The sequence below is a fragment of the Streptomyces macrosporus genome, assembly GCF_039533145.1.
Classification (GTDB): domain Bacteria; phylum Actinomycetota; class Actinomycetes; order Streptomycetales; family Streptomycetaceae; genus Streptomyces; species Streptomyces macrosporus.
Genome location: NZ_BAAASZ010000008.1, coordinates 1 through 50,942, shown reverse-complemented (window position 1 = coordinate 50,942; position 50,942 = coordinate 1). Strand labels below are relative to the sequence as shown.

Annotated in this window: 38 protein-coding genes, 4 tRNA genes, 1 other RNA gene and 3 pseudogenes; 23 read left to right on the top strand and 23 right to left on the bottom strand. The window is 72.6% G+C overall.

Annotated elements, in window-relative coordinates; translation table 11 throughout:
• Positions 1-43 precede the first annotated feature (43 nt).
• From ABD335_RS05355 to ffs, 6 genes are all read right to left on the bottom strand, one after another.
• The gene (locus tag ABD335_RS05355; protein ID WP_344320909.1) at positions 44-1,417 is read right to left on the bottom strand and encodes an FG-GAP-like repeat-containing protein; all 1,374 of its coding nucleotides are present in this window, start codon (positions 1,415-1,417) and stop codon (positions 44-46) included.
• 281 nt (positions 1,418-1,698) lie between these two features.
• Positions 1,699-2,370 (bottom strand): DUF5063 domain-containing protein, encoded by a 672-nt coding sequence (locus tag ABD335_RS05350; RefSeq protein WP_344320908.1) that lies wholly within the window; start codon positions 2,368-2,370, stop codon positions 1,699-1,701.
• A complete protein-coding gene (gene recR / locus ABD335_RS05345; protein ID WP_344320907.1) occupies positions 2,363-2,962 on the bottom strand; it encodes a recombination mediator RecR in 600 nt (199 codons plus the stop codon). Before recR ends, ABD335_RS05350 begins: the two co-directional genes overlap by 8 nt.
• 123 nt (positions 2,963-3,085) lie before the next feature.
• Positions 3,086-3,421 (bottom strand): YbaB/EbfC family nucleoid-associated protein, encoded by a 336-nt coding sequence (locus ABD335_RS05340; protein WP_344320906.1) that lies wholly within the window; start codon positions 3,419-3,421, stop codon positions 3,086-3,088.
• 168 nt (positions 3,422-3,589) lie between these two features.
• A complete protein-coding gene (locus tag ABD335_RS05335; RefSeq protein ID WP_344320905.1) occupies positions 3,590-5,767 on the bottom strand; it encodes a DNA polymerase III subunit gamma and tau in 2,178 nt (725 codons plus the stop codon).
• Between the two features lie 43 nt (positions 5,768-5,810).
• Positions 5,811-5,907: signal recognition particle sRNA small type (gene ffs / locus ABD335_RS05330), an RNA gene on the bottom strand.
• 94 nt (positions 5,908-6,001) lie between these two features.
• Here ffs and ABD335_RS05325 point away from each other — a divergent pair.
• Positions 6,002-6,086, top strand: a tRNA-Ser gene (locus tag ABD335_RS05325).
• Positions 6,087-6,249: 163 nt separating this feature from the next.
• On the opposite strand, the gene ABD335_RS05320 is transcribed toward ABD335_RS05325, so the two are convergent.
• The 3 genes from ABD335_RS05320 to ABD335_RS05310 form a co-directional block, all read right to left on the bottom strand.
• Positions 6,250-7,200: an SMP-30/gluconolactonase/LRE family protein gene (locus tag ABD335_RS05320; RefSeq protein ID WP_344320904.1), complete on the bottom strand. Its 951-nt coding sequence runs from the start codon at positions 7,198-7,200 to the stop codon at positions 6,250-6,252.
• A 366-nt stretch (positions 7,201-7,566) separates the two neighbouring features.
• The gene (locus ABD335_RS05315) at positions 7,567-8,154 is read right to left on the bottom strand and encodes an NAD(P)H oxidoreductase (protein ID WP_344320903.1); all 588 of its coding nucleotides are present in this window, start codon (positions 8,152-8,154) and stop codon (positions 7,567-7,569) included.
• Positions 8,151-8,282, bottom strand: coding sequence for a hypothetical protein (locus tag ABD335_RS05310; RefSeq protein WP_344320902.1), 132 nt, complete (start codon positions 8,280-8,282; stop codon positions 8,151-8,153). Before ABD335_RS05310 ends, ABD335_RS05315 begins: the two co-directional genes overlap by 4 nt.
• 109 nt (positions 8,283-8,391) lie before the next feature.
• Between ABD335_RS05310 and ABD335_RS31015 the strand changes: the two genes are divergently transcribed.
• Together ABD335_RS31015 and ABD335_RS31010 are read left to right on the top strand one after the other, a co-directional pair.
• Positions 8,392-8,718 carry an AfsR/SARP family transcriptional regulator gene (locus tag ABD335_RS31015; RefSeq protein ID WP_344320901.1) on the top strand — a complete coding sequence of 109 codons (327 nt, stop codon included), beginning with the start codon at positions 8,392-8,394 and terminating at the stop codon, positions 8,716-8,718.
• A 36-nt stretch (positions 8,719-8,754) separates the two neighbouring features.
• Positions 8,755-10,191, top strand: a pseudogene (locus tag ABD335_RS31010) (ATP-binding protein); the annotation flags it as partial.
• A 1,464-nt stretch (positions 10,192-11,655) separates the two neighbouring features.
• Here the strand turns inward: ABD335_RS31010 and ABD335_RS05295 are convergent.
• Complete coding sequence (locus ABD335_RS05295) at positions 11,656-12,249, bottom strand: TetR family transcriptional regulator C-terminal domain-containing protein (protein WP_425583554.1); 594 nt, start codon at positions 12,247-12,249, stop codon at positions 11,656-11,658.
• 248 nt (positions 12,250-12,497) lie between these two features.
• On the opposite strand from ABD335_RS05295, the gene ABD335_RS05290 reads away from it, so the two are divergent.
• From ABD335_RS05290 to ABD335_RS05280, 3 genes are all read left to right on the top strand, one after another.
• Positions 12,498-15,110 (top strand): beta-glucosidase family protein, encoded by a 2,613-nt coding sequence (locus tag ABD335_RS05290; protein ID WP_344320900.1) that lies wholly within the window; start codon positions 12,498-12,500, stop codon positions 15,108-15,110.
• Positions 15,111-15,216: 106 nt separating this feature from the next.
• Positions 15,217-17,175, top strand: coding sequence for an RICIN domain-containing protein (locus ABD335_RS05285; RefSeq protein WP_344320899.1), 1,959 nt, complete (start codon positions 15,217-15,219; stop codon positions 17,173-17,175).
• Between the two features lie 139 nt (positions 17,176-17,314).
• Positions 17,315-17,752 (top strand): DUF7144 family membrane protein, encoded by a 438-nt coding sequence (locus tag ABD335_RS05280; protein ID WP_344320898.1) that lies wholly within the window; start codon positions 17,315-17,317, stop codon positions 17,750-17,752.
• Between the two features lie 9 nt (positions 17,753-17,761).
• Here ABD335_RS05280 and ABD335_RS05275 read toward each other — a convergent pair whose 3' ends face one another.
• Both ABD335_RS05275 and ABD335_RS05270 read right to left on the bottom strand, forming a co-directional pair.
• Positions 17,762-19,390, bottom strand: a complete 1,629-nt coding sequence (locus ABD335_RS05275) for a cation:proton antiporter (RefSeq protein ID WP_344320897.1) — start codon at positions 19,388-19,390, stop codon at positions 17,762-17,764.
• Between the two features lie 72 nt (positions 19,391-19,462).
• Positions 19,463-20,347, bottom strand: coding sequence for a universal stress protein (locus tag ABD335_RS05270; protein ID WP_344320896.1), 885 nt, complete (start codon positions 20,345-20,347; stop codon positions 19,463-19,465).
• Between the two features lie 213 nt (positions 20,348-20,560).
• On the opposite strand from ABD335_RS05270, the gene ABD335_RS05265 reads away from it, so the two are divergent.
• The gene (locus tag ABD335_RS05265) at positions 20,561-21,700 is read left to right on the top strand and encodes a glutathione-independent formaldehyde dehydrogenase (RefSeq protein ID WP_344320895.1); all 1,140 of its coding nucleotides are present in this window, start codon (positions 20,561-20,563) and stop codon (positions 21,698-21,700) included.
• Positions 21,701-21,939: 239 nt separating this feature from the next.
• Entirely contained in the window at positions 21,940-24,282 is a 2,343-nt protein-coding gene (locus ABD335_RS05260) for a rhamnogalacturonan lyase (protein ID WP_344320894.1), read from the top strand.
• Positions 24,283-24,304: 22 nt separating this feature from the next.
• Here ABD335_RS05260 and ABD335_RS05255 read toward each other — a convergent pair whose 3' ends face one another.
• Positions 24,305-24,439, bottom strand: a complete 135-nt coding sequence (locus ABD335_RS05255) for a hypothetical protein (RefSeq protein WP_344320893.1) — start codon at positions 24,437-24,439, stop codon at positions 24,305-24,307.
• A 425-nt stretch (positions 24,440-24,864) separates the two neighbouring features.
• Here ABD335_RS05255 and ABD335_RS05250 point away from each other — a divergent pair, with 425 nt between their 5' ends.
• From ABD335_RS05250 to ABD335_RS05235, 4 genes are all read left to right on the top strand, one after another.
• Positions 24,865-26,112, top strand: a complete 1,248-nt coding sequence (locus ABD335_RS05250; RefSeq protein WP_344320892.1) for an FAD-binding protein — start codon at positions 24,865-24,867, stop codon at positions 26,110-26,112.
• Between the two features lie 257 nt (positions 26,113-26,369).
• Positions 26,370-27,941, top strand: coding sequence for a M28 family metallopeptidase (locus ABD335_RS05245; protein ID WP_344320891.1), 1,572 nt, complete (start codon positions 26,370-26,372; stop codon positions 27,939-27,941).
• A 259-nt stretch (positions 27,942-28,200) separates the two neighbouring features.
• Positions 28,201-28,497 (top strand): type II toxin-antitoxin system VapB family antitoxin, encoded by a 297-nt coding sequence (locus tag ABD335_RS05240; protein WP_031508611.1) that lies wholly within the window; start codon positions 28,201-28,203, stop codon positions 28,495-28,497.
• Between the two features lie 103 nt (positions 28,498-28,600).
• Positions 28,601-29,269: a LytR C-terminal domain-containing protein gene (locus tag ABD335_RS05235; RefSeq protein WP_344320890.1), complete on the top strand. Its 669-nt coding sequence runs from the start codon at positions 28,601-28,603 to the stop codon at positions 29,267-29,269.
• A 49-nt stretch (positions 29,270-29,318) separates the two neighbouring features.
• Here the strand turns inward: ABD335_RS05235 and upp are convergent, their stop codons facing one another.
• Positions 29,319-29,954 (bottom strand): uracil phosphoribosyltransferase, encoded by a 636-nt coding sequence (gene upp, locus ABD335_RS05230; protein WP_344320889.1) that lies wholly within the window; start codon positions 29,952-29,954, stop codon positions 29,319-29,321.
• A 95-nt stretch (positions 29,955-30,049) separates the two neighbouring features.
• Between upp and ABD335_RS05225 the strand changes: the two genes are divergently transcribed.
• From ABD335_RS05225 to ABD335_RS05195, 7 genes are all read left to right on the top strand, one after another.
• The gene (locus ABD335_RS05225) at positions 30,050-30,358 is read left to right on the top strand and encodes a hypothetical protein (RefSeq protein ID WP_425583548.1); all 309 of its coding nucleotides are present in this window, start codon (positions 30,050-30,052) and stop codon (positions 30,356-30,358) included.
• 129 nt (positions 30,359-30,487) lie between these two features.
• Positions 30,488-31,027: a tRNA adenosine deaminase-associated protein gene (locus tag ABD335_RS05220; RefSeq protein WP_344320888.1), complete on the top strand. Its 540-nt coding sequence runs from the start codon at positions 30,488-30,490 to the stop codon at positions 31,025-31,027.
• A gap of 186 nt (positions 31,028-31,213) precedes the next feature.
• Positions 31,214-31,711: a tRNA adenosine(34) deaminase TadA gene (gene tadA, locus ABD335_RS05215; RefSeq protein WP_344321079.1), complete on the top strand. Its 498-nt coding sequence runs from the start codon at positions 31,214-31,216 to the stop codon at positions 31,709-31,711.
• Between the two features lie 10 nt (positions 31,712-31,721).
• Positions 31,722-31,808, top strand: a tRNA-Ser gene (locus ABD335_RS05210).
• Positions 31,809-32,030: 222 nt separating this feature from the next.
• On the top strand, positions 32,031-32,216 hold the full coding sequence (locus tag ABD335_RS05205; RefSeq protein ID WP_344320887.1) for a hypothetical protein: 186 nt from the start codon (positions 32,031-32,033) through the stop codon (positions 32,214-32,216).
• 206 nt (positions 32,217-32,422) lie between these two features.
• Positions 32,423-33,241: an RNA polymerase sigma factor SigF gene (locus tag ABD335_RS05200; RefSeq protein WP_344320886.1), complete on the top strand. Its 819-nt coding sequence runs from the start codon at positions 32,423-32,425 to the stop codon at positions 33,239-33,241.
• A gap of 202 nt (positions 33,242-33,443) precedes the next feature.
• Positions 33,444-34,295 carry an RNA polymerase sigma factor SigF gene (locus ABD335_RS05195; RefSeq protein ID WP_344320885.1) on the top strand — a complete coding sequence of 284 codons (852 nt, stop codon included), beginning with the start codon at positions 33,444-33,446 and terminating at the stop codon, positions 34,293-34,295.
• A 158-nt stretch (positions 34,296-34,453) separates the two neighbouring features.
• On the opposite strand, the gene ABD335_RS05190 is transcribed toward ABD335_RS05195, so the two are convergent.
• Positions 34,454-34,663, bottom strand: a complete 210-nt coding sequence (locus ABD335_RS05190; protein ID WP_344321078.1) for a hypothetical protein — start codon at positions 34,661-34,663, stop codon at positions 34,454-34,456.
• A gap of 213 nt (positions 34,664-34,876) precedes the next feature.
• Between ABD335_RS05190 and ABD335_RS05185 the strand changes: the two genes are divergently transcribed.
• Entirely contained in the window at positions 34,877-35,362 is a 486-nt protein-coding gene (locus ABD335_RS05185; RefSeq protein WP_344320884.1) for a MarR family winged helix-turn-helix transcriptional regulator, read from the top strand.
• 298 nt (positions 35,363-35,660) lie between these two features.
• Positions 35,661-37,187: pseudogene (locus ABD335_RS05180) on the top strand (MDR family MFS transporter); the annotation flags it as partial.
• Between the two features lie 538 nt (positions 37,188-37,725).
• Here ABD335_RS05180 and ABD335_RS05175 read toward each other — a convergent pair.
• The 3 genes from ABD335_RS05175 to ABD335_RS05165 form a co-directional block, all read right to left on the bottom strand.
• Entirely contained in the window at positions 37,726-38,253 is a 528-nt protein-coding gene (locus ABD335_RS05175; RefSeq protein ID WP_344320882.1) for a DinB family protein, read from the bottom strand.
• A gap of 135 nt (positions 38,254-38,388) precedes the next feature.
• A tRNA-Arg gene (locus tag ABD335_RS05170) sits at positions 38,389-38,461 on the bottom strand.
• Positions 38,462-38,697: 236 nt separating this feature from the next.
• Positions 38,698-38,787 (bottom strand) — tRNA-Ser (locus ABD335_RS05165).
• Positions 38,788-39,036: 249 nt separating this feature from the next.
• Here ABD335_RS05165 and ABD335_RS05160 point away from each other — a divergent pair.
• Positions 39,037-39,498: an SSI family serine proteinase inhibitor gene (locus ABD335_RS05160; protein WP_344320881.1), complete on the top strand. Its 462-nt coding sequence runs from the start codon at positions 39,037-39,039 to the stop codon at positions 39,496-39,498.
• A 188-nt stretch (positions 39,499-39,686) separates the two neighbouring features.
• Positions 39,687-43,373 (top strand): hybrid sensor histidine kinase/response regulator, encoded by a 3,687-nt coding sequence (locus ABD335_RS05155; protein ID WP_344320880.1) that lies wholly within the window; start codon positions 39,687-39,689, stop codon positions 43,371-43,373.
• Positions 43,374-43,505: 132 nt separating this feature from the next.
• Here the strand turns inward: ABD335_RS05155 and ABD335_RS05150 are convergent, their stop codons facing one another.
• The 5 genes and pseudogenes from ABD335_RS05150 to ABD335_RS05130 all read right to left on the bottom strand — a co-directional run.
• Positions 43,506-45,158 (bottom strand): long-chain fatty acid--CoA ligase, encoded by a 1,653-nt coding sequence (locus tag ABD335_RS05150; protein ID WP_344320879.1) that lies wholly within the window; start codon positions 45,156-45,158, stop codon positions 43,506-43,508.
• 301 nt (positions 45,159-45,459) lie between these two features.
• A pseudogene (locus tag ABD335_RS05145) lies at positions 45,460-45,972 on the bottom strand (SigE family RNA polymerase sigma factor); the annotation flags it as partial.
• Positions 45,973-46,696: 724 nt separating this feature from the next.
• On the bottom strand, positions 46,697-47,161 hold the full coding sequence (locus ABD335_RS05140) for a hypothetical protein (RefSeq protein WP_344320878.1): 465 nt from the start codon (positions 47,159-47,161) through the stop codon (positions 46,697-46,699).
• Between the two features lie 1,788 nt (positions 47,162-48,949).
• Positions 48,950-49,318, bottom strand: coding sequence for a hypothetical protein (locus ABD335_RS05135; RefSeq protein ID WP_344320877.1), 369 nt, complete (start codon positions 49,316-49,318; stop codon positions 48,950-48,952).
• A 489-nt stretch (positions 49,319-49,807) separates the two neighbouring features.
• Positions 49,808-50,942, bottom strand: a 1,135-nt coding sequence (locus ABD335_RS05130) for a hypothetical protein (RefSeq protein WP_344320876.1), incomplete at its 5' end; no start/stop codon positions are given.

The following is a 50,942-nucleotide window of genomic DNA, read 5'->3' as shown; positions in this document are numbered from 1 at the left end:
CCGGTGGGGTCCTCTGTGGGGCGGGGCGGGGAATCCGCCGCGCTCACTGGGCGAAGTCGGCGCGCAGGGACTCCTGCACGCCGGTGGTGGTGATGCCGCTCGCCGTTCCCTTGAACAGCAGGTTGTTCAGGCTGCTGTAGGTGAAGAGGTCGGCCTTCCCGTCCCGGTCGGCGTCGCGCAGGCGCACCCACCAGCCGAAGTAGGTGTCGGCGCCCATCGTGCCCGGCACTCCGCTGGTGGCGAGGGTGAACGCCTGGGACCCGGCGCCGGTCAGGCCGGACGAGCCGCCGCGCAGGATGTGCACCATGCCGGCGTCGACGCGGCCGTCGACGTCCTCCTCGTTGGCACCGATCGCCAGGTCCGGATAGCCGTCGCCGTCGACGTCGCCGGCGGAGACGTCGACCCCGAAGGCGTCGCCGTTCTCGGACGCGCCGCTGACGCCGGCGGTGTCCTGGGTGAGCCGGTAGGTGGTGCCGGGGCCGGTGGAGCCGCCGCGCCAGACGGTCACGGCACCTTTGACGCCGCTGTGGTACGGGTCCTCGATCGCGATGTCGCCGTAGCCGTTCCCGTCGAAGTCGGCGATGACGCCCTCGGCGCTCCAGTTGGCGCGCGAGGTGTTGTGGTGCAGGAGCTTGCCGCGGGTGATGGTGGAGCCGCCGCGCAGGAAGAGGGCCGAGGACGTCTGCTTGTCGTTCGCGTACCCCTGGCCGAGGACGACGAGGTCGGTGGCCTTGTCGTTGGTCACCCTGCCCGCGACGAGGGAGACCGGCTCCAGGACGGTTCCGACCGCGGGCACGTGGCGGGTGACGGAGCCGGTGGTGCCGGACCTGGAGAAGCCGCCCCGGTGGACGGACGTGGCCAGGACGTCGACGGCGGCGAGGTCGGCCTTGCCGTCGCCGGTGAAGTCGCCGGTGGCCACGTCGCGGCCGAAGTTGCGGTACTCGCCCGGGGCCTTGTTGGGCACGGCGGTGCCGCCGCTCAGCCCGGAGGCCGAGCCCCACAGGATGGTGACGCCGCCCTGGTTCTCGCGGCCGTTCACGTCCTCCCACGGACTGCCGACGACCAGGTCCGCGTACCCGTCGGAGTCGAGGTCGGCGTGGGCGAGCGACGCGCCGAAGTTGTCGCCGTCCTCGTCCGCGCCCGGCACCCCGGCGGAGCCCTGGTGGATGTACTGGACCTTGGTGCCCGGTCCGGTGGCGGTGCCGTAGGTCACCTGGACGGCGCCGCCGGGCCTTCCGTTCATGCTGTCGTCCTGCCGCGCGTAGTCGCGGTGGCCGTCGCCGTTGAAGTCGTCGGCGTGGCGGGCGGCGGCGGCGCTCGCCGGAGCGGCGACCGCCGTCGGCAGGCCGCCGGCGAGGGCGGCGGCGACGGTGCCGGCCACGGCGGTGGCCAGGGCGGTGCGGAGGTGTGGGCGCAAGCGGGACTCTCCTGCGGCACGGGGACGCGCGGCGGCGCCCGGGGATCACGGGGTGCGGACCACCCGTGTCGGCCGGGAGGCGTCCCGCGGGGCACGGAGCGGTGGCGCACGGAAGACCCTCGTCGACCACGAATGGTTGTAGGGGGAACGACACCGCTTCCGGTGCCCGCCGCCGGACGCGGACGCGGACCGGCCCCGCGGCCGGGCGGTGTGCGCCCGGCCGCGGGGCCGGGCGGTGTGCGCCCGGCCGCGGGGCCGGTCTCCGTCCGACGGGACGGGGCTCAGTCCAGGGTCGGCTTGAGGCCCAGCGGGGCGGCGATCTCCGCCGCCATCACCGCGCCCGCCTCCCGCTCCAGCTCGGAGTCGTCGGCCGCGGCTTCGCTGTCGGTGTCCAGGCCGTCCAGCTCGTCCAGCGGGGTGTCCAGCCGGACGTGCGCCACCAGCGACTGGAGGGCGCGCAGGGCCGCCGAGGCCGTGGGACCCCAGTTGGACAGGTAGGAGAACTGCCACCACCACAGCGCCTCGCTGACCCGGCCCTCCCGGTAGTGGGCCATGCCGTGCCGCAGGTCCGTGATCACGTCGGCCAGGTCGTCGGAGATGCGGCAGGCCACGGGGGCGCTGCGCGCGTACGGGTCGAAGACCTCCGAGTAGACGTCCACCGGGTCCAGCAGCCGCGCGAGCCGCAGGCGCAGGTCGTCGACGTCCGGCTCGGGCCCGGTGTCCGGCTCGTACCGCTCCTCCGGGACGATGTCCTCGTGCGCGCCGAGGCGTCCGCCCGCGAGGAGGAGCTGGGAGACCTCGAGCAGGAGGTAGGGGACGGCGCTGTCGGGTTCGTCCCCCTTCGCCACCTCGTTCACCGCGACGATGAAGCTCTCGATCTGGTCCGCGATCTGTACCGCGAAGTCGTCCGGATCCTGATTCGGGTTTCTCGTTTCCAGCGTGGCGTCAGACATCGAGCAGTCTTCTCCCCTCGAAGGCACGTCCCAGCGTGACCTCGTCGGCGTACTCCAGATCTCCTCCGACGGGAAGGCCGCTGGCCAGGCGCGTCACGCGCAGGTCCATGGAGGACACCATGCGCGCGAGGTACGTGGCCGTCGCCTCCCCTTCGAGGTTGGGGTCCGTGGCCAGGATCAGCTCGGTGACGGTGCCGTCGGCGAGCCGGGCCAGCAGTTCCCTTATCCGCAGATCGTCCGGACCCACTCCCTCGATCGGGCTGATCGCCCCGCCGAGCACGTGGTAGCGCCCGCGGAACTCACGCGTCCGCTCGATCGCGACGACGTCCTTGGGCTCCTCCACGACGCAGATGACCGACGGATCGCGGCGCGGGTCGAGACAGACCCTGCACCGCTCGGCCTCCGCGACGTTCCCGCAGACCTCGCAGAACCGGACTTTCTCCTTCACCTCGGTCAGCGCGTGGGCGAGCCGACGGACGTCGGCCGGTTCCGCCTGGAGGATGTGGAAGGCGATCCGCTGCGCGCTCTTGGGACCGACGCCGGGCAGCCTGCCCAGCTCGTCGATCAGGTCCTGAACCACGCCTTCGTACACGGTCGCCTACTCCACTCTCACCGTTCTCGCTGTTGTCGCCCTCCGCGGTCCCCCGCGCCGACCGTACGCTCGTTTCCGGTTTCGCCGGCGACATGCTCGCCGGTTCCGGAGCAGCCGAGCAGGTCAGAAGGGCATTCCGGGCATACCGCCCAGCCCCTGAGCGAGGGGGCCGAGCTTCTGCTGCTGGAGCCGCTGCGCGGCCCCGTTCGCGTCGCGCACGGCGGCGAGCACCAGGTCCGCGAGGGTCTCGGTGTCCTCCGGGTCCACCGCCTTGGGGTCGATGACGAGCCCCTGGAGCTCTCCGGCCCCGGACACCGTGGCCTTCACCAGACCACCGCCCGCGGAGCCCTCGACGACCGCTTCGGCCAGCTCCTGCTGGGCCGCGGCGAGGTCCTGCTGCATCTTCTGGGCCTGCTGAAGCAGCTGCTGCATGTTGGGCTGGCCACCACCGGGAATCACGGCTTCGCTCCTGGCTCGTCGACGACGTGTGCGTACGTGTACGTGCCTTCCGTACTCCGTACCCCCTGAGCCTACGCGCTCCCCGGGCGTCTTGACCGTGCTGTGCCGCCGGTCGACCCGTTCCGTCGGCCGGCTCCCGACCGGCCGTGACGGCGGCTTCGGCGGCGATCACTCGTGGTAGAGCTCCTCCAGCACCGTCGCGCCCAGCTCCCGCACGATCAGGTCGTGACCGGACAGGGCCGCGTCGTCCAGATCCGGGTCGTCCTCGGCGGGCATGTCGTCCTCCGGCGCCACGGGCGGCGGAGGCGGCGGCGCCTGCTCGGGCCGCGCCGCCTGCCGGGGGGCCTGCGCCGGCTGGGACGGCCGCGGGGCCGCGGGCGGCTGCGCCTGGAGGGCGGCGGGCGGCGGGGGAGCCGCCTGCTGCGCGGGCGCGGACGGCGGACGGGCGGCGGCCATGGCCTGCGGGGCCGGGGGCGCCGCGCCGCCGGAGGGGTCGACGACGGCCTCGATCCGCCACTGGACGCCGAAGGCGTCGGCCAGCGCGGCCCGCAGCACGTCCTCGCTGCCGCCGTTGACGAAGCTGTCGCGCGCGCCCGGATTGGAGAAGCCGAGCTGGAGCGTGGTGCCGTCGAACCCGGCGACGTGGGCGTTCTGGCTCAGCAGGATCCAGGTGAACCGGCGACGGCTCTTGACGGCCTCCAGGACGTCCGGCCACATCTGCCGCACCTGCGCGGCCCCCTGCCCGCCGCCCCCCTGGGGCGCTGGCTGCGCGGGCGCCGGGGCGGAACCCACCGGGGCGGACGCCGGGGCCTCGGGCTGCCGGCCGCCCCCGGCGGGCGCGGCCGTGGGCCAGGCACCGGGACGCCGGCCGCCGCCGGCCTCCCCGCCGCCGGGCTGCCCGGACTGGCCGGGCCACGCGCCGGGACGGGACGCGGGGGCACCCGACGCGCCCGCACCCGCACCACCGGAGGCGGGCGCGGGCCAGGCGCCGGGGCGCCGACCGGGGTCGGACTGCTGTGCCGGCTGCTCCGGAGCCGCGGGAGGAGCCGCGGGCGCGGGAGCGGGAGCCGCGGGCGCGGGAGCGGGGACGGGCCCCGCCGGGGCCGGGGCCGCGGGAGGAGCGGCCGCGGGCGCGGGAGCCGCCGGAGCGGCGCCCACCGGAGCGGCGCCGAGCCCGCCCGCCAGGCTGACGCCCCGCTCCAGCCGGTCCAGCCGGGCCTGGAGCGAGCGCTCGTCGCCGTACGCCGCGGGCAGCAGCACCCGGGCGCAGATCAGTTCCAGTTGCAGCCGCGGCGAGGTCGCGCCGCGCATGGCCGTCAGGCCCTCGTTGACGATGTCCGCCGCCCGGCTCAGCTCGGCCGGACCGAAGACCGACGCCTGGGCCGCCATCTTCTCCACCACGTCGGCGGGGGCGTCGATCAGGCCCTTCTCCGCCGCGTCCGGCACGGCCGCCAGGATCACCAGATCCCGCAGCCTCTCCAGCAGGTCGGCGACGAACCGCCGCGGGTCGTGCCCGCCCTCGATCACCCGGTCGACCACCTCGAAGGCCGCCGCCCCGTCGCCCGCCGCGAAGGCGTCCACCACGTCGTCGAGCAGCGCGGCGTCGGTGTAGCCCAGCAGCGCCGTGGCCATGGCGTACGTCACACCGTCCGCGCCCGCGCCCGCCAGGAGCTGGTCCATCACGGACATCGAGTCACGCACGGACCCGGCGCCGGCGCGGACGACCAGCGGCAGCACCCCGTCCTCCACGGGGATCGCCTCGCGCTCGCACACCTCGGCCAGGTAGTCGCGCAGGGTGCCCGGCGGCACCAGGCGGAACGGGTAGTGGTGGGTGCGCGACCGGATCGTGCCGATGACCTTCTCCGGCTCGGTGGTCGCGAAGATGAACTTCAGGTGCTCCGGCGGCTCCTCGACCACCTTCAGCAGGGCGTTGAAGCCCGCCGAGGTGACCATGTGCGCCTCGTCGATGATGTAGATCTTGTAGCGACTGGAGGCGGGGCCGAAGAACGCCTTCTCGCGCAGGTCGCGGGCGTCGTCCACACCACCGTGCGACGCGGCGTCGATCTCGATGACGTCGATCGAGCCCGGCCCGTTGCGGGCCAGGTCCCGGCAGGATCGGCACTCGCCGCACGGCTCCGGCGTCGGGCCCTTCTCGCAGTTCAGGCAGCGGGCGAGGATGCGCGCGCTGGTCGTCTTGCCGCAGCCGCGCGGCCCGCTGAACAGGTACGCGTGGTTGACCCGGTTGTTGCGGAGCGCCTGCTGGAGTGGGTCGGTGACGTGCTCCTGCCCGATGACCTCCGCGAAGGTCTCGGGTCGGTAGCGGCGGTACAGCGCGAGGGACGACACGTCTACGACGATATCGGCCCCCACCGACAACCGTGCCCGGGAAACCAGGCGCCCCTCACGCACCCGCCAGAGCCCACCTACCCTTGCTGCCTTCCGGCCCTGGGGGGGTTCAGTGAGATGGCGCCACGTGAGGGGCTGCGCCCAGCCTACCGGATGTCGGAGGCGACCGACGCCGTGGGAGGCCACGGGGAACGGGTTCGCTTCCACTCCCCCGCGTCTTGTATTGTTTGCGGCGGAGGATTCGCCTAGAGGCCTAGGGCGCACGCTTGGAAAGCGTGTTGGGGGCAACCCCTCACGAGTTCGAATCTCGTATCCTCCGCACCCGCCCACCAGGGCAAACGGAAGGCCCCGACCGATCAGGTCGGGGCCTTCGTCGTGCGGTCGCCGCCCGGGGGCCCGTGCGGGCCGTGGAGGCGCCGCGACACGGCGGGCGCGGTGAGGCGGATCACAGCGGGTCGCCGGGCGGCGGCGGGCCGTCCGTCTCAGGGTCGGAGGGGGACGGCGACGCCGGTGAACGTCGTGTCGGGCGTCTGGGGAGTGGTGAAGCGGGCGTTGACGAGGTAGAGGCGGTCGCCCCAGCGGGCGGCGGTGGTGGGGACGTCGAAGCGGGGGTCGGTGATCGTGCGGCGCAGGGTGGCGGAGCGGACCTCGGCGTCCAGCTCGAACACGCCGACGAGGTTCTGCCGGTTCAGCACGACGTACAGCGTGCGGCCGACGCGGAGGAGCCCGTCGCCGTTGGCCACGTTCTCCGTGCCGCGCAGCGCGATCTCGGTGGCGTGGCCCGTCCGCGGGTCCACGCGGTAGAGCCTGCCGGGCAGGCTGCTGACGACGATCAGCCCCCGGCCGTCGGGGGTGTCGACGATGCCGTTGGCGTTGTTCACGTCGGGTGTCTGCACCCAGTCGCCGCCGAGCCGCAGGCTGCGGACCTCTCCTCTGCGGCCGCGCGGTACGGCGTGCAGGACGTTGTCGCGCGAGTCGGTGAACCAGGCGTGGTCGCCGAGCAGGACGACGTCGTTGACGAAGTGGCCGGTGGGGTCGGTCAGTCGGTACGTGGTGACGAGCCTGCCGGTACGGGAGTCGACGACCTTCGCGGTGCCTCCGCCGCCTCCGGCGACGTAGAGGAGGCCGTCCCGGTCCAGCTTGAGCCCGATGGCCGCGGTGCCGGCCGCGCCCTCGTGGACGATCCTGCCCTCGCCGGTGCGCAGGTCGGTGCGGTGGACGGCGCCGTTGGCGCGCGAGCCCATGTAGGCGTACGGCCTGCCGCCGATGGTGATGCCCTCGGGGAGGAAGCCGTCGGGGAGCGGGAACTCGGTCGGCCACGCGGCGGCGGAGGCGGCGTGCGCCGCGCCGGTGCCGGTCGTCGCCGCGAGCGCGGCGAGGGCGGCGCCGCCGAGGACGGCGCGTCGGGACGGTCGGGAGTGGTTCCGGTTCATGGTTCCGGCCTCCGGAGGAGTGGGGGTGGGACGTCTGTGAACGCGGTGACTCGACGGACTCGGCGCGCGGTGAGCGGGTGGCGCCGTCTGCGGCTCGGTGCGGGCTCCGTGTGCCCGTAACGGGCCGTCCGCCCACCCGAGTTCCCCGTGCCCCACCCGTCCCTCCTCCCGCCGGAGGGCACACGGCAGGGTGAATCGTCCGGTCGCGGCGGGACGCCCCGCCCCGTGCCGTCCGGGAGGCGCGGCGGCCGGGGACGTGTTCGGGCCGGGGCCCGTGAACGGTGGGAGGGGCCGGGAGACGTCCACCGCCTCCCGGCCCCTTCCACCGGCATTCCATCGGCATTCCACCGGCACTCCGCCGGCGCCCTACCGGGCGAAGGCGTCCAGGGCCTCGCCGGTGGCGTCGAGCACCGCCTCGCCCGCGTTCAGGGAGTCGTACACGAAGTGGACCGACGCGTCGTCGATACCGCAGAACCCGGAGATCCCCTCGCGCAGGACGCGGGCGACCGTCTCGTCCCAGCCGAGTTCGGTGAATTGGTCGTGGGTGTAGCTGACCAGGCCGAGCCAGAGCATCCGCTTCTTCCGCGGCCAGGGACGGCCGCGGCCGTAGGCGAAGCCGTGGTTCCACACCCGGTCGATCCACCCCTTGAGGACGGCCGGCGGCCCGAACCACCACAGGGGGAAGACCACCACGATCGCGTCGGCGGCGTCGACGCGCCGCATGTGGGATCGGACCTCCTCGGAGTACGTCTTGTCGGGGTCCGCCCAGTCCGGTTCGTCCTCCGGCGTCATCCGGGGGTCGAAACCCTCGGTGTGCAGGTCGAGCACGTCGACCGTGAAGCCGCCGGCCACGAGCCGCGCCCGGGCGCGGTCGGCGGCCTGCGCGGTGAGGGAGTCCGGGCGGGGGTGGGCGAGGACGAGCAGGGCGTGCCCGGCGTTCTCGGTCGCGGTCACCGCTCCACCTCCGGCCGGGCCGGCGTCTTTCCGGTGTCGGCGCCGCCCGGCACGCCGAGTCCGAGGTTCTCCGACAGCGGCTCGCCGACGGGGCGGGAGGCGAGCCGGATCTCGTGTGACGCGGTCATGGACCGCTCCTTCCACTGGTGTTGCGCGGGTGCCTGCGGACCTCACGGTGCGCCGGGCCGCGCACGGGCGGCCGACGGTCCGCGCACGGAGCGCGCACTAGCGTGGGGCATGCGTTTCGACGTGTTGGGCCCGGTGACGGTGCGGACGGAGGACGGACGTCCCGTCACCGTCTCCGAGGCGAAGGTCCGCGCCCTGCTCGCCGACCTGCTGGTGCACCACGGGCGCCCGGTGCCGGTGGACCGGCTGGTCGACGACCTGTGGAGGGAGGCCCTGCCGGGCAACCCCGGCAACACCCTGCAGACCAAGGTCTCCCAGTTGCGCCGCGTCCTGGACGCGGCCGAGCGGGGGCTCGGTCCCTCGTGCGGTACGGCCCGGCCGGCTACACGCTCCACGTGCCCGACGACGCGGTGGACTCCGGCCGGTTCGCGGCCCTGACGGCACGCGCGCGGAACGAGCCGGACCCGCGCGCGGGTGTCCCTGCTGTCGGACGCGCTGGGGCTGTGGCGGGGAGAGGCGTTCGCCGACTTCGGGGACGCCCCCTTCGCGCGGGCCGCGATCGCCCGCCTCGACGAGCAGCGGCTCACCGCCCTGGAGGAGTCGGCCGAGCTCCGCCTGGAACTGGGCGAGCACGACCTGCCGGCGGACGAGTTACGGGACGTGGTCGCGGAACACCCGCTGCGCGAGCGGCTGCGGGCCGCCCATCTGCCGGCCCTGTACCGCGCCGGGCGGCAGGGCGAGGCGCTCGCCTCGTACACCGACCTCAGAAGACGGTTGGCCGAGGAATTGGGCGTCGATCCGAGCGCCCGGCTCACCGAACTCCACCAGGCGATCCTGCGCCAGGACCCGGCCTTGGCCCCGGCCCCGGCCCCGGCGGTCGCCACCGGCGCGCGACCGCGGACGAACCTGCCCGCGCCGGTGAGTTCGCTGATCGGCAGGCGGAACGCGATCGCCCGGGTGTGCGCCCTGGTCGCGGCGGGCCGACTGGTCACACTCACCGGGCCGGGCGGTGTCGGCAAGACACGACTCGCGCTGGAGGCGGCGGCGCGGCTCGCGAACGGGGAGGGCGGCGCGGCAGGGGATCTCTGCGCCGACGGCGTCTGGTTCGTCGAACTCGCGGGGGTCACCGGCACGACGGCGGACGCCGTGGCGGACACCGTGGCGGACACCGTGGCGGCGACCGTCGGCGTGCGCGACGACGCCACCGTGCAGGGGGGCCGTTCCGGCGGCACGGCCGGGGTCCGGCTCGCCGAGGCCCTCGGAACGCGCCGTCTCCTCCTCGTCCTGGACAACTGCGAGCACCTCGTCGAACCGGTCGCCGCACTCGTCGGCCACCTGCTGCGCCGGGCCCCCGGAGTGCGCGTCCTGGCCACCAGCCGGGAAACCCTGGCGATCTCCGGCGAGGTCGTCGACGCCGTCCCGCCGCTGACCGGTGCCGAGGCCAGGGACCTCTTCGCGGCCCGCGCCGCGGCCGCCGCGCCCGGCTTCGCCCTCGTCCCCGAGGACACCGACGCCGTCGACCTCGTCTGCCGCCGCCTCGACGGCATCCCCCTCGCCCTCGAACTGGCCGCCACCCGGGTGCGGGCCCTGGGCGTCCGCGCCCTCGCCGACCGTCTGCACGACCGCTTCCGGCTGCTCGGCGGGGCGCGCCGGGACGCCCCCGCACGGCAGCGCACCCTGCGCGCGATGATCGACTGGAGTTGGGAGCCGCTGTCCCCGCCGGAGCGGGCCGTCCTGCGCCGGCTGGCCGTGTTCGCCGGAGGATTCACCCTGGAGGCCGCGGAGTCCGTGTGCGCCGCGGTCGGCGCTCCGGGCGGAGACGCGGCGGTACCGGCCGACGACGTGCTCGACCTCGTCACCCGGCTCGTCGACCGCTCCCTGATCATCCCGGCGTACGAGACGGGCACCGGCTCGGAGGGCACCCGCTACCGAATGCTCGAATCGGTCGCCGCCTACGGGCTGGAGCGACTCGACGAGGCGGGCGAGACCGAGGCCGCCCGGCGCGGACACGCCCTCCACTACGTCGAGCTCGCCGAGCGCGCGGCGCCCCGGCTGCACGGCCGCGACCAACGGCACTGGTTGCGCGTCCTCGACACCGACGTGCCCAACCTGCGCGCGGCGCTGGACCACGCGGTGGCGGACGGCGCCGTCGATCTCGCCCTGCGCCTGGTCAACGCCCTGAGCTGGTACTGGTATCTGCGCGGACGCGTGGGCGAGGCGGTCAGAGCGCTCGACGGCGCGCTCGCGCACACGGACGACCGGACCACCGGTCGCGCCCCGGCCCTCGCCAGAAGGGCCGCGTTCGCCCTGCTCGCCGGGGACGACGCACGGCTCGAGGAGGGGCTCGACGGCGTCGACGCGTGGGGCAGGTGGTTCCTCGCCCACGCGCGCTGCGGCTTCGGCGACGAGTCGGGGGACGACGGTCTCGACGGGCTGTCCGCCGAGTTCCGGGCCCTCGGCGACCGCTGGGGCGAGGCGGCCGCGCTCGGCGTCCGGGCCACCCGGGCCGTCTACCAGGGCGACCTCGTGGCGCTGCGGCGGAACGCCGAGCGGAGCGCCGTCCTCTTCGACGAACTCGGCGACCGCTGGGGCCGGTTGCAGGCCTCGGAGCAGTTGGGCGTGCTCGCCGAGATCACCGGGGACTACGAGACCGCGGCACGCCTGCACCGGGACGGCCTGCGCGACGCGGAGGAGCTGCGGCTGTGGACGCACGTCTCCTTCGGGCTGTCCAGGCTGGGCCGCATCGCGCTGTTGACCGGAGACGACGCGAAGGCCACGGAGCTCCACGAGCGTGCCGGGCGCCTGGCCGCCGAGCAGTCGCACCGTCCCGCGGAGCAGTTCGCCCAGACCGGCCTCGCCCTCGGCGCCCGCCGCCGCGGCGACCTGGACACCGCCGAGGAGTCGCTGCGTCCCTGGCTGGAGTGGAACCGCCGTTTCTGCGTGGACTCCGGCACCGCGCTGATCCTCGCGCAACTCGGCTACGTCGCCGAGCAGCGCGGTGACGCGGAACTCGCCGAGGCCCTCCACCTGGACGGGTACGCGGCGGCCCGCCGGACCGGTGACCCCCGCGCTCTGGCGCTCGCCGTCGAGGGCCTGGCCGGGGCGCGGTCGGCCGCCACCGGGAGGCCGCGTCCCTGCTGGGCACGGCCGCCGCCCTCCGGGAGTCCGTCCACGCACCCCTCCCCCCGGCCGAGCGCTTCGACGTCGACCGCGCGACCGCCCGGGCACGCGACGCCCTGGGCGAGGACGGCTTCGCGGCCGCCTTCGCCCGGGGCCGCACGCTCCCGGCCGGCGACCGGCCGGGCCTCTTCGACGCCGGCGGGCCGTGCCCGGACTCGTGACCGGCGGCGCGGGCGCCACGCGGCCGGACGGCGGTCACTCCGTGTCGGACGCGGGCGCCTCGTCCGGCGGTCCGGGAAGCGGCCCGGGAAGCGGTCCGGCCCCGAAGTCGGCGAGCAGGGCCGAGATGACGCGCTCGGTGGAGGCGGCCATGTCCACGGAGTCCGGGGAGAGCAGCCACTGGACCTGGAGGCCGTCCATGACGGCGATGACGGCGTTGGCCGCGTCGCGCACGTCCAGGTCCTCGCGGACCTCGCCCCGCTCGCACGCCTCGGTGAGCGCCTCGACCACGAGGGAGCGCAGGCCGGCGTAGCGGTCGCGGAAGTACTCCTGGGCGGGGTGGTCCTCGGTGACGCTCTCCGCCGACAGCACGGCGTACATGCGCACGATGCCCTCGCGCTCGGCGTTGCGGCGCGCGGTGTCGACCAGATGGCGCAGGAAGGCCAGGCCGCGGGGGCGTTCGGGGCCCTGTAGCTCGATGTCGGTCCGGTCGCGCAGTTCCAGGACGCCGGCGAGCAGGAGCGCCTTGGAGCGGAAGTAGTGGAGCACGCCGGCCTGGGTGAGTCCGGCGCGGTCGGCGATCTCGGCCAGCGACGCGTTGTTGTACCCGCGGGCGGCGAACGTCTCCATGGCGATGCGCAGGATCTCCCGGCTCCGCTGCCGGGCCTCCGGGCTCTTCGGGACGCGGGGCCGTCGTGCCCCGCCCGCCTTCTCCGTGCTCACCGGCGGCAGTCTACGGGCCTCGGCCCGGCGGTTCACGGTCCGTTCCGGGCCGGGGAAGGATCTCCCGACGACAACTTACTAAGTACTCGGTAAGTGTGCTTTCATGCTCGTGATCCGCCCCCTCCACGTCGTGTTCGAGGCCCGGAAGGACACGCATGACCCCCCTCTCCCCTCCCGCCGCCGGCCCGCGGCGAGGCCGTCCCGCCGCCTCGGACGCCGCCCCCGGCGGGCCCGCGGACGACGCCGGACTCCGGCGGCGGATACGGGGCCTGGACCTGGAGTCCAAGGTCCGGCTGCTGACCGGGGCGACCCTGTGGGCCCTGCCCGACGAACCCCGGCTCGGACTGCGCCCGGTGGTGATGTCCGACGGCCCGCAGGGCGTGCGCGGCACCGGCGAGGACCCCGACGCCCGCGGACTGCTCGCCCCCGCCCCCAGCGCCGTGGCCGCGACCTGGGACCCGGAGACGGCCGAGCGGCTGGGCCGCCTCTTCGCCGTCGAGGCCCGCCGCAAGGGCGTCGACGTGGTGCTGGCCCCGCCGGTGAACCTCCAGCGCACCCCCGTGGCCGGGCGGCACTTCGAGTACTTCTCCGAGGACCCCCTGCTCACCGGGGTCCTGGCCGCCGCCGTCGTCCGCGGTCTCCAGGGCCGCGGGGTGGCGGCGTGCCCCAAGCACTTCGTGGCCAACGACTCGGAGACCGACCGCACCCGCTACCGGTCCCGGATGGACGAGCGCACCCTGCGCGAGGTCTGTCTGGCCCCGTTCGAGCAGGTCCTCGCCGAGGCCGGTCCGTGGAGCGTCATGGCGGCCTACTCGGGCGTGGACGACGGCGTCGAGTCGGCCCCGATGACCGAGCACCGGCGGCTGGTGCGCGGGGTGCTCAAGGAGGAGTGGGGCTTCACCGGACCGGTGGTCAGCGACTGGGCCGCCACCCGCTCCACCGCCGCGTCCGCCCTCGGCGGCCTCGATCTGGTGATGCCGGGCCCCGACGGCCCCTGGGGCGCGGCGCTCACGGCGGCGGTGCGCGCGGGCGAGGTGCCCGAGGAGCTCGTGGACGACAAGGTGCTGCGGCTGCTGCGGCTGGCCCGGAACACCGGCCGGCTCGGCGATCCGTGGGAGCCCGGCACGCCCCCGCCGCCGCTCCCGACCCGCGGACCCGCGCCCTCCGAGGCCCCGTCCGAGGAGGAGTTCGCCGTGCTGCGGGAGATCGCCGCGCGCGGCACCGTCCTGCTCCGCGACGAGGCCGGGCTGCTGCCGATCGCCCCGGACGGCCTCGACGGCGACGCCGGCGTCGCCCTGATCGGTCCGAACGCGGTGGACCCCTACCTCCAGGGCGGCGGCAGCGCCTACGTCCCGGCCGTCCGCACCGTCTCCTTCGTCGAGGGGCTGCGCGCGGCGCTGCCCGAGCGCGTACGGCTCACCGTGCACCGCGGCGGCGACTCCCGCCGCCGTCCGCCCTTCGTCCCCGCCGCCCTGCTCACCGACCCCGACGGCGGCGGGCCGGGCGTCCGCGCCGACCACCTGGACGCCGCCGGACGGACGCTCGACACCGACGTCCGCGCCACGGGCGACTGGGGCGGCTACGGCGACTTCCCCGCGGACACCCACCGGGTGGTGCTGCGCACCGTCCTCACCCTGGACGAACCCGGCACCCACCACCTGGAGTTCGGCTGCGTGGGCCGGTTCCGGGTGACGGTGGACGGCGAGACGGTCTTCCACGGGGACGACGACCGCGGCGTCGACCTGATCCTGGACTCCAGCCACCACCACCCCCGCACCCACGGCGTCGACCTCCCGGTCGACGGCTCCGGGCCGCGCCGCGTCGAGGTGACCGTCGACCTGACCGTCGTGGACGCCGACGGATACGGCCGCTTCGTCACCGCCCATCTGCGCCTGCGACCGCCGGGGCCCTCGCCGGAGGAGGAGATCGCCGAGGCGGTCGACGCGGCCCGGCGGGCCGACGTCGCCGTCGTGGTGGTGGGCACCAACGAGGAGGTCGAGTCGGAGGGCTGGGACCGCACCGGCCTGGAACTGCCCGCCCCGCAGGACGAGTTGGTGCGCCGGGTGGTCGCCGCCAACCCCCGGACCGTCGTGGTGGTCAACGCCGGCGCGCCCGTCCTGCTGCCCTGGGCGCAGGAGGTGCCCGCGCTGCTGTGGGCCTGGCTGCCGGGCCAGGAGGCCGGGCACGCGCTGGCCGACTTGCTGCTGGGGCGCGCGGAGCCGGCCGGGCGCCTTCCGTGGACCCTGCCCGCCCGCGCCGAGGACGTGCCGGTGCCGAACGCCGTGCTCGTCGACGGGACCGTGGCCTACTCCGAGGGCGTCCACATCGGGCACCGCGCCTGGGACCGGGACGGACTGACGCCCGCCTTCCCCTTCGGCCACGGCCTGGGCTGGACGACCTGGGCCTACGAGTCCGCCGACGCCGCCCCCGCGGGCCCGGACGGGTCCGACGGGTTCCGGGTGACGGTGGAGTTGGCCAACACCGGTCCCCGCGAGGGGCGGGAGACCGTCCAGGTCTATCTGGAGGCGCCCCCGGACGGTCCCGAGCGCCCCCCGCGCACGCTCGCCGGGTTCACCACCGTCCGCGTCGCGGCCGGCGCCCGCGCCCGCGCCCACGTGGACGTGCCCGCGCGCGTCTTCGGCGTCCGGGACCCGGACCGGGGCCGCCGGTGGACCCCGCCCGGCCGGTACCGGCTGCGCGTCGGACGGTCCAGCCGCGACCTGCGGCTCTCCGTCGACGTCGAGATCGCCGGGACCGAGGACGGCTGACCGCACGGCCGCCCGACGCCCCTCCCCGCGTCCCCCGCGGAGCACCCCCGCCGAAGCCTCCGCACACCCCCACACCCCCCACACCCCCACCGAAGGAGCCGCGACGATGCCCCCCACCATCCGAAGCACCCTCCGCACCGCCGTCCGAAGAGGCACCCCCGAACGCACCCCCCGACGCCGTGCCCGCCGGGCCGCCCTGGCGGCGTTCGGCGCCCTGCTCCTCGCCGGCGGCGGATGGGGACTCGCCGGCACCGACACCGCCCGGGCGGCCGACCCCACCGCGCACGTGTGGGTCACCACCCCCGACGGCGGCAGGAGACTCGCGGACGGCGGGACGGTCCCCTTCACCTCCCGGCCGCAGTCGATCGACATCCGCGTCGACGCGAACGGCACCGCCCAGCGGTTCACCGGCGCCGGCGCCTCCGTCACCGAGGCGTCCGCCCACCTGATCCGGCGGCTCCCCCAGGACCGGCGGGACTCCCTGATGCGGTCGCTGTTCTCCGAAGAGGACGGCATCGGCCTCAACTACCTGCGCCAGCCGCTCGGCAGCACCGACTTCGACGCCGACGCCGACCACTCCACCTACGAGGACACGCGCGGGCGGTTCACCATCGCCCGCGACCTGCCGGAGATCATCCCCGTCCTGAAGCAGGCCGTCTCGATCAACCCGGACATCCGCTTCATGGGCAGCCCCTGGTCGCCGCCCGCGTGGATGAAGACCGGCGGCTCCCTCAACGGCGGCGGCCTGAAGCCCGAGCACCACCAGGACTACGCCGACTACCTGGTCAAGGCCGTCCGCGCGTACGGGCAGCAGGGCATCACCCTCACCGACCTGACGGTGCAGAACGAGCCCCTGTTCGCCACCACCTACCCGTCCACGAGCATGACCGCGGCCGAGCAGGCGGAGTTCCTGAAGGTCCTGGACCGTGCCCTGACCGCCGCGGGCCTGCCCACCAACGTGCTCGCCTACGACCACAACTGGGACCGTCCCGACTACCCGCTGGAGGTCCTCGACGCCACCCGCGGCATCGACCGGGTCATCGGCGCGGCCTTCCACTGCTACGGCGGCGCGCCCGAGTCCCAGGCGCGGATCCGCCAGGCCGGCGAGCGGGTCTTCTTCACCGAGTGCTCCGGCACGGACAGCGCCGACCCCGCCGCCACCTTCGCCGACACCCTCCGCTGGCACGCGGAGAACCTCGTCGTCCGCAACCTGCGCAACGGCGGCGAGACCGTGATCACCTGGAACCTCGCCCTCGACGAGAACGGCGGCCCGCACCAGGGCCACTGCGGCACCCGGTGCAACGGCGTGGTGGAGATCGCGGGCGACCGCGTGACCCGGGGCGCCGAGTACTACGTCCTCGGCCACGTCACGAAGTTCGTCGAGCCCGGGGCCGTCCGCATCGACTCGACCACCCAGGGAGCGGGCGGCGTGCAGAACGTCGTCTTCCGCAACCCCGACGGCTCGCGGGCCGCGTACGTGGTGAACACCGCCTCCTCCGCCCAGCGGTTCTCGATCACCGAGAGCGGTCGCTCGCTCTCCCACGAGCTGCCCGCCGGCGCCGTGGCCACCTTCGTCTGGGACGACGGCACCGCCACCCCGCCGCCCTCCGGCGACATCGACCCCGCCCGCTGGTACCAGGTGGTCAACACGGGCAGCGGCCGCTGCCTGGACGCGGCGGACTGGGGCACCGCGGACGGCACGCGGCTCCAGCAGTGGGCGTGCGGCGCCCCCGACCAGGCCAACCAGAACTGGCGTCTCCGGCCCGTCGGCGACGGCCGGCACCAGGTGGTCAACCGGCACAACGGAAAGGCGTGGGACGTCGACGGAGGCGCCGGCGCGACCGCCGACGGCGTCCGGGTCCACCTGTGGGGCGACACGGGCGGCGCCAACCAGCACTGGCGGGCGGAGCCGGTCGGCACCGGCACCTACCGCTTCGTCGCCCGGCACAGCGGCCGGTGCCTGACCGTCGAGGGCGCCTCCACCGCGGACGGCGCCGGCCTCTCCCAGCGGACGTGCGACGGCTCGGCGGCCCAGTCCTTCCGCCTGGTCGCGAACTCCCTCTGATCGCGCCCGCCCAACAACCGACCGGGCCCGTCCGCTTCCGCGGCCGGGCCCGGTCCGGTGGTACGGGAACGCGGCAGGGGGTACTGGGACGGAACTCGGAACTCGGGGAAATCGCACCCGCGAAACGAGGGACATTCCGATGACACAAACGGTTCAGCGGCAGCGTTCGGGGAAACGGCAGGAGGTGGCCGCCGGGCTGGTGACCTTCGCCGGCGTCATGCTGATCGTCGTGGGCGTCCTCGACGTCCTCCGCGGCATCATGGGCATCGCCCAGGACGAGGTCTTCCTCACCACGCCGGACTACACCTTCGAGTGGAACACCACCGGCTGGGGCTGGACGCACCTCGTCCTGGGGATCGTCGCCATCGCGGTGGGCGCCGGCCTGCTCGCGAACGTGCTGTGGGCGCGGATCGCCGGTGTGGCGATCGCGGCGGTCCTGCTGGTGGCGAACTTCCTCGCACTGCCGTACTACCCCGTCTGGTCGACCGTGCTGATCGCCTTCGACGCCCTCGTCATCTGGGCGCTCGCCACCCACCAGCGCGGGATGCCCGCCGACGCCGGCGCGGCCGGCCGGTGACCGCGGCCGTCATCCGCGCAGCAGGTCCTCCAGCGACTCGGTCACGACCGACGCGGCGGAGCCGAAGGGCTCGATGACGAGGTCCGCCCCCTCGGCCCGCAGTTGGGTGGCGGTGCGCCGGGTGTGGGCGGTGAGCGCGACCACGCCCCGGTACTGGTGGTGCCGCAGGCCGTGGAGCAGCGCCCGGTTCGTCTCCGGCAGGGAGATGGTGCTGATCACGCAGCGGGCCCGGGCCAGCGGCAGCGCCTCCAGGAAGTGGACGTCCTCGGCGCTGCCGTAGACGGCGGTCACCCCGTACCGGTCGTTGCGCCGCACGCGGTGCGGGTCGAAGTCCACCGCCAGCACCCGGTGCCCGGCCTCGCCGAGCCGGTCGGCCAGGGGGCCGCCGAAGCGGCCCAGCCCGTAGAGGATGACGTCGACGTCCCCGGCGGCGGCGGTGGGGTCCGTCCGGCGCAGGCGGGACCGGTCGAACCGGGCCAGGACGCGTTCCAGGAGCCGGTAGAGCCGGTGGGAGTTGAGGACGAGATAGGTGGAGCCGCCGATGGTGAACAGCCCGACCACGGTGATCAGGCTGACGGTGGCGGCGGTGATGTGGCCGAGGCTGTACCCGAGGGCGGCGAGGATGAGGGAGAACTCCGAGATCTGGGCCGCCGTGAGCCCGGTGAGGAACCCCACCCGCACCGGGTAGCGCATCACGGCCATGACGACGATGACGATCAGCGGCTTGCCGACCAGCACGAACGCGGAGAGGACCAGCGCCTCGGCGAGCTGCGAGCCGGCGTCGGAGAACTCCAGCCGGGCGCCCAGGGCGAGGAAGAAGAACAGCAGGAGGAAGTCGCGCAGGCTGACCAGGCGGGCGCCCAGGGCGTCACGGTAGGGGAGGGACGCCAGGGAGACCCCGGCCAGGAACGCCCCGACCTCGGAGCTGAAGCCCAGCCACTCGCTCAGCGCGGCGACCGACACGGCGTAGGCCACGCCGAAGAGCACCAGCAGTTCCTGGGACCGGGCGACGTGGTGCAGCAGCGACGGCAGGACGTAGCGCGTCAACAGGCCGATCCCCGCCAGCAGTCCCAGCCCCTTGACGAGGACCAGCACGATGTCCAGGGCCATGTTGGCGCCGGCCCGCTGCCCGAACGCGGTCAGCGCGATCATCACCAGCACCACGACGATGTCCTGGACGATGAGGTAGCCCACCGCGATGCGGCCGTGGAGCTGATCCAGTTCGCGCTGGTCGGACAGCAGCTTCACGATGATGATCGTGGAGGAGAAGGTGAGCGCGACCGCGACGTAGAGCGCCGGCACGGTGTCCATGCCGAGCCCGAGGGCGATCAGACAGCCGATCACCGAGGTGAACAGGACCTGTCCGAGGCCGGTGGCCAGCGCGACGGTCCCGGTGGTGCGGACGAGGTGGAGGTCCAGGCGCAGCCCCACCAGGAACAGCAGCACCGAGATGCCCAACCGGGCGAGCAGGTCGACGGTCCCCTGGGACTCCACCCAGCCGGTGCCCGTCGGACCGACCAGGATGCCGACGCCGATGAACGCGACGATCAGCGGTTGGCGCAGCCGGACGGCCAACAGCCCCATCGCGGCGGTGAGGGCGAGGACCGCGGCGACGATGGAGAAGTCGTGCGCTTCCATGGCATCCGCTCGATCGCGTCGATCACGGTGGGGGCGGGTGCGGAGCGGTTCCGACCCCGCGGCGGACGGTGGTCACCGTTCGGTGCCCGGAACGACCAGCACGTCGCACGGCGCCTCGGCCATCACGTGCCGGGCGACGCTGCCGAGCAGGGCGTAGCCGAAGCCGGAGCGCGTCCCCGTGCCGACCACCACCAGATCGGCTCCCGGACTCGCGGCCCGGGCCGGGACGACCTCCTGCGCGCGTCCCGGCAGCACCAGGACGTCGTCCGGCCGCGGCGTCAGGGCGTCGACCAGCCGCTCGATATCCGGGCGGGCCCGTTCGACGACCGCGTGCCGCAACTGCTCCAGGCCGGCGTCGTCCACGCCGCGTTGGAGCAGCAGGCGCTCGCCGGGCACGATGCTCACGTGCAGCGCGAGGTGCTCCGCCCCGGGGGTCAGCGCGATGCCGGCGCGGGCCGCCTCCCGGGAGACCTCCGAGTCGTCGACGGCGAGCAGGACCCTGCGGTACGCGGTGTCCGCCGGTCTTCTGACGACCAGAACCGGTCCCCGGGCGGCCCGCACCAGGTTTCCGGGGGTGCCGCCGATGAGGGCGCCGGGCCGTCGGTCCGCGCCGTGGGCGCCCACCACCAGCAGGTCCGCGTCCGCCTTCCGCGCCTCGTCCAGGAGGGCGGGGCCGACCCGGCCGAACCGCAGCCCGGTCTCGACGCCCTCCCCCGCGTCCGTCCCCCCGCCCCCTTCCGCGTCCCTCACGGGCCCGGTGTACCGGTGGACCTGGGAGCGCAGCAACGTCCCGGCGAACTCCACCAGATCGGGGTCGACGTCCGGCGGAACGACGTGCACCACGCGGAGGCGCGCTCCGTGCCGGGCGGCGAGCGCGGCGGCACGGCCGACGGCTCCTCCCGACTCCTCGGAGAGGTCGGTGGCCGCCAGTATGCGGCGGGGTGGCACTGAGTACACCGGCATCACCCCCGGTTCATGGCCTTGAATGTCAGACTAGTGTCTTTTGCGAAAGTCGACAGCATCACGGCCCTCGGGGATGTTTCACCCTCCACCGCACGGACACCCGCGCAGCGGAACGGCGAAATGCCCCACATAACCGAATCGTGCGGCGTGTGACCCAGGCCGCACGTTCGCGGAACCTGGGCGCACCACCCCACCAGGGAGGCACCAGTGAAAGCCGTCGTTTACAAGGAGCCGTTCAAGGTGGCCGTGGAGGATGTCCCCGACCCCCGGATCGAGCACCCCAACGACGTGATCGTCAAGATCACCACGACCGCGATCTGCGGCTCCGACCTGCACATGTACGAGGGACGCACCGGCGCGGAGCCGGGGATCGTCTTCGGCCACGAGAACATGGGGATCGTGGAGGAGACCGGTCCGGGCGTCACCTCGATCCACCGGGGGGACCGGGTCGTCCTCCCGTTCAACGTGGCCTGCGGTTTCTGCAAGAACTGCCTGGCCGGGAAGACCGGCTTCTGCCTGACCGTCAACGAGGGCTTCGCGGGCGGCGCCTACGGCTACGTGTCGATGGGTCCCTTCATCGGCGGGCAGGCGCAGTACCTGCGGGTGCCGTACGCCGACTTCAACTGCCTGAAGCTGCCCCCGGGCGACGAGCACGAGGACGACTTCGCGCTGCTGGCCGACATCTTCCCCACCGGCTACCACGCGACCGAACTGGCGCAGGTCTCCCCCGGAGAGACCGTCTGCGTGTACGGCGCCGGCCCGGTCGGGCTGATGGCGGCCTACTCCGCGCTCCTGCGCGGCGCGTCCCGCGTCTTCTCCGTCGACCGGCAGCCGGACCGGCTGCGCGTCGCGCACGAGATCGGCGCGATCCCGATCGACTACAGCAAGGGAGACGCCGTCGAGCAGATCAAGGAGCAGACGGACGGCGAGGGCACGGACAAGGGCATCGACGCCGTGGGCTACCAGGCCACGGTCCCCGAGGGAGAGGAGCAGCCGGCGATGGTGCTCAACTCCCTGGTCGAGTCCGTGCGTCCCACCGGGATGCTCGGCATCGTCGGCCTGTACGTGCCCGCGGACCCCGGCGGCCCCAGTGACAGCGCCAAGAAGGGAGAACTGCTCTTCAAGATCGGCCGCTTCTTCGAGAAGGGCCTGCGTGCCGGCACCGGCCAGGCGAACGTCAAGGCGTACAACCGCCAGCTGCGCGACATGATCATCGCGGGGCGGGCCAACCCCAGCTTCGTGGTCTCCCACCGGCTCCCGCTGGCCGAGGCGCCCGAGGCCTACGAGCACTTCGACAAGCGGGACAACGGCTGGACGAAGGTCCTGCTCAAGCCGCAGATGGCCTGACGTCCCGCACCCCCGTGCCCCCGCGTCCGGACGCGGGGGCACGGCCTCGCGCGCCCTCGGCCGGACGCGGGAGGGGCGAGCGCTCCGCCCCTGGTCACAGGGGAGTCGCGACGAGGAGTCTTGACGGGGCATCCCCGGACCCCTACTGTCGCGCCCGCTCTTTGAAACGACTCAATTGAAACGTATCAACCCCCTTCCGGACGTCGGGAACGAGCCGGGAGCGGGAGAAGGGCCGCGTGATGAGACCACCGACGACACAGGGGCGGACCCCCGGAGTCCGGCGCCGACGGAGACCGACCGCCCTGACGGCCGCGGCCCTCGCCGGCCTGCTGGCGCTCGGCGCCTCGGCCGCGCAGGCCGACGACGGACTCCCCCACGGCGACCGCGGCGACCGCGGGAAGGGCTCGACCGGCATCCGGCTCGAACGCCTCGACCGCGGCCTCGTGGCCGTCTCCACCGACGAGGGCGTGTTCCTGAGCTGGCGGCTGCTCGGCCACGAGGTCACCGGCCACACCGCCGGCGGCATGGCCGGCGCGGACTTCCGCGTCTACCGCGACGGGAAGCGGATCGCCACCGTCACCGACAGCACCAACTTCCTCGACCGGAACGCGCCCGCCGGCGCCGAGTACCGCGTCGCCGCCGTCGCCGACGGCAAGGAGACCGGCCGCAGCGCCGCCGTCACGCCCCGGTCCGAGGCGTACGTCGAACTGCCGTTGCGGAAACCCGCGGACGGCGTCACGCCGGCGGGCGAGACGTACACCTACAGCGCCAACGACATGAGCGTCGGCGACGTCGACGGCGACGGCCGGTACGAGTACGTCGTCAAGTGGGACCCGTCCAACTCCAAGGACGTCTCGCAGGTGGGCTACACCGGCAACGTCTACATCGACACCTACCGCCTCGACGGCACCCTCCTGCACCGCCTCGACCTGGGCGTCAACATCCGCGCGGGCGCCCACTACACGCAGTTCCTCGTCTACGACTTCGACGGCGACGGCCGCTCGGAGACGATGGTCAAGACCGCGCCCGGCACGAAGACCATCCGCTATGGCAAGGACGGCCGCACCGTCTCCGAGCGGTACGTCACCATGCCGCGCGCGGACGTGCGGGCCGGGCACTCCCACCGCGACGACCACCGGATGAGCGCCGAGGACTACCGCGAGCACCTCGTGGAGACGTTCCTCGGCTGGCACGAGCACCCCGAGGTGGCGGCCGGGAACTGGCCCGCCACGCTGGAGGAGGCGTTCGGCATCGAGCCGCGCCACGCGTACCCGCTCTCCCGCGCCGCCGCCGAGGACCTCGTCGACCACTTCCTCGACGTCTACGCCCCGAGCCGCAGCGCCCGCAACAACCTGCGCGCCTTCGAGGGCTTCGTCCTCACCGGCCCCGAGTACCTGACGGTGTTCGACGGCGCCACCGGCCGGGAGTTGCAGACCGTCCGCTACCAACCGGGCCGGCACGACGACGGCCTGATGTGGGGCGACTACGCCATGAGCCGCATCGAGCCGGGCAACCGCGTCGACCGCTTCCTGTCCGGCGTGGCCTACCTGGACGGCAGGCACCCGTCGGCGGTCTTCGCCCGCGGCTACTACACGCGCGCCACCCTCGTCGCCTACCGCTGGGACGGCGAGCGGCTGAAGCGCGACTGGTACGTCGACAGCGGCTGGACGCCCATGGACAACCCGTTCGACGCCGGCCCCCACGGGGTCGACGGCACCGACCCGGAGTACGGCACCCTCACCACCCAGGGCTTCCACTCGCTCAGCGCGGCGGACGTGGACGGCGACGGGCGCCAGGAGATCGTCTACGGCGCGGCCACCATCGACGACGACGGCGACCTGCTGTACAGCTCGTTCGCCGAGGCGCCGCCCGAGAGCGCGGTGCCCGGCCGGACCGTGCGGCTCGGCCACGGCGACGCCATGCACGTCGCCGACATCGACCCGGAGCGGCCCGGGTCGGAGATCTTCACCGTCCACGAGGGCGGGCGCTCGGCGCCCTACGGCCACGCCCTGCGCGACGCCGCGACGGGCGAGGTGCTGTACGGCGGCTACACCGGCGTCGACACCGGCCGCGGCATGGTCGGCGACGTCGACCCGACCGTGCCCGGCCTGGAGACCTGGGCTTCCAACGGCGTCGGCCTGTGGAGCGCGGACGGACGGCGGCTCGGGAGCGCCACGCCCGGCACGAACATGAGCATCCGCTGGTCCGGCGACCTCACCACGCAACTCGTGAACGGCACGGGCGAGGCCACCCCGACCGTCGACGACCGGCGGCGCGGCACGCTGCTGACCGCCGAGGGCACCCGCACCAACAACGGCACCAAGGGCAACCCGTCCCTGGTGGCCGACGTCCTGGGCGACTGGCGCGAGGAGCTGCTGGTGCGCACGGCGGACGGCTCGGCGGTGCGGATCCACCTCAGCACCGAGGTCACCGACCACAAGCTGTACACGCTGATGCACGACCCGCAGTACCGGGTCGAGGTGGCGCGGCAGCAGACCACCTACAACCAGCCCGCGTACCCGAGCTTCCACCTGGGCGCGGACACCGACTGGTCGAAGGTGCCCGTCCCGGGCCGCCGGTAGCCGTCCGGCCGGGGTGCGGCGCTCAGCCGTGCCACACCTCGGCCACGGCCCGCGCGTACGCGGCGGCCAGCGCACGTCCCGCGCGTGCGCAGGCCGCCCTGCGCGCGGGGTCGAGGGCGTCGCGGCCGAACGCGCGGCGCGCGGACGGTCGGGCCACGCCCGCACCGGCATCAGCGTGCCGACGGCCTCCAGCGCCGCCTCCTCCGGGACGGTGCGGGCGGCGAGCGCCATCCGGCCCAGGCGCCGCGCCGTCGCCTCCGGGGTGCGGGAGAGGAGCATCGCCCACAGGAACCTCAGGGTCACGGTGGGCGGGACTCTCGGGACGGGTTCGCCCCCGCGGAGGGTCGTCCGGTCCTCGTAGAGCTCCGCCAGGGGCGTCCCCGCCGCGATCCGCGCGCCCATGATCGCGCCCGCACGGCACCGGACGGACCAGCGCAACGGGGAACTCTCCCCGCTTGCGGGAGCGACTGTGGCACCGAAAACGGGGAGCATTCCGCGTTTCTTCCGGGGGCGGCCGGCGGGCGCCGACGCACCGCCGGCGTACGCTCACACGGCCGAGGAACCGGGAGCGAGGGAGGCACCATGGACGCGAAGCCGACCAACTGGGCGGGGAACGTCGAGTTCGCCGCACGGGCCCTGCACCGCCCGGCGTCGGTGGAACGCCTCCGGGAGCTCGTCACGGGCGGCGACCGCGTCCGGGTGCTGGGCTCGGGGCACTCCTTCAACCGGATCGCCGACACCACGGGCGACCTGATATCCCTCGACGACCTGCCCCGCGCGGTCGAGGTCGACTCCGCGAGCGGGACGGTCCGGGCCGGCGCCGCCACGCGCTTCGCCGAACTGTGCCGGGTGCTGCGGAGACACGGGCGGGCCCTGCCGAACCTGCCCTCCACCCCGCACTTCACCCTCGCCGGCGCGTACGCCACCGGCACCCACGGCTCCGGACACACCGGCGGCACGCTCGCCGCCGCCGTCCGGTCCGTGGAGCTGATCACCGCGGACGGGGAGACGGTCACCGTCGCGCGCGGCGCCGACGACCACTTCGAGGGGACCGTGGTCTCGCTCGGCGCCCTGGGCGTGGTCACCGCCCTGACCCTGGAGACGTGCCCGGCGTTCGAGGTCGAGCAGTACGTCCACGAGGGGCTCCCGTGGCCGGTCCTCCTCGACCACCTCGGGGAGGTCCTCGGCGCCGCCTACAGCGTCAGCGTCTTCACCGACTGGTCCGGCCCGGCGCGGGTGTGGGTCAAGCGCCGGGTCGGCGACCCGCTGCCCGACCTGTCCTGGACCGGCGCCCGCCCCGCCGACGGACCGCGCCACCCGATCGAGGGGATGCCCACGGCCAACGCCACCGAGCAGCGGGGGGTGCCCGGACCGTGGGACGAGCGGCTTCCGCACTTCCGCTCCGGGTTCGTGCCCAGCGTCGGGGAGGAGTTGCAGTCGGAGTACTTCGTGCCCGCCGAACGGGCTCACGAGGCCGCCGGCGCGCTGCGGGAGATCGGACCGCTCCTGGCCCCCGTCCTCCAGGTCTCCGAGATACGCACCGTCGCCGCCGACCCGCACTGGCTCAGCCCCGCCCACGGCCGCGACAGCGTCGCCTTCCACTTCACCTGGACCTCCGACGCCGGTGCCGTGGCCCCCGTGCTGCTCCGCGTCGAGGAGGCGCTGGCCCCCTTCGACGCCCGCCCCCACTGGGGGAAGCTCTCCTCCACCGCCCCGGAGGCGCTGAGCGCCTCCTACGGACGCTGGGAGGAATTCCGCGCCCTGCTGCACCGGTTCGACCCCGAGGGCGTCTTCCGCAACGAGACGGTCGACCGGTACTTTCCGCGCTAGCCGGACGCGCCGGCCGCTCCGGAGCGCCCCGAACGGACCCGAACGGCCCTGAACGGCCGCCGAGTTCGCGGAAAAGGACGGGTTTGGCCTTTCCGTGCGGGCGGATCGGGTGGGCCAAATCGGGCCAGTTGCTCTCGCCTTATTCCCTTGGTGACATCGGGTCGCTACCTTCCCTTCCACCGCGTCCGTAACCCGGACACGCAATCCCCCACGTCGAACAGCTCTGTCCCCGCTGTCCGCACCGGAAGGAACCTCCCGTGCACGCACCTCTCCACAGAGGCAGGAAGCGCAGAGTCGTCGCGGCCGCCGCGGCCGCGTCGCTCGCCACCCCGCTGCTGCTCGTCGCGTCCGTGTCACCCGCCTCGGCGTCCCCCGACCCGGGCAGGCAGGGGGAGCACCTGGCGAGGAAGCTGGTCAGGCAGACCAGCGCCGAGGGCGCCATGAAGCACCTGCGGGCGTTCCAGCAGATCGCCGAGTTGAAGGACGGCAACCGCGCCGCCGGCGCCGAGGGCCACACCTGGTCCGCGAAGTACGCGGGCACGCTGCTCAAGCTCGCCGGCTACAAGGTCACCTACCAGAACTTCGACTTCGTCTACACCGAGACCCTCGCGGAGAAGCTGACCGTCCTCACGCCCGAGCGCGCCGAGGTGCCGATCAGACTGATGACGTACACCAAGAGCACCCCCGAGGGCGGCATCGAGGCCGCCCTCGCGAGCGTTCCGGTGGACGCGGACGGCACCACCGGCTGCACCGCCGAGGACTTCGCGTCCGGAGACTTCACCGGCAAGATCGCGCTGATCCAGCGGGGCGGCTGCACCTTCGCCGAGAAGCAGGCCGCCGCGGCCGACGCCGGCGCGGTGGGCGCCATCATCTACAACAACACCGACGGGGAGCTCAACGGCACCATCGGCGACGCCGACGCGGGCCGCATCCCCACCGGCGGGCTCGGCAAGGAGGACGGCGAGGCGCTGGCCGCCAAGGTCGCCCGGGGCACCGTCACCGTCAACCTGGAGATCCGCGAGCTCCAGGAGACCCGCAGCACGCCCAACGTCATCGCCGAGACGCGCGGCGGCGACCCGGACAACGTCGTGATGCTCGGCGCCCACCTGGACTCCGTCACCGAGGGCCCCGGCATCAACGACAACGCCTCCGGCTCCGCGGGCATCCTGGAGGCCGCCCTCCAGCTCGCCAAGGCCGACAGGAAGGGCAAGCACCCCAACAAGGTGCGCTTCGCCCTGTGGTCCGCCGAGGAACTCGGCCTCCAGGGCGCCGAGCACTACGTGTCGAACCTCTCCCAGGCCGAGCGCGACAGGATCGCCCTCTACCTCAACTTCGACATGATCGCCTCGCCGAACTACGGCCTGTTCGTCTACGACGGCGACGACTCCGACGGCGTCGGCGCCGGAGCGGGCCCCGAGGGCTCGGCGCAGTTGGAGCACGCGATCAACACCTTCATGCGCTCGCAGGGCCACGAGCCGCGCGGCACCGACTTCACCGGCCGCTCCGACTACGGCCCGTTCATCGAGGCCGGCATCCCCTCCGGCGGCACCTTCACCGGCGCCGAGGGCATCAAGACGGAGGAGGAGGCCGCCCTGTGGGGCGGCAAGGCCGGGGTCGCGTACGACGCCTGCTACCACCAGGAGTGCGACGACCTGGGCAACGTCAGCCGGAAGGCGCTCGGCATCAACGTCGACGTGATCGCCAACGCCGTCGGCACCTACGCCTGGGACACCGGCTCCCTCGACGACGAGGTGCCGTTCGAGTCCACCAAGGGCACGGCGGGCAGCGGCGGCGGTCTGCACGACCACGACCACGAGCTCACCGCCTGATCCACCACGGACCGATCACCGTCCGGTCCAGCCGATCCGTCCGGACGGTGTCCGCGGGCGCCGGGGAGCACGTCCCCCGGCGCCCGCGGCGCGTGGTGCGCGGCGCGACACACACCGGCGCGCGCCTTCTTTCGGAGGACTTCCGGAGGAACCCGCCGGCGCCCGTCCCCGCGCGCCGGCCGCCGTACGGCGGGAACCGCCCGACCGATCCGCCGGCGGAAGGCTGCGCCCGGAGGCGCCGGACCGGTAGGCTTTCCGTGTGATCTTCAAGCGAATCGGAAACGGGCGGCCCTACCCCGACCACGGCCGGGAGAGCACCCGCCAGTGGGCGGACGTCGCCCCACGGCCGGTGCGTCTTGACCAGCTCGTCACCACCAAGGGACAGCTCGACCTGGAGACCCTCCTCGCCGAGGACTCCACGTTCTACGGCGATCTGTTCGCGCATGTCGTGAAGTGGAACGGCGACCTCTACCTGGAGGACGGTCTGCACCGCGCCGTACGGGCGGCCCTCCAGCAGCGACAGGTGCTCCACGCCCGCGTGCTCGAACTCGACTGACGTCCGCGACCGTCCCGGCCCCGTTGCCCCTTTCGGGGCCTCCTGCGGTACGAGCATTGATCATTTAGTAGGCATTGCGCGGTTGGCGCACTACGCTGCGCCCATGAGCATGCTCACTCCCCCCGGCATGGGCGGTAAGTACCGCATCACGGGTAACAGCTACCCGCGCATGCGTCGCCCGCGCAGGCGCCGCAGGATCGCCGTCACCACCCTCGCGGTGACCGTCGGCCTCGGAGCCCTCTCCTGGGGGACGGTGGAGCTCGTCGACGTCTTCACCGGCGGCGGCACCACGGTGCGCGCGGCCGGCGAGGGACGGGCCTGCGAGCCCGACGACACGGTGAAGGCGGGGGCCGTCAAGGACGCCGAGCCCTCCGGGAAGCCCACCGCCGGCGCGCTCCCCGAGCCCTCCGCCGTCACGGTCAACGTCTACAACGCCACCACCCGCAGCGGCCTGGCCAAGGAGACCGCGGAGGCGCTGAAGAAGCGCGGCTTCACGGTGGGCGAGGTGGCCAACGCCCCGGCGTCCCTGGACAAGAAGGTGAAGGAGGCCGGGCTGCTCATGGGGCCGCCCGCCGCGCACCGCACCGGCGCGTTCGACGTCCTCCACACCCAGCTCCCCCAGGCGCGGATCAAGGAGGTCGACCGCAAGGGCGACGAGATCGACCTGGTGATCGGCAAGGCGTTCAAGGGCCTGGCGAAGGAGAAGGACGCGCGCGAGGCCATGGCGGCCCTCGCCAGTCCGTCGCCCTCGCCGTCCCCCTCGACGTGCTGAGCGGGCGCCCCGCCGCCGACCCGTCCCGGGGCCGGGCCCGGCCCCGGTCCTAGCCCGCCGTCCCGTACATGCGGTCGCCCGCGTCGCCCAGGCCGGGGACGATGTAGCCGTCCTCGTCGAGCCGCTCGTCCACCGCGGCGGTCACCACGGTCACCGGCCTGCCCTCCAGCTCCCGCTCCATCAGTTCCACGCCCTCCGGCGCCGCCAGCAGGCAGAGCGCCGTGACGTCGTCGGCGCCGCGCCGGATCAGCTCCCTGATCGCGGCCACCAGCGTCCCGCCGGTGGCCAGCATCGGGTCCAGGACGTACACCTGACGCCCGGAGAGGTCGTCCGGCATCCGGGTGGCGTACGTGGACGCCTGGAGCGTCCGCTCGTCGCGGATCATGCCGAGGAACCCGACCTCGGCGGTCGGCAGCAGCCGCACCATCCCGTCCAACATGCCCAGCCCCGCCCGCAGGATCGGCACCACCAGCGGACGCGGGTGGGAGAGCCGGACGCCCGTCGTCGCCGTCACCGGAGTGGTGATGTCCACCGGCTCGATGCGCACGTCCCGGGTGGCCTCGTAGGCGAGCAGGGTGACCAGCTCGTCGGCGAGCCGCCGGAAGGTCGGTGAGTCGGTGCGCTCGTCGCGCAGGGTGGTGAGTTTGTGCGCCACCAGCGGGTGGTCGACGACGTGAATCCGCATGCCACGACAGTAACCGAGGCCCCGAGCGGGCTCGCACTGGCGTACAGGCGTCTTTTCGGGGGACAGTGGACAGGTAAGACCGGAGGTGTGGCCGCATGCCCGAACCGAGGGACCAGCACGACGACAAGCCCGACTCCCGTAGGGCGTCCATACGTCAGGACCAGCGGAAACGTCAGCCTCGCAGGCAGCGCCAGGAGTCTCCGCAGCGGTACGACGAATCCGGGGAGGCCGGGAATGACGCGGACGCCGAGACCGTCGAGAGCGACATGGACCGGCGTCGCCGCCGGGCGGTCTTCCTGCGCGAACTGAACGAGGCGAAGGCTCTGCGCGAACGGGTTCAGCCACGCCGCGCCCGCGCCGCGCGCATGCGGCAGGCCATGCGGATGCGGACCTTTCGCTGGTAGTCCGCCGCAACACCCACACGACGCACAGCCGAAGACCTCTCGCCGGACGCCGGTTTCTGCCACGATTCCGATTGGGCGGGGCGCGGTCCCGTCAGCACTCGGGCACCTGAAACCAGTGGGAGAGTCACGGTGTACTTCGCCGCACTGCTCGCGCGCACCGAAGACGGGTGGGAAGCGAGCGACACGGAACTCGACGAGGTCGAGACCCTCGCCGACCTCGCCGACCTGGCCCGGGAGGCCGCGGAGGACGACGAACCGGTTCTGATCTGCATCGAACAGGAGGGCGTGTGGTTCGGCGTCGTCCGTGTGGAGGGCGAGGAGGACCCTCGCATCTTCGTCTCGGACGCCGCCGCGGCGGCCCGCAGCTCGTACGGGGAGATCCTGCTCACCGACGAGCTCCTGGGCCGGGAGCCGGACGACCGGGAGGACCTCGACCTGCTCGTGGACCTCGACGGCACGGAGGACGGCGAGCCGGTGCGGGACGACGAGGAGGACGAGGACGGCGTGGCCGGCGCCGACGCCCTCCCGGCGGGCCCGGTCGGCGACGCGGACCTGCTGGCCGACTTCGGCCTGGACGAGAAGGTACTGCTCTCGCTGACCTCGGAGGACGCGCTGAGCGAGATCGCCGAGGCGCTCGGCTGCACGGACATGCTGGAAGCCGTGCGGTAACCCGTGCGGCGGGACGTTCCGGCGGACGGGGAGACTGGCCGTATGAGCGAGCCACCGTCCGCCGGACAGACCGAACGGGCCGAACGGGCCGACCGGACCGGGCAGATCGATCGGCCCGGGCGGCCCGGGGAGCGAACCGAGGAGAGGGAACGGACCGACCCGCTGCGCGACCCGTGGCGGGCGGCGATGCGTCATGCCCTGGACGAGGCCGCGCGGGCCCCGGAGACCGGCGACGTCCCCGTCGGCGCGGTCGTCCTCGGCCCGGACGGCGCCGTCCTGGGCCGCGGTCGCAACGAGCGCGAGGCGACCGGCGATCCGACGGCGCACGCGGAGGTCGTCGCCCTCCGCGAGGCGGCCCGCACCGTCGGGGAGTGGCGGCTGTCCGGCTGCACGCTGGTGGTGACGCTGGAGCCGTGCACGATGTGCGCGGGCGCGATCGTGCTGGCCCGCCTGGAGCGGGTCGTGTACGGGGCGGTGGACGAGAAGGCGGGCGCGGTCGGCTCGCTGTGGGACGTCGTGCGGGACCGCCGGCTGAACCACCGGCCCGAAGTGATCTCCGGCGTGCTGGCGCGGGAGTGCGGGACGCTCCTGACGGACTTCTTCCGCGCGCCGCGACGGTCCTCGGAGGGCCGGGGCGCCCCTCGACCGAATACCGATTTCGGAGCACGCCCTCCCGTGGGCTAAGCTTCGTCCCGGTAGCGTGTCCGAGCGGCCGAAGGAGCTCGCCTCGAAAGCGAGTGTGGGGGCAACTCCACCGTGGGTTCAAATCCCACCGCTACCGCAGCGGACGAAGGGCCTCCTTGCGATCGAGCGCGATCGAGGGGGCCCTTGGTCGTCTCTTGGCCGCATCCTCGGCCGTCTCCCGGCCGCCTCGTTGGCCGTCTCCGCCCCGACGCGCCCGCCCCCGTCCCCGCCTCCGGGTCCCGCGCCCGTACCGTCCCCCTGGGACCGCCGGACCGCTCCGGATAGACTCTCGCGACCGCGTGAACGGTCTTGTTCGGGGATGTGCGGGGAGAGGCAGGGCTACGTGGACGTCAAGAAGGTCGCGCTCTACATACTCCTCGTCTTCATCCTGTACACGATCATCACCTCCCCCGAGCGTTCCGCCGAGCTCGTCGGCGTCGGCTTCGAGGGCATCTCCAGCGCCGCGAAGGGCGTCGGCGCCTTCATGACCGAACTGGTGAACTGAGCCCGCCCGTCCGTACGTCCACCCCCCTCCCGGGTGAACCGCCGGGCTTCCCGGCGTGTCCCCCGCCCTGCCCCGGACGGGCGTCAGCCGTGCGCCCACCCGCACCAACACGGAGTTATGCGGTGCTTGCGCAGGGTGCATATAACTTGTGATGCTATGACCGCTTTTGCCGGACGAGTCTCGACCACGAAGGGGTTGGACGAACGGTGGCGGCCACGCAGACCCTTCCCCAGCCCCCCACCGGGGCGGCCCCCAGCCGTCGGAGCGCGGAGACCCGTGCCCTGACCCAGGTGCTCTTCGAGCGGCTGTCCGGCCTGGAGCCCGGCACCCCCGAGTACGACCGGGTGCGCGGCGCCCTCATCGAGGCCAACATCCCCCTCGTCCGCTACGTCGCCGCCCGGTTCCGCAGCCGCAACGAGCCGATGGAGGACATCGTCCAGGTCGGCACCATCGGCCTGATCAACGCGATCGACCGCTTCGACCCCGACCGCGGGGTGCAGTTCCCCACCTTCGCGATGCCGACGATCATCGGCGAGATCCGGCGCTACTTCCGCGACAACGTCCGCACCGTCCACGTGCCGCGGCGGCTGCACGAGATGTGGGTGCAGGTCAGCAGCGCCACCGAGGACCTGACCGTGCTGCACGGCCGCTCGCCCACCACCGCCGAGATCGCCGAGCGGCTGCGGATCAGCGAGGAGGACGTCCTCGCCTGCCTGGAGGCCGGCCGCGCCTACCGCGCCACGTCCCTGGAGGCCGCCCAGGAGCGGGAGGACGGCCTGCCCGGGCTGATCGACCGGCTCGGCTACGAGGATCCGGCGCTGGACGGCGTCGAACACCGCGATCTGGTGCGGCACCTGCTGGTCCAGCTCCCCGAGCGGGAGCAGCGCATCCTGCTGCTGCGGTACTACCGCAACCTGACCCAGTCGCAGATCAGCGCGGAGCTGGGGGTCTCCCAGATGCACGTGTCCCGACTGCTGTCGCGGAGCTTCGCCCGACTGCGTGCCGCAAATCCCATCGATGCGTAACCCTTGCGGGTGACACTCGTTCAGGCGCATCCCCATTCCAAGCTGTGCAGTTTTATCGACATGGGGCTACGTCGTGTTGCCTACTTGTGACATTCTGCAAGAACTGCGTTTGCCGCGACGGCGCCGCCGGTATCCACCGAGAGGTGCTTCCCTCACGCCCGAGGGTGCCGCCGCGACCCGTCCGCGACCTCAAGGGGGTGGCATGTCCGTAGAACTGGGCAGCTCGAAGGTGCTCGCCGAACCCGAGCCCAAGGCCGACGACGCCCCGTACGTTCCCTCAGACTGCGACGCCATCGACACCCGCACCCTCTCCCGCTCCCTGTTCCAGCGGCTCGCCTCCCTCGACGAGACCAGCCCGGAGCGCGCCTACGTCCGAGACACCCTCATCGAGCTGAACCTCCCGCTCGTCCGCTACGCGGCGGCCCGGTTCCGCAGCCGCAACGAGCCGATGGAGGACATCGTCCAGGTCGGCACCATCGGCCTGATCAAGGCCATCGACCGCTTCGACTGCGAACGGGGCGTGGAGTTCCCCACCTTCGCGATGCCGACGGTCGTCGGCGAGATCAAGCGCTTCTTCCGGGACACCTCCTGGTCCGTACGCGTCCCCCGGCGCCTCCAGGAGCTGCGTCTGGCGCTCACCAAGGCCGGCGACGAGCTGTCGCAGAAACTCGACCGCTCCCCCACCGTGGCCGAACTGGCCGCCTGCCTGGGGGTGTCCGAGGAGGACGTGGTGGACGGGCTGGCCGTGGGCAACGCCTACACGGCCAGTTCCCTGGACTCCCCCGCCCCGGAGGAGGAGGGCGGCGAGGGGTCCCTCGCGGACCGGCTGGGGTACGAGGACAGCGCGCTGGAGGGCGTGGAGTACCGCGAGTCGCTCAAGCCCCTGCTCGCCAAACTCCCGCCGCGCGAGCGGCAGATCATCATGCTCCGCTTCTTCGGGAACATGACGCAGTCGCAGATCGGTGAGCGGGTGGGCATCTCGCAGATGCACGTCTCGCGGCTGCTGACCCGCACGCTCGCGCAGTTGCGGGAGGGCCTCATCGCGGAGGAGTGACCGCGGCCCGCCGCGGAGGGCCCGGCAGAGCACCTCGAAGGCACCCGAGACAGACGGCACACATAAGACAGCCGCCGGACGGCACATCCGTCCGGCGGCTGTCCCGCTTCTCGCGCTCTCGTTTCCTCGTGCGGACGCCCGGGCGATGCCGGTCGCGGTCAGGAGAGCGCCAGCCAGGCGACCGCGGCGACGACCGCGACCACCGCGACGATCCCGACGATCAGACCGACCCTGGGACCGGAGGAGGAGGTCGTCGCGGCCGTGGGGCGCGGCCCCTCCTCGTCGACGAAGGCGCGGAACATCTGCGTGCTCCCGGCCGGGTCGTGGTTGCCGGCCGGGCCTTGGGGTGCATGGGGGTTGTGAGCCATGGCCATGGACCCTAGCGAACGAGACACCGGCAGGTCACCCCGGTCACGTCCCGCGCAGCCCACGGGCCGGCCGTATCCCGCACTTGGTCATGGGCACACCCAACCTTGGTGAACTGTTTGCCCGCCCGCGCCCTTTTTCATTTGCTTGGCTCAACCAACGAAACATATGCTTGCTCTAAACAAAGATATTCCCGGAGCGCGAGGGGGTGCCCGATGACCCAGCCCGATCCGTACACCGGTCCGTACGAGGAACTCGCCCGGCAGATCGGTTCCATCGGAGCCGTCCGGCGCGAACTGGCCCGCTCCCTCCCGCACGACTGCCCGCCCGCGGCGGCGATCGTGCTGATGCTGCTGGGCCGGCACGGCGAGATGCGGATGAGCCGGCTCGCCGATCTGATGGGCATCGACATGTCCGTCGTCAGCCGCCACGTCACGCACACCGTCGACCAGGGCTGGGTCGACCGCAGGCCCGACCCCCTCGACGGCCGGGGCCGGCTGCTGCGGCTCACCGAGAGCGGCGAGCGGCTGCTGACGGAGATGCACCGGCGCACCACCGAGACGCTCGCGCACCGCCTCCGGGGCTGGTCCGAGGAGGACGTGGTCCGCCTCACCGAGTTGCTGGCCCGGCTGCGCGCCGACTTCGGCGAGCACGAGCACTCCGGCCCGTCGGGCGCGCCCCGCGCCACCGCGTCCCCCTGAGAGCCTCCGGGGAACGCCCCGAGCACCGCGTCCGACAAACCCCCGACAGAACCCGGCAGAACCCGGCGGAGCCCGACGGCAGCCGACGGAAGCGGTGCCTCGACCCGTCGGCACCGCACCGGAGCCGAGCCACCGGCATCCCGGCACGCGCCCCGGAAGCGCCCCCCTACGGGGCTCGACACCACACGACACCCGCAGGAAGAAACAGGAAAGCAAGGAGCGCATGGCAACGTCCACACCATCGAAGTTGCGGAAGGGCGGGAACGCCCACACCGCGCAGGGCGCCGAACCGGCGACCATGACGCACCGGCAGATCATGGAGGCGCTGTCCGGGCTGCTGCTCGGCATGTTCGTCTCGGTCCTGTCCTCGACGGTCGTGTCCAACGCCCTGCCCGAGATCATCTCGGAACTGGGCGGCGGCCAGAGCGCGTACACCTGGGTGGTGACGGCGGCACTGCTGACCATGACCGCCTCCACCCCGCTGTGGGGCAAGCTCGCCGACCTCTACAGCAAGAAGATCCTGGTGCAGTCGGCCCTGGTCCTCTTCGTCCTGGCCTCCGCCGGCGCGGGCCTGTCGCAGGACACCGGCACGCTGATCGCCTTCCGGGCGGTGCAGGGCCTGGGCGCGGGCGGTCTGGCCGCGCTGTCCCAGATCATCATCGCCGCGATGATCCCCCCGCGTGAACGCGGCCGGTACAGCGGCTACATCGGCGCGACCTTCGCCGTGGCCACCGTGGGCGGTCCGCTGCTCGGCGGCGTGATCACCGACACCTCCTGGCTCGGCTGGCGCTGGTGCTTCTACGTGGGCGTGCCGTTCGCGATCGTCGCGCTGCTCGTGCTCCAGAAGACGCTGCACCTGCCGGTGCTCAAGCGGGAGAACGTCGCGGTGGACTGGCTGGGCGCCGCGCTGATCACCGCCGCCGTCTCGCTGCTGCTGATATGGGTGACGCTGGCCGGGGACAGCTACGCCTGGCTCTCCTGGCAGACGTACACGATGGTCGGCGCCTCGCTCGTCCTGGGCGCGGCCTTCGTCCTCGTCGAGTCGCGCGCCGCCGAGCCGATCATCCCGCTGCGGCTGTTCCGCAACCGCACGATCACGCTCACCGCGCTGGCCTCGCTCTTCGTCGGCATCGCGATGTTCGGCGCGACCGTCTTCCTCAGCCAGTACTTCCAGCTCGCCCGTGGCCAGTCGCCGACGATGTCCGGCGTCATGACGATACCGATGATCGTCGGCCTGTTCGTCTCCTCCACGGTCTCCGGCTGGGTCATCACCCGGACCGGCCGCTGGAAGGCGTGGCTGGTCGCCGGCGGCGTGCTGCTGACCGCCGGGCTCGGCCTGCTGGGCACGATGCGGTACGACACCCCGTACTGGAAGGTCGCCGTCTTCATGGCGCTGCTGGGCACGGGCGTCGGCATGATGATGCAGAACCTCGTCCTGGCCACCCAGAACCAGGTCGCCCTCTCCGAACTGGGCGCGGCCAGCTCCGTGCTCGCGTTCTTCCGCACGCTCGGCGGCGCGGTCGGCGTCTCCGCGCTGGGGGCGGTGCTCGCCCACCGCATCACCGAGTACGTTCGCGACGGCATGGCCGGGCTCGGCGTGCCGGCCGGCGGGGCCACCGGCGGCGACGGCAGCGCCATCCCCGACCTGGACGCGCTCCCGGCTCCGGTCCGCACGGTCGTGGAGAGCGCGTACGGCCACGGCGTCGCCGACATCTACCTCTACGCCGCCCCGATCGCCGTGGTCGCGCTGCTGCTGGTCCTCCTCGTCAAGGAGGTGCCGCTGCGGACGGCGGTCGACGTGGAGCGGGACGCGGACGGCGCCGCGAGGAGCGCGTCCTGACCTTCCGCGCACCCGCGCTCCGAACCCCACGGGAAGGCCCCGGCGGAAACCCGCCGGGGCCTTCCCGCGTCCCCGGTCGTTCGGCGGTGTGCTCCAGCAGCGGACCCTCATGCCCGAGATGCCCGCGGCCCTCGTCGATCCGCCGGCGCAGGCCGGACTCCCCGAAAAGGGGTGGATGTTTCACGGGAAACATCGCAGTACGACAAACCGCTGATATGGGTCAGCGGTTTCCCTCCGACGGGCCACCGCCGCCGGGCGCCCCCGGTCCCACGACGTTCCCACCCCGCCCGATCCGAGGCGTCCAAGCCGGGTACGTGCGCCGGGCCGGTCGCCCCTGCGGCTTCACGGACGTCACCGGACCTCGAACCACGGGAGGGGGGGCCGCGCGTTCGAGGCGGCCGACAGCGCCACCGTCGGAGGCGGCGCCTCCCCGGAAGCCCTCACCCGCCTCCGCGGCCCACCGCCCCGCCCCAAGCGCCGCCGGCGCGCCTGAGGGAGCGACACGCGCCCCCGGCCGGGCGGGTCACGTCCGGGACGCGGCGCGCAGCAGCCGGAGTTGGCCGATCTCGGCCACGTTCTTCATCAGCTCGGAGTTCACCCAGGCGACCATGTCGGCGACGGTGTACGCGGGGTCGCCCTGCCACGGGAACGGGGCGGTGGCGTCCAGGTCGGCGTCGGCGAGCCCGTCCAGCGCCGCCGTCCACTCCTCGCGCAGACCGCGCAGCCACGCGACGGCCGCCCCGCCGTCCCCCGGCCACACGACCTCGGTCCGCTCCCGCGGCGTCCGTCCCCGCGCGTGGTCGAGGGCCGTGCCCCACCACCAGCCGATGTGCCAACTCAGCCAGCCGACGGTGGGGACGGGAACGGGGTCGGGCTCGGTCTCCGCCCAGTCGGGCACCCAGGTCCCGTCGGCGGTCCGGCGGACCGTCCAGCAGTGGGGCGCGGGCTCCCACAGGAAGTCCCCGGGCTCCAGGCGCTCCAGGTGGTACTCGAACAGCGACCAGGTCAGGTCGAACTGCCGGCGCAACAGATCACGTCGGGAAACACTCACCGGCCGACCCTGGCACAGCGCCGTCCCACCCGGAAAGCGGTTATCCGACGCCCCCCGCGTGACGGAGCCCGCACGCGATGGAGGTCACACACGACGGAGGCCCTGTCGATCTCTCGACAGGGCCTCCGCCTGCTGCGCGCTCGGCAGGATTCGAACCTGCAACCTTCTGATCCGTAGTCAGATGCTCTATCCGTTAAGCTACGAGCGCTTGACTTCCCGGTCCTTTCGGCCCGGCCGTCGTTGCGGGAACAACATTACATGACCTCCGCCCAGAGGCGAAATCCATTGGGTCAACCCGCTCTGACCTGCGGTGATTCCCGGCAGCAGCCTCACGGCACCCCGACGGCGGCCGACGCGTCCCCCGGCGCCACCCCCGGACACGCCCCGGAAACGACCGAAGCCCCGACCCTGTGGGCCGGGGCTTCGATGATCTCGAAGACCGAGCGGAGGCTCCGGGATTTGAACCCGGGATCGGGGGTAACCCGAAACCGCATTAGCAGTGCGGCGCCATAGACCAGACTAGGCGAAGCCTCCCCACGCACCGCGGTATCGCAGCGCGTGTGCAGATGATGGCACAGCTCGGCGGCTGTCTCCAATCGCCACCTACGTTACCCGGCCGGCGGTTCTCCGGGCAAAGCCCTTTCCCCCTGGTGGCGGGCCGGTGGCGTGGCGGGCGAGTGGAGGTGCGCAACGGCGCGCGCGGTGGCGCGTTAGAGGGGGATGGGAGAGGAAGCGACCCGCGCTCCCGCGGGTCCACCCGCGCGCCACCTTCCGGGAGTCGCCATGTTGCGCCGTACCGCCGCCGTTCTCGCCGGAGCCGCCGTGCTGACCGCGGTCGCCGTGCCGGCCGCCGCCCGTCCCTGGCCCTGGCCGAGGCCGCTCGTGCCGCCGCCCGCCCGGCAGGACCAACTCACCGTCGTCGTCTCCGAGGAGGGACCGACCGCCGGGCGGACCGAGCCGGCCCACCGGACGTACACCCTCGAATGCCACCCCGCCGGCGGCAGCCACCCCGACCCCCTCGCCGCCTGCGAGGCCCTCGACCGGGCCTCCCGGGGGTCCGGCGACCCGTGGGCCCCCGTCCCGAAGGGCTCCATGTGCGCCCAGGTGTACGGCGGTCCCGCCACCGCGCGGGTCACCGGAACGTGGCGCGGCGGCCCGGTGGACGCCTCCTTCGAACGGACGGACGGCTGCGAGATCGCGCGCTGGAACGCGCTCGTGCCGGCCCTCCCCGACCTGGGCACGTGACCGATCTCATACGCCGGTGCCCGCCGGGGGCTCACGTTCTCCTCACGCTCCCCACGCATCCGCCGTCGCTTCCACCACCGCTGGCCGTAGACTCCCCTGTGAGTGGCACGCACGGGAGAACGGCACACCGACCGCGTTCCCGGTACTGTCACGGGGCACCAGCTGGTCAGCAGGGAGGATGCGTCGTCGTGAGCAGCAGGCCATCCCGAGGCGCTGCTCGCCTCGCCGCCATACTCGACGCCCTGCCGGACGCGCTGCTCCTGGTGAACTGCAACGGCACGGTCGTCAACGCCAACAGCATCGCGCTGGAACTCTTCGAGACGCCGGGCACGGCCTTGGTCGGCCGCGGGCTCCTGGACCTGCTGCCGGACTTCGACTCCAAGCTCATCCCCGGCTCGATGCGCCGCCCCGACGACGTCCCCCACCCCCGCACCAAACCGACGCGGATGGTGGCGCGGCGCACCGACGGCACCCAGTTCATGGCCGAGGTGACCAGCGCCAACCTGGAGGACGGGCGCACCCCCTACGAGTCGTCCTTCGAGGCCGCCTACGCCGACCACGGCAACAGCTACACCGGCGACGAGCTGCTCATGCTCGTCGTCCGCGACCTCACCGGCACCATCGACACCGAGGCCGAGCTGGCGCGGCAGCAGCGCCAGACCGAGATGATCCTGCGCGCCGCCGCCGAGGGCGTGGTGGGCGTGGACACCGACGGCCGGGTCGTCCTCGTCAACCCGGCCGCCGCCCAGATCCTGGGCTACCGGGCGAGCGACCTGGGCGGAAAGATGCTGCACCCGTTGGTGCACCACTCGCGGCCCGACGGCAGCCCCTTGCCGTACGAGGAGACGCCGCTCGCGGACACCCTGCGCTCGGGGCGCAAGCACCGGGTGCGCGGGCAGGTGCTGTGGGCCAAGGACGGGCGCGCGATCCCGGTCGACCTGACGACCGCGCCCGTGCGCGACGGCGACCAGCTCGTCGGCGCGGTCCTCGCCTTCACCGACCGCACCGCCTACGACGCCCTCGCGGCACGGCACCGGCAGTTGGTCTCCCTCCTGGAGAGCGGGCTGCGCGGGCCGCTGGAACAGCTCCGCGGCGAGCTGACCGGGCTGGCGTCCGACCCGGCCGGGCAGCTCTGGCCGGAGGCGAACCAGACCCTCCACTACCTGGCGGCGGGCTACACGCGTATGACCACGCTGGTGGACAACGTGCTCGGCTACCAGCGGCTGGACGCCGGCGACGAGAAGCTCCGGCTCGCATCGGTCTCCCTGGAGGACGTCGTCTCGGCCGGTGTCGAGGGCGCGGTCGAGCTGATCGGGCCCGGGCGCGCGCAGTTCGCGGTGCACGCCCCGCCCGTCGCCGTGGAGGTCGACCCGGTGCGGCTGGCACAGGCGCTGGCCCATCTGGTGGCGGACGTGGCGGGCGTGGACTCGACCGGCAACGCGCAGGGGCCCGCCTCCGGCGACTCCACGATCGTGGTCGCGGCGGCCCAGCGCGGGGACGTCGTGCGGATCGAGGTGCGCGGCCCGTACGGCGGCGGCAACCCGGTGCACGAGCCACTGGTGCGCGGCATCGTGAAGCGGCACGGCGGCGTGCTCCAGACCCACCGGATGCCGGGGGCGGGGGGCGCCGGCGCCTACGTCCTGGAGGTGCCGGTGGGCTCCCCGGACCCGTCGGTCGTGAAACGCGCGACCCGCGGGAAGGACGAGGCGCGCCCCGCGGAGGCCGCGAACCCGGCGGGCGCGGCGGACGGTCCGGCGACCGGTACGGAGGGTTCCGCCCCCGCCTCCGCCGGACGTGTCGGCGGCGCGATCGCCCTGCCCGCGGGCCCCACGGCGGGCCCCACGGCGGGCGTCCCGGCGGACGCGTCCGCACAGCCGCCCGCTCAGGTGCCCGCACAGCCCCCCGCTCAGGTGCCTGCTCGGACGCCCGCCCAGGCGCAGCCGTCCGCGCCCGCGGTGCCGGACGGTACCGGCGGTGGCACACCCGTCCCGGCCGGCACGGGACGCCGCCGGGCGCGGCGCGCGCTGGCGCCGGTCGAGGAGCGTCTGGAGGGCGGCGCCGACAGCGGCGAGCACGCGATGCCGCAGCCGCCCGTGAACGGGACGGGCGCACCCGCCCTCCCCCAGCAGCAGACCAGGCCGTCCGGCCGGCGCGCGCGCCGGGCCGCCGAGGTCGAGGCCGCGCCCGTCCAGGCGCCGGAGCAGCGGGCGGCGTTCGCGCTGCCGCCCGCCCCCACGCCCGCGCCGGCCCCGCCGCAGCAGGCCCCGACTCCGGCCCGGAACCCGGACCACACCCCGGCCCAGAGTCCTGCCCAGAGCCCGGCCCAGCCTCCCGCGCACGCCGGATTCGCGGACCCCGAGGCCGCGGTTCCGCCCGGGACGGACCGGCCGACCGGACGCCGTCGCCGCGTACCGCCCGCCGAGGAGATGCCGCAGCAGCACTCCGCCGAACCGGCCGCCGCGCCCGGGCCCGAGGCCCCGGGCGGTGCCGCGCCCGCGGGGGAGCCCGCCGAGCACGGCCACGCCAACGGCGCCGAACAGCCGCAGCGTCCCGACCTCACCGTGGTCGCGGCCAGCCCCATCCTGGGCGGCGCCGTCCCGCCCACGACCGCGCCCCGGCAGCGGGCGCTGCCCATGCCGGGCAGCGAGACGGCCCCGGAGCACTCGTCCGGCGTCAGCGTGCGCACGCTCGGCCAGGGCGTGCCCTTCGCCCGGCAGTCGAACGGCGCGCACTCGGGCCAGTACCCGATTCCGCAGCAGGGGCAGCCGCAGGGACAGCAGCAGGCTCGGCAGCACTCCGGCCAGCACGCGCTCCCGCAGTCCGCCGCCGCGCAGCCGCCCGCGCCCGCCCAGACGCCCCCTCCGGCCGCCGGGCCCGGCCGTCGCCGCAAGCTCGCGGCCCCTCCGGAGGAGGGCGAGCGCGCCACCGCGGCGGCCGCCGCGGCCGGCGCACCGCCGCACGTCCAGCCCCAGCAGCCCCATTTCCCCCACCCCACGGCCGCTCCGCACACCTCCACGTCCGGCGGACGGGAGTTCGCGATCGGCGCGCCCGAGGCCGGGGCCGAGGGACCGGAGCCGCTGGACGGACCGGGCGGCGCGGTCGAGGTCACCGGCAGCCACGGGGCGTCGGTGCCGGTGCCCGACGACGAGCTGCCGCCCGAGCCGCTGGACAACCCGCGGCGGCTGCTGGTGTGGCCCGAACCGGACGTCTCCACGCAGCAGGCCCTGACCGACCGCGGCTACCGTCCCGTCATCGTCCACTCCCGCGAGGAGGTGGACGCCCAGATCGCGGCGTACCCGGCGGCCCTCTTCGTCGACCCGCTGACCGGCCCCATCACCCGTACCGCCCTGCAGTCGCTGCGCCAGGCCGCCGTCGCCGCCGAGGTGCCGGTACTGGTGACGGCCGGGCTGGGGCAGGCGACGCGGGAGGCGGCGTACGGCGCCGACCCGGCCGTCCTCCTCAAGGCCCTGGCGCCGCGCGACAGCGAGCAGCACCCGCCGCGGGTGCTGCTGGTGGAGGAGCGCGTCGAGATCGCCGAGGCGTTCGCGGCGACGCTGGAGCGGCGCGGCATGCAGGCCGTGCACGCCCCCTCGGACGCGGAGGCGGTGCAGATCGCCGCGCAGGTCCGGCCGAACCTGGTGGTGATGGACCTGATGCAGGTGCGTCGCCGCCGCGCCGGGATCATCGACTGGCTGCGGGCGAACGGCATGCTCAACCGCACCCCGTTCGTCGTCTACACCTCGGCCGGCATCGACCCGAACGAGCTGCACCGCCTGGCCTCCGGCGAGACGGTCCTCTTCCTCGCGGAGAGGTCCACGAGCGCGGAGGTGCAGTCGCGCATCGTGGACCTGCTCGCGAAGATCGGCGCCAACTAGAGACCGGTCGGAGGCCCGCCGGAGGTCGTCCGGAGCGGACGGAGCGTCCCGTCCGGAGGGGGCCGAGACGGCCGGTGGGCCGGCCCGGAATCCCGGACCGGCCCGCCGCGAACCGCTCGGCCGGCGCCTCGGTCAGAGCTTGGTGACGTCCAGCTCGCCCTTGGCGTACTGCGCCCGGAGCACCTTCTTGTCGAACTTGCCGACGCTCGTCTTCGGCACGGCCGGGATCAGCGTCCAGCGCTCGGGGACCTGCCAGCGGGCCACCTTTCCGGCGAGGAAGTCGCGCAGCTCCTCGTACGAGACCTCCCCCGCGTCCTCCTTCAGGACGACCGTGGCCAGCGGGCGCTCGCCCCACCTCTCGTCGGGCACGGCCACGACGGCGGCCTCGGCGACGGCCGGGTGGCCCATGAGGTGGTTCTCCAGCTCCACGGACGAGATCCACTCGCCGCCGGACTTGATGACGTCCTTGGCGCGGTCCGTCAGCGTCAGGTAGCCGTCGGGGGTGATCACGCCGACGTCGCCGGTGCGCAGCCAGCCGTCCGGGCTGAACTTGTCCTCGGGGCGGATGGGGTCGGCGTCCGCGCCCCCGTAGTACGCCCCCGCGATCCAGGGGCCGCGCACCTCCAGCTCACCGGCGGACTCCCCGTCCCAGGGCATCTCCGAGCCGTCCGGGCCGATCAGCCTGGCCTCGACGGAGGCGGGGAAGCGGCCCTGGCTGATCCGGTACGACCACAGCTCCTCGTCGCTCAGCCCGGCCGGCGGGTGGGCGACGGTGCCCAGCGGCGAGGTCTCCGTCATGCCCCAGGCGTGGACGACCTTCACCCCGTGCTGCTCCTCGAACGTCCTCATCAGGGACGGCGGGCAGGCCGAGCCGCCGATGGTGACGTGCTTCAGGCTGGAGATGTCGCGCGGCTTGGCGGCCAGCTCGGCCAGCAGCCCCTGCCAGATGGTGGGGACGGCCGCCGAGTGCGTGGGACGCTCGGCCTCGATCATCTCGGCGAGCGGGGCGGGCTGGAGGAAGCGGTCCGGCATCAGCAGGTTGACGCCGGTCATGAAGACGGCGTGCGGCAGTCCCCAGGCGTTGACGTGGAACATCGGCACCACGGGCAGCGTGGTGTCGGCGTCGGTCAGCCCCATGGACTCGCCCATGTTGACCTGCATCGAGTGCAGGTAGATGGAGCGGTGGGAGTAGACGACGCCCTTGGGGTCGCCGGTGGTGCCGGAGGTGTAGCACATGGCGGCGGCCGTGCGCTCGTCCAGCTCCGGCCAGTCGTACGTGGTCGGCCGCCCGGCGATCAGCGCCTCGTACTCGTGGACGGTGGGACGGCAGCCCGCCAGGAGGGAGGTGTCCCCGGGGCCGACGACCACGACGTGCTCGACCGTCTCCATCTTCGGCAGCAGCGGGGCCAGCAGCGGCAGCAGCGAGCCGTTGACCAGGACGACGCGGTCCGCGGCGTGGTGGACGATCCACACGAGCTGCTCGGCGGGGAGCCGGAGGTTGAGGGTGTGGAGGATCGACCCCATGGCCGGGATGGCGAAGTACGCCTCCACGTGCTCGGCGTTGTTCCACATCAGGGTGGCCACCCGGTCGTCGCGGGCCACGCCGAGCTCGTCGCGCAGGGCGTGCGCGAGCTGGGCCGCGCGCTCGCCCACCTCCGCGAACGTGCGGCGGTGCGGCTCGCCTTCCCCGGTCCAGGTCGTGATCCGCGACTTGCCGTGGACCGTGCTTCCGTGGCGCAGGATGCGCGAGACGGTGAGCGGTACGTCTTGCATCGTGCTCAGCACCGGGGCCTCCCGAGTTATGCGGGCGCTACGTGTGGGTAACGCGGGCGTTCCCTCGGAAGACTGCCACCGACCGGTCGGTATGTCACTAGGTGGGAGCCCGGTATGTCGTCCCGACATGGCGTCGTTCCGCCGGCGCGGCCCGTCAGGCGGCGGCTCTCAGCCCGTGGCGCTCCCCGCCCCCGAGGCTCCCACGCCTCCCGCGGCGCACCACGACCGCGCCGCCTTCCCCCTGCACGTCGTCCGCGCCGTGCACGCCGTCCGCGCCGTCCGCGCCGCCCTCCGCGAGCCCGAACACGTCCGCCGCGAGCCGCGGGTCCTCGCGGAGCTTGGCCAGCGCCCGCGACACCGCGCTCTTGACGGTGCCGACCGAGACCCCCAGCACCTCGGCGGTCTGCGCCTCGCTCAGGTCCTCGTAATACCGCAGGACGACCATGGCCCGCTGCCGGGGCGGGAGCCCCAGCACCGCCCGCCACACCGCGTCGCGCACGGCCTGCTGCTCGGCGGGGTCGGCCACCGGAACCGGTTCCGGCTCGGGCAGCTCCTCGCAGGAGTACTCGTCCACCCGGCGCTTGCGCCACTGCGAGGTGCGCGTGTTGACCAGCGCACGGCGCACGTAACCGTCGAGCGCGCGCTGGTCCTCGATCCTCTCCCACGCCAGATAGGTCTTGGTCAGAGCCGTCTGGAGCAGATCCTCGGCGTCGCACGGATTGGCGGTGAGCGAGCGGGCCGTGCGCAGCAGTACCGGCCCGCGCGTCCGCACGTACGAGGTGAACGTCAGCGGCGTCACGGTCGCGGTGGTCCCATGCGTGGTCATGGCCCAACGCTATGAGCCGGACCCTCCCCTCGAATCGGCCACAGGTGCCGACATCGGCTCCCTCTCAGGGTGGAGGTACCGCGCCCTCCGCACCTCCCCCAGGGGGAGGGGGAGGAGTTCCCGGATCAGGGTTCGTTCCGCCCTTCCTCCTCCACACGCACGACGGTGCGGCCGCACTCCCCGAGTGCGGCCGCACCGTGCCATCCCTTCTCCCATCGGGCACCGACCGGTTCCCCGCCCGGCCGGCGCCTTCGGCTCACCGGAGCCCGTGAAGCGGACGCACCGCCGCGACGAGGCGGACGGTGCGGGTACGTGCCATGTTCTGTCCTCCTGTTGTGGCGAGTGCTTCGAGTGCTTTCCGATCCAACGACGTCGCGCAGCAAGGCTGCCCGCCGAAAACCCCGCGAACCATCGGCGACGCCTCATTCGCTCGCAAGAATGACGACGTGTCGATAAACCTCTCGTGCAACCACAAAACCTTTCGCCTCGGCCAGGCCAACGCCGCGACCGTCCACGTCCCCGCCACAGCGCGTACCGGTCCACCGACGGCGACACCGCCGGCGCGGCCTGAACGGGACGCCTGATCGTCACGCGTGTCGCCGCTCCCTCACCCCACGACAAGCGCCGCCCCGCGCTCCCCGCCTTCCCCAACCCCGTCGACTACGCGGCCCCCGAAGCCGGCTTCCCCATCACCCGACCCCAACCGCCCTTCCTCGAGGCGCCCTTACCACCCGACCTCCCGAAGCACGGCCCCGGCGACCTCGCCCACGGACCCATCGGTGGCGTCGACCGCGAAGTCCTCGACCCGAGTCCGATCGAGAATCCGATCCAACTCCTCCACCCGATCCAGATGCCAGCGCAGCCCCCCGGGGTCACCGTCATGCCGGCGGACAAGGCGCTGCCGCACGACCGTCAGGTCGGCCCGCAACCGGCACACCGCCAACTCGCCCCCGACCGCGTCCTGGTACCGCTTGCGGTTCTCCCTGCTCTCGGCCACCCCGGCGAGGACGAGCCGACTCACACCGGCGTCCAGGTAGTTGCCCGCCACACAACCCAGATTCCGCAGCAGTAACCCGAAGTTGAAGGGGTCACCCGCGGGCGTCGGCCACGCCCGGCGCAACGAGTCGAGGTCCACCACGGCGTTGGGCACCCCGGCCTCGGTGAGCAGACCGCCCATGGCATCGGCCACCGACGTCTTCCCAACCCCGACGGTCCCGTTGCTCAAAAAAGCACGGCAAGCCCCACCATCAAAACCCATGCCTCAGACCCTACGAACCACCCCAACCGGCAACGGCCACACGGCCAAAGCCCCCGCCCACGCGTGCTGGTCGGGGGCCGTGCGGGTGTGAAGCTTGACCCCACGATGATGCCGCCACCACGGCGGTTTTCAAGATCGCTGCGGTATCCGGCAGGAAGACGTACTGACCTGGGCTGACCCTGTCCCGGGCCCGGTGGCAACCCCTCCTGGCCCACACATGGCCCACGAAGACCTCAACACCTCCACCGTCGGCACGCTGAAGCCTTTCGTCCCGAACCACCGGCACCACAGTCGCTGAAGTCCCCTCGCTAGTTCAGGCGGTCACCTGGGGCTGCTGGTTGGTTCCGGTCGCACTGGTTGCTGCGCAGCAACGGGGCACAGTAGCCAGCACGACCGCTTCCAGGCCGCGTCTGCCCTGGTCAGAGACTGACCACGGGTTGTGGAGGTGACCCCGGCCAACCGTGGCTGTGCGCTGCTGTTGGCGTACGGGTCGGCGGGCCAACCTGCGCCTGCTTGTGATCGGGCTGTTAAGGGCCTTATCGCAGTGGCAGACTCTTTGCATGCCTGAGACAAGCGGAGAAATGCTGCGGAACTGGCTACTGACTGCCGTCATGGACCTAGGAGGTTCGGCTCCTCGCGCTCAAGTACATGAGCGAGTGCTTCAAATTTTTGGCCACCTATTCACTCCTGAGGACCACGCTCCCCGAGTCGGACGCCCTGGCAATGAGCCAGCATGGAGAAACAATCTAGATTCCCTTTATGATCGACTCAAGAAATCAGGAGTGATGGAGCGTTCTCACCGAGGAGGTCCATGGAAACTTTCTCCCAGCACGAAAGCTAGGCTCGCCCGCCTGAGCACCCCAGTCAAAGAAAGCGACCTACTTTCTGATTTCAGACCAAAAGACAGCGGAGAATACCTAGCGAAGGTGCAAGGTCGGACCCTGGTCAAGTCGAGGATCCATGAGGACATTCTGAGGTCCTACGGGCTGGCAATAAGCGCGCATGGGTGGCATCCTTCTACGAACGTCCATCCGCGAGACTTGGAGTTGCGTCGAGACGGGAGGGTGTGGCTAGCGGAAGTAAAGGTGGTGTACCAAGGAAACGCCACGGAAGCAGTCCGCGCAGCGCTTGCACAGCTTTTCGAATATCGGCACTTCCATTACCCCCTCGACTCCCCCCCTGGCCTGCTAGCTGTCTTCAGCGAGCCGATAGGTGAAGCGCACGTATCTTTTCTGGACTCTCTGTCCATAGCTTCCGTGTGGAAAGTTGGAGAAGTCTGGAACGGAAGCCGTCCGGCGCTAGGAGCGGAGTTGGTGCCTTAATCCGGCACAGGAATTTCAACCGAGGAGAGGAACGCGGTGCAACACGTTTTCCAAGCCTATGGGTGCTGCTGAGCGGTGCGTCCGGGGTCGTTCACCTGCGTCTATGCCCGTCCGGTGGTGAGGCTTGGCCGCTGCCACTGCACCGATCCGAACGGGCGCGGACGCTGGTGAATGAGACGGAAACTGAGACGGCCGACGCTGGGCTGCGCCGGCCGCTCGTCCGCAGTGATCTCTTGGCCCGTAGCTCTGCAGAGAACGGTCGCTGGCGGCCATACCGGTCATTCGAGAACTCTGAGGAACGTTGCTGAGTGGGGCCAGTCGCTGTGGTCGCTGCACTCCAATGCTGTACTGCAACCGCATCGGGCCCGGTACAGGCGTACGTCCTGGCACGGCTTCGCTAACTCGGCTTACCCTGCACCTTGTCGATCTTGTCGTAATGGGCGCGGCAGAACGCTACGAGATCATCCGCGTGTATGGCCCCGTACTCCTCCGGAGCCAGAGCCTCGACGGCTTGGATGATCTGGTGGGCTGAGGCTGAGCGATACCCTTCAGCGCTGTCTCCGTCTGAGACGGCTACTCCCCAGTACTTCACCAAAACCGGAGAATCCTGGAAGCTGCGATATGTCTTCGTGTCTCGGAGGTCTCTGTCTGTAATCTCGACGTTCAGTCCCTCCGATAGCGCTTCGCGGGCGTAGGTCAGAGCCGCGTCGAGACTCAGCGTGTAGAGGGTCAGCGGGCGCCCGTTGGGCTCGCGTGGGATAGCCATATCCGCACCTTACGGCCTACCCGCGGTCGGCGGGGTCTCACTGGCTAAACCGACTGCCGGGGCCGCCATCCACTAGTTGAGGACGGCGGCCCACACCTGACACAAAGTGTGCGACCTCATCCTTACCAGTTCGACCTCCCCCCGGCGTGGTCTCGGCCCACGTCGCGCACCAGTGGCGTACGTGGCTGCCGCTTGTTGCCACCGTCCATGCTCGTTAATGTCAGCGTTGGGTGTCAGCGGAAAAGCACCGAAACCGGGCAGACCTCCAACGGTTTGTCCGGCCGATCCGCCCAGCTACACCACACATGCCGATCCGCACACCTCCCCAGCGACTGGCAGGCCCGCCGGCCGTCGTCCTCCCGTTCAGAGAGCACCAGGCCGCCCGGACTGCATGGGCTGGTTGCACTTGGGACAGGCCGGGACATCATCGGCCATGCGGCGAACCCTAGCCGAGTGACCTCTTCATCCCGAAGCAACTTGCGTCGGCGCTCAAGCAGGACCACCTACACCGTTCTCCGCAACAGTCGTGTCAGTAGGTGTTTCGCGTGATTGAGATTCCACGGGGCTCTGTGACGACGCCACAAGCTGAGGCAAAGAAGACGACAGGATAGTTGACTCCAACTCTCCAGAGACCACAGCCTGGATCAGAACGTCGTTTGCCTCACGCGCCTTTTGTTGACCGCGCATAATAAGAAGCCAAGCGCAGGGAACGAACAAGAATACGCCGGAGCTGCTATTGACTGCGACGGCGCTCGCAAGGACAGACAAACTGAGGCCGACGTTCACTCTCAAATCTGCCTCTGCCGCTGCGCGGTCATACGTGCCGTAGAGATCTATACTCCTCGCCTGGAGTCGAATAGCCAACTGGTCGAGTTCTCCACCGAACCTGCCCATTACTGAATAAAGATCTACCTCCTTCCCTCCGATATGTCGAATATGTACGGCTAGATCGATAAGGGCAGAGCGAGAGGCACGACTACCCCATTCGGGTCGCCGAACGCCGGTCCAGGATTCCGCGAAGGAAAGTGGTGCATTTAGATTTGCGGGGCCTCGAATGGTGGTTGGACTCTCGGTCCATTGCAACATTCTGGGGTCGTTGAGCTGGCTCCCCAATGGTCTCCTCAAGATCTTCTGACGGAGGATCCACCACCATTCAGAAAACCTGAACCAGTGAACTATGGAGCGAGCTCGGATTTCAAGAAGGCTGCCAATTAGATACGCTGCAAAGCTGACGGCGGCAAGTGTTGCTGCTGTGCCAACTGTAGCGCTTAGCTGATATGCACTCTTCCATATTCCTCGCGCTTCACTCCTCTTGGGAAAGTAATCGAAAAACGCAATCCAGAGAGTGATTATCCAGATGTAACCGGCCGCCAAGGGAGCCCGGATTTCTCGAATTCCAGGGAGCAGATTTGCGAGCATGGCTTTATTCTGCACCAAGGTGCAGGTTGCTTGGGCGGTTTTTGCACAATCGAGGTTGGTGGAACGGCTTTGGGCTGGAGCGGCTTTGGCGCGAGTGATCATGGCCACGTAAGCTTCCGGCGCGTCGGGCAGTCTGTGGACCTGCCTGTTACAAGTCATCTCATTTGGCGAGTCGGCGGTAGCAGATGAGAGTGCAGGCGATGCT

Excerpts from the sequence above, each read along its gene's own strand:
- ABD335_RS05350 (WP_344320908.1), bottom strand. The coding sequence starts at position 2,370 with ATGTCTGACGCCACGCTGGAAACGAGAAACCCGAATCAGGATCCGGAC.
- ABD335_RS05320 (WP_344320904.1), bottom strand. The coding sequence starts at position 7,200 with ATGAACCGGAACCACTCCCGACCGTCCCGACGCGCCGTCCTCGGCGGC.
- ABD335_RS05310 (WP_344320902.1), bottom strand. The coding sequence starts at position 8,282 with ATGACCGCGTCACACGAGATCCGGCTCGCCTCCCGCCCCGTCGGCGAG.
- ABD335_RS31015 (WP_344320901.1), top strand. The coding sequence starts at position 8,392 with ATGCGTTTCGACGTGTTGGGCCCGGTGACGGTGCGGACGGAGGACGGA.
- ABD335_RS05295 (WP_425583554.1), bottom strand. The coding sequence starts at position 12,249 with ATGGAGACGTTCGCCGCCCGCGGGTACAACAACGCGTCGCTGGCCGAG.
- ABD335_RS05290 (WP_344320900.1), top strand. The coding sequence starts at position 12,498 with ATGACCCCCCTCTCCCCTCCCGCCGCCGGCCCGCGGCGAGGCCGTCCC.
- ABD335_RS05285 (WP_344320899.1), top strand. The coding sequence starts at position 15,217 with ATGCCCCCCACCATCCGAAGCACCCTCCGCACCGCCGTCCGAAGAGGC.
- ABD335_RS05280 (WP_344320898.1), top strand. The coding sequence starts at position 17,315 with ATGACACAAACGGTTCAGCGGCAGCGTTCGGGGAAACGGCAGGAGGTG.
- ABD335_RS05275 (WP_344320897.1), bottom strand. The coding sequence starts at position 19,390 with ATGGAAGCGCACGACTTCTCCATCGTCGCCGCGGTCCTCGCCCTCACC.
- ABD335_RS05260 (WP_344320894.1), top strand. The coding sequence starts at position 21,940 with ATGAGACCACCGACGACACAGGGGCGGACCCCCGGAGTCCGGCGCCGA.
- ABD335_RS05250 (WP_344320892.1), top strand. The coding sequence starts at position 24,865 with ATGGACGCGAAGCCGACCAACTGGGCGGGGAACGTCGAGTTCGCCGCA.
- ABD335_RS05235 (WP_344320890.1), top strand. The coding sequence starts at position 28,601 with ATGAGCATGCTCACTCCCCCCGGCATGGGCGGTAAGTACCGCATCACG.
- upp (WP_344320889.1), bottom strand. The coding sequence starts at position 29,954 with ATGCGGATTCACGTCGTCGACCACCCGCTGGTGGCGCACAAACTCACC.
- ABD335_RS05225 (WP_425583548.1), top strand. The coding sequence starts at position 30,050 with ATGCCCGAACCGAGGGACCAGCACGACGACAAGCCCGACTCCCGTAGG.
- tadA (WP_344321079.1), top strand. The coding sequence starts at position 31,214 with ATGCGTCATGCCCTGGACGAGGCCGCGCGGGCCCCGGAGACCGGCGAC.
- ABD335_RS05205 (WP_344320887.1), top strand. The coding sequence starts at position 32,031 with ATGTGCGGGGAGAGGCAGGGCTACGTGGACGTCAAGAAGGTCGCGCTC.
- ABD335_RS05195 (WP_344320885.1), top strand. The coding sequence starts at position 33,444 with ATGTCCGTAGAACTGGGCAGCTCGAAGGTGCTCGCCGAACCCGAGCCC.
- ABD335_RS05190 (WP_344321078.1), bottom strand. The coding sequence starts at position 34,663 with ATGGCTCACAACCCCCATGCACCCCAAGGCCCGGCCGGCAACCACGAC.
- ABD335_RS05185 (WP_344320884.1), top strand. The coding sequence starts at position 34,877 with ATGACCCAGCCCGATCCGTACACCGGTCCGTACGAGGAACTCGCCCGG.
- ABD335_RS05160 (WP_344320881.1), top strand. The coding sequence starts at position 39,037 with ATGTTGCGCCGTACCGCCGCCGTTCTCGCCGGAGCCGCCGTGCTGACC.
- ABD335_RS05135 (WP_344320877.1), bottom strand. The coding sequence starts at position 49,318 with ATGGCTATCCCACGCGAGCCCAACGGGCGCCCGCTGACCCTCTACACG.